40 protein-coding genes (2 of these 40 cut by a window edge) are annotated in these 57671 nt (G+C 68.5%); 13 read left to right on the forward strand and 27 right to left on the reverse strand.

Features of this window, described 5'->3' with window-relative positions:
• Positions 1-514: the beginning of an ATP-binding protein gene (locus tag RN729_RS02700; protein WP_310782134.1), read on the reverse strand. It extends 677 nt beyond the left edge of the window; only the first 514 of its 1191 coding nucleotides appear in the window; it begins with the start codon at positions 512-514; the stop codon falls past the left edge of the window.
• A 231-nt stretch (positions 515-745) separates the two neighbouring features.
• On the opposite strand from RN729_RS02700, the gene dcm reads away from it, so the two are divergent.
• The 7 genes from dcm to RN729_RS02735 all read left to right on the forward strand — a co-directional run bounded on the left by dcm (position 746) and on the right by RN729_RS02735 (position 9155).
• Positions 746-2023 (forward strand): DNA (cytosine-5-)-methyltransferase, encoded by a 1278-nt coding sequence (dcm, locus tag RN729_RS02705; RefSeq protein ID WP_310782135.1) that lies wholly within the window; start codon positions 746-748, stop codon positions 2021-2023.
• Positions 2024-2025: 2 nt separating this feature from the next.
• Complete coding sequence (gene vsr, locus RN729_RS02710; protein ID WP_310782136.1) at positions 2026-2460, forward strand: DNA mismatch endonuclease Vsr; 435 nt, start codon at positions 2026-2028, stop codon at positions 2458-2460.
• Positions 2461-2490: 30 nt separating this feature from the next.
• Positions 2491-3708, forward strand: a complete 1218-nt coding sequence (locus RN729_RS02715; RefSeq protein ID WP_310782137.1) for a type II restriction endonuclease — start codon at positions 2491-2493, stop codon at positions 3706-3708.
• A 102-nt stretch (positions 3709-3810) separates the two neighbouring features.
• On the forward strand, positions 3811-4071 hold the full coding sequence (locus RN729_RS02720; RefSeq protein ID WP_310782138.1) for a hypothetical protein: 261 nt from the start codon (positions 3811-3813) through the stop codon (positions 4069-4071).
• Between the two features lie 100 nt (positions 4072-4171).
• Positions 4172-7549 (forward strand): hypothetical protein, encoded by a 3378-nt coding sequence (locus RN729_RS02725; RefSeq protein ID WP_310782139.1) that lies wholly within the window; start codon positions 4172-4174, stop codon positions 7547-7549.
• Between the two features lie 56 nt (positions 7550-7605).
• The gene (locus tag RN729_RS02730) at positions 7606-8133 is read left to right on the forward strand and encodes a hypothetical protein (protein WP_310782140.1); all 528 of its coding nucleotides are present in this window, start codon (positions 7606-7608) and stop codon (positions 8131-8133) included.
• Between the two features lie 341 nt (positions 8134-8474).
• Positions 8475-9155 carry a hypothetical protein gene (locus RN729_RS02735; protein WP_310782141.1) on the forward strand — a complete coding sequence of 227 codons (681 nt, stop codon included), beginning with the start codon at positions 8475-8477 and terminating at the stop codon, positions 9153-9155.
• Here the strand turns inward: RN729_RS02735 and RN729_RS02740 are convergent.
• The 6 genes from RN729_RS02740 to RN729_RS02765 all read right to left on the reverse strand — a co-directional run bounded on the left by RN729_RS02740 (position 9125) and on the right by RN729_RS02765 (position 14564).
• Positions 9125-9832, reverse strand: a complete 708-nt coding sequence (locus RN729_RS02740; RefSeq protein WP_310782142.1) for an ABC-2 transporter permease — start codon at positions 9830-9832, stop codon at positions 9125-9127. The genes RN729_RS02735 and RN729_RS02740 overlap by 31 nt on opposite strands.
• Positions 9829-10551 carry an ABC transporter ATP-binding protein gene (locus RN729_RS02745; RefSeq protein WP_310782143.1) on the reverse strand — a complete coding sequence of 241 codons (723 nt, stop codon included), beginning with the start codon at positions 10549-10551 and terminating at the stop codon, positions 9829-9831. The genes RN729_RS02740 and RN729_RS02745 overlap by 4 nt, the downstream gene beginning before the upstream one ends.
• On the reverse strand, positions 10548-11843 hold the full coding sequence (locus tag RN729_RS02750; RefSeq protein ID WP_310782144.1) for a 1-acyl-sn-glycerol-3-phosphate acyltransferase: 1296 nt from the start codon (positions 11841-11843) through the stop codon (positions 10548-10550). Before RN729_RS02750 ends, RN729_RS02745 begins: the two co-directional genes overlap by 4 nt.
• A gap of 118 nt (positions 11844-11961) precedes the next feature.
• Complete coding sequence (locus RN729_RS02755; RefSeq protein ID WP_310782145.1) at positions 11962-12243, reverse strand: hypothetical protein; 282 nt, start codon at positions 12241-12243, stop codon at positions 11962-11964.
• 67 nt (positions 12244-12310) lie between these two features.
• The gene (locus RN729_RS02760; RefSeq protein ID WP_310782146.1) at positions 12311-13855 is read right to left on the reverse strand and encodes a hypothetical protein; all 1545 of its coding nucleotides are present in this window, start codon (positions 13853-13855) and stop codon (positions 12311-12313) included.
• Between the two features lie 136 nt (positions 13856-13991).
• A complete protein-coding gene (locus tag RN729_RS02765) occupies positions 13992-14564 on the reverse strand; it encodes a hypothetical protein (RefSeq protein WP_310782147.1) in 573 nt (190 codons plus the stop codon).
• Positions 14565-14674: 110 nt separating this feature from the next.
• Between RN729_RS02765 and RN729_RS02770 the strand changes: the two genes are divergently transcribed.
• Genes RN729_RS02770 through RN729_RS02785 form a run of 4 tightly spaced genes read left to right on the forward strand, consistent with a single transcriptional unit; the run spans position 14675 to position 18202 of the window.
• Positions 14675-15115 carry an SRPBCC domain-containing protein gene (locus tag RN729_RS02770; RefSeq protein WP_310782148.1) on the forward strand — a complete coding sequence of 147 codons (441 nt, stop codon included), beginning with the start codon at positions 14675-14677 and terminating at the stop codon, positions 15113-15115.
• Complete coding sequence (locus RN729_RS02775) at positions 15079-16578, forward strand: hypothetical protein (RefSeq protein ID WP_310782149.1); 1500 nt, start codon at positions 15079-15081, stop codon at positions 16576-16578. The genes RN729_RS02770 and RN729_RS02775 overlap by 37 nt, the downstream gene beginning before the upstream one ends.
• Entirely contained in the window at positions 16575-17630 is a 1056-nt protein-coding gene (locus tag RN729_RS02780) for a hypothetical protein (RefSeq protein ID WP_310782150.1), read from the forward strand. The genes RN729_RS02775 and RN729_RS02780 overlap by 4 nt, the downstream gene beginning before the upstream one ends.
• Positions 17630-18202, forward strand: coding sequence for a choice-of-anchor V domain-containing protein (locus tag RN729_RS02785; RefSeq protein WP_310782151.1), 573 nt, complete (start codon positions 17630-17632; stop codon positions 18200-18202). Before RN729_RS02780 ends, RN729_RS02785 begins: the two co-directional genes overlap by 1 nt.
• Positions 18203-18302: 100 nt before the next feature.
• Here RN729_RS02785 and RN729_RS02790 read toward each other — a convergent pair whose 3' ends face one another.
• The 7 genes from RN729_RS02790 to RN729_RS02820 form a co-directional block, all read right to left on the reverse strand.
• Positions 18303-18800, reverse strand: a complete 498-nt coding sequence (locus tag RN729_RS02790; protein WP_310782152.1) for a histidine phosphatase family protein — start codon at positions 18798-18800, stop codon at positions 18303-18305.
• A gap of 40 nt (positions 18801-18840) precedes the next feature.
• Positions 18841-20232 carry a TIGR00366 family protein gene (locus tag RN729_RS02795; protein WP_310782153.1) on the reverse strand — a complete coding sequence of 464 codons (1392 nt, stop codon included), beginning with the start codon at positions 20230-20232 and terminating at the stop codon, positions 18841-18843.
• Between the two features lie 18 nt (positions 20233-20250).
• Positions 20251-21498, reverse strand: coding sequence for an AI-2E family transporter (locus tag RN729_RS02800; RefSeq protein WP_310782154.1), 1248 nt, complete (start codon positions 21496-21498; stop codon positions 20251-20253).
• Positions 21491-22396 (reverse strand): molecular chaperone TorD family protein, encoded by a 906-nt coding sequence (locus RN729_RS02805; RefSeq protein ID WP_310782155.1) that lies wholly within the window; start codon positions 22394-22396, stop codon positions 21491-21493. The genes RN729_RS02800 and RN729_RS02805 overlap by 8 nt, the downstream gene beginning before the upstream one ends.
• A 92-nt stretch (positions 22397-22488) precedes the next feature.
• On the reverse strand, positions 22489-25581 hold the full coding sequence (locus RN729_RS02810; protein WP_310782156.1) for a molybdopterin-dependent oxidoreductase: 3093 nt from the start codon (positions 25579-25581) through the stop codon (positions 22489-22491).
• Entirely contained in the window at positions 25578-27155 is a 1578-nt protein-coding gene (locus RN729_RS02815; RefSeq protein ID WP_310782157.1) for a 4Fe-4S dicluster domain-containing protein, read from the reverse strand. The genes RN729_RS02810 and RN729_RS02815 overlap by 4 nt, the downstream gene beginning before the upstream one ends.
• Positions 27156-27264: 109 nt before the next feature.
• The gene (locus tag RN729_RS02820) at positions 27265-28110 is read right to left on the reverse strand and encodes a hypothetical protein (protein ID WP_310782158.1); all 846 of its coding nucleotides are present in this window, start codon (positions 28108-28110) and stop codon (positions 27265-27267) included.
• A gap of 95 nt (positions 28111-28205) precedes the next feature.
• On the opposite strand from RN729_RS02820, the gene RN729_RS02825 reads away from it, so the two are divergent.
• Positions 28206-29573 (forward strand): NAD-dependent succinate-semialdehyde dehydrogenase, encoded by a 1368-nt coding sequence (locus tag RN729_RS02825; RefSeq protein ID WP_310782159.1) that lies wholly within the window; start codon positions 28206-28208, stop codon positions 29571-29573.
• Positions 29574-29600: 27 nt separating this feature from the next.
• On the opposite strand, the gene RN729_RS02830 is transcribed toward RN729_RS02825, so the two are convergent.
• The 11 genes from RN729_RS02830 to RN729_RS02880 all read right to left on the reverse strand — a co-directional run bounded on the left by RN729_RS02830 (position 29601) and on the right by RN729_RS02880 (position 52781).
• Positions 29601-32111 (reverse strand): SDR family oxidoreductase, encoded by a 2511-nt coding sequence (locus RN729_RS02830; RefSeq protein ID WP_310782160.1) that lies wholly within the window; start codon positions 32109-32111, stop codon positions 29601-29603.
• Entirely contained in the window at positions 32104-33894 is a 1791-nt protein-coding gene (locus tag RN729_RS02835) for a B12-binding domain-containing radical SAM protein (protein WP_310782161.1), read from the reverse strand. Before RN729_RS02835 ends, RN729_RS02830 begins: the two co-directional genes overlap by 8 nt.
• A 3-nt stretch (positions 33895-33897) precedes the next feature.
• Positions 33898-40917, reverse strand: coding sequence for an SDR family NAD(P)-dependent oxidoreductase (locus tag RN729_RS02840; RefSeq protein WP_310782162.1), 7020 nt, complete (start codon positions 40915-40917; stop codon positions 33898-33900).
• Positions 40918-41081: 164 nt separating this feature from the next.
• Positions 41082-41357, reverse strand: a complete 276-nt coding sequence (locus tag RN729_RS02845) for a hypothetical protein (RefSeq protein ID WP_310782163.1) — start codon at positions 41355-41357, stop codon at positions 41082-41084.
• Positions 41358-41432: 75 nt separating this feature from the next.
• Positions 41433-43214 (reverse strand): solute carrier family 23 protein, encoded by a 1782-nt coding sequence (locus tag RN729_RS02850; protein ID WP_310782164.1) that lies wholly within the window; start codon positions 43212-43214, stop codon positions 41433-41435.
• A 13-nt stretch (positions 43215-43227) separates the two neighbouring features.
• Entirely contained in the window at positions 43228-45084 is a 1857-nt protein-coding gene (gene cysC, locus RN729_RS02855) for an adenylyl-sulfate kinase (protein WP_310782165.1), read from the reverse strand.
• Entirely contained in the window at positions 45084-45968 is an 885-nt protein-coding gene (cysD, locus tag RN729_RS02860; protein WP_343218888.1) for a sulfate adenylyltransferase subunit CysD, read from the reverse strand. The genes cysC and cysD overlap by 1 nt, the downstream gene beginning before the upstream one ends.
• A gap of 20 nt (positions 45969-45988) precedes the next feature.
• On the reverse strand, positions 45989-49201 hold the full coding sequence (locus tag RN729_RS02865; RefSeq protein WP_310782166.1) for an efflux RND transporter permease subunit: 3213 nt from the start codon (positions 49199-49201) through the stop codon (positions 45989-45991).
• Positions 49198-50517, reverse strand: a complete 1320-nt coding sequence (locus tag RN729_RS02870; RefSeq protein WP_310782167.1) for an efflux RND transporter periplasmic adaptor subunit — start codon at positions 50515-50517, stop codon at positions 49198-49200. The genes RN729_RS02865 and RN729_RS02870 overlap by 4 nt, the downstream gene beginning before the upstream one ends.
• Before the next feature lie 6 nt (positions 50518-50523).
• Entirely contained in the window at positions 50524-52095 is a 1572-nt protein-coding gene (locus RN729_RS02875; RefSeq protein ID WP_310782168.1) for a TolC family protein, read from the reverse strand.
• On the reverse strand, positions 52092-52781 hold the full coding sequence (locus tag RN729_RS02880) for a TetR/AcrR family transcriptional regulator (protein ID WP_310782169.1): 690 nt from the start codon (positions 52779-52781) through the stop codon (positions 52092-52094). Before RN729_RS02880 ends, RN729_RS02875 begins: the two co-directional genes overlap by 4 nt.
• Positions 52782-52964: 183 nt before the next feature.
• On the opposite strand from RN729_RS02880, the gene RN729_RS02885 reads away from it, so the two are divergent.
• Entirely contained in the window at positions 52965-54701 is a 1737-nt protein-coding gene (locus RN729_RS02885; RefSeq protein WP_310782170.1) for a gamma-glutamyltransferase, read from the forward strand.
• Between the two features lie 25 nt (positions 54702-54726).
• On the opposite strand, the gene RN729_RS02890 is transcribed toward RN729_RS02885, so the two are convergent.
• On the reverse strand, positions 54727-55596 hold the full coding sequence (locus RN729_RS02890) for a xanthine dehydrogenase family protein subunit M (protein WP_310782171.1): 870 nt from the start codon (positions 55594-55596) through the stop codon (positions 54727-54729).
• Positions 55593-57671: the 3' portion of a molybdopterin cofactor-binding domain-containing protein gene (locus tag RN729_RS02895; protein ID WP_310782172.1), read on the reverse strand. It continues 288 nt past the right edge of the window; 2079 of the gene's 2367 nt are visible here — the last part of the coding sequence; its start codon lies off the right edge, out of view — the gene reads right to left on this strand; its stop codon occupies positions 55593-55595. The genes RN729_RS02890 and RN729_RS02895 overlap by 4 nt, the downstream gene beginning before the upstream one ends.

Genomic DNA, 57671 nt, shown 5'->3' on the forward strand with positions numbered 1-57671 from the left:
CCGGGAGGTCCCGTGCCAAGAGCGTACGGATGAACCCGTCGCGCCAGCGGCGGCTGGCGGGTTCGGACCGGGCGAGGTACGAGCGCGGGAATCCACCGCGCAGCCAGAGTCGCTCCAAGTCCTCCACCTCGGCGAGGCCGAAGCCGTCGAGTTCGTGGAACGCGACGCGGCCGGCGAGCGACTCCGACGTCTGCCGCAGAAGTTCGGGCGAAGCGCTTCCCAGCACGAGGAAGCGGGCCGGAGGACCGGGGCGGTCCGCGAGGACGCGCAGGAGCTGGAAGATGTCGGGCAGCCGGTGGACCTCGTCCAGAACCACGAGGCCCGCGAGCGGCCGCAGTTCTAGCCCGGGATCTTCCAGCCGTGCTAGATCGGCGGGATCCTCCAGGTCGAACCAAGCCACGGGCTCGGAATACGCCGCCGCCAGTTGCCGGGCGAGCGTGGTCTTCCCCACCTGCCGCGCGCCCAGCAGGGCGACGACGGGGAACTCTCCCAGCAGCAGCCGGACGCGGCTCAAATCGTGCTCTCGGGTGATTGCCATCATTGAAATATGACTGGTTACCGATCAGATTTCAATGATGTGGCATCCGCCCGTTGCATTCTGGAATGCTCGATGGTCTGGGCCGGGGTACGATCGGCTCGCCGAGACGAAAATGTCCCGCATGACCTCGACCTCGGCCTTGCCGGCGGGAGAGAAATGTGACATTCTGTCGTCACCGTCCAAACTCTCCGCTTGTCGAGGCCAGCCATGTCCGCTCTCAGCCCGAGAGAACTTCGAGATCTTCGGGAAAGGCTCGGTTTCTCCCAAGGCGAGCTCGCGGACTGGCTCGCAGTAAGCCGACGGACGATTCAGCGATGGGAGAACGGCGACACGGCTCCGAACCATGCTACGGTGCTTGTTCTCCGCCGAGCCGCTGGCCGATCGGGCTCTCTTGGTATCGACGCACCAAGCTCCTCCGACTTCACGTTCATCGATCTATTCGCCGGCATCGGCGGCATGCGCATCGGTTTCGAGGCGAACGGTGGGCGGTGCATCTACACCTCCGAGTGGGACCGGTTCTGCCGGCAAACGTACACGGCGAACTTCCCCACGACTCACGCGATCACCGGGGACATTCGCGACGTTGGCACATCTGACATCCCCTCTCACAACCTTCTGCTGGCCGGATTTCCGTGCCAGCCGTTCTCGGTCGCAGGCGTGTCCAAGAAGAATTCGCTTGGTCGACCTCATGGTTTTGCCGACGAGACGCAGGGAACGCTGTTCTTCGACATCGCACGAATCCTGCGGGATCGCCGACCGACTGCTTTTCTCCTCGAGAATGTGAAACATCTCCGGGGCCACGATCAGGGCCGTACGATGGACGTGATTCTGAGAACCTTGGAAGATGAGTTGGGTTATGTCGTCACCACTCGCGTAATCGACGCGAAATCGTTCCTGCCGCAGCACCGCGAGAGAATCTTCATCGCGGGCTTCGCAGAAGACACCGGCTTCTCGCTGGAGGCCCTCGAACTCCCTGACTCGACAAGAGGACCGAAGCTCGAGAGCGTACTGCATTCGGAGGATGGTACCGAGGAGGCGGAACCGCCGTTCACGGAAGGCGAACTCGCTGCGGTGTCGGGGAAGTACACGCTAAGCGATCACCTCTGGTCCTACCTGCAGGAGTACGCACGCAAGCATAGGAGCCGCGGCAACGGATTCGGCTTCGGGTTGGTCGGTCCGGCGGACACGGCGAGGACGCTTTCCGCGCGATACTACAAGGACGGATCGGAGATTCTCATCCGCCAGAACGGCTCGAACCCGAGACGGTTGACCCCGCGGGAGTGCGCCCGGCTAATGGGCTTCGATGGACCCGGCCAGAACGAATTCGAGATTCCAGTGTCGGATACCCAGGCGTACAAGCAGTTCGGCAATGCCGTCGCAGTGCCCGTCGTTTCCGCGATCGCCGCCGCGATGGCCCCCCACATCGTTTCGCTGGCCACCACTTCCGATCAGCTCGAGTTCATGCCCAGACTCCAGACCGCCTGAAGATGACAGACATCGTAGACGCACGAACCCGTAGTGCGATGATGGCGGGGATCCGTGGCAAGGACACGAAGCCCGAGATGCTCGTTCGCCGCTTTCTCCATCGCTCCGGCTTCCGCATCCGGCTTCATCACAAGGATCTGCCGGGACGACCAGACATCGTTTTGTCGAGATTTCGGACGGTCGTCGAAGTAAGGGGCTGCTTCTGGCATCGGCACGAGAACTGCCCTTTCGCCTACATGCCGAAGTCGAACCGCGAGTTCTGGGAAGCAAAACTGAATGGGAATCGTGACAGAGATCTGCGTAACCGCCAGCTGCTCAAGGAGTTGGGTTGGAAGACCATCGAAGTCTGGGAGTGCGAACTTGGGGACGATCAGGTGCTGGAGGAGCTACCCGACCTCATCCGGGCCGGGCCTGTTGGGCTCCGTGGCCCCTCATGAGCGAACACCTCCTGTATTCTGGCTAGCTCCATGAAGCGCGGAGAACTGCGGGACTACTTCCTGGGGATTGGCGCAAAGTACCTGTCCGCGGTCGATGCTGAACCAAAAAAATCAAACCAGCATGAGATCGGTGTGACAGCGTTAATGCGTGAGCAGTTCCTCGGAAGTGAGCGAAGGCGCTTTGTCGTCCGGTATGTCTGGCTGGGACAGGGTTCGGAGACGCTCACGGCCTACGACACTGCCACCTACTACGACACCCGAGAAAACCAGCCTCACCGTCGCCCGGAATGGCGGCTCTATTACCCCGCCAACGCCGTCACGGAATCCATGAACGCGGGCGACACGTTATTCCTCGGGCTGCGCAAGGATGGAGCCCTCTACTTCATCGTGTGCCCACGCGGATCGACCAGCGAACAGCAGCTTTCGTGGCTCTTTGGTGTGCGCGCCGACGAGTCCTTCGTATCGCGAGATGTTCGCAGCGGCGAGCCCGAATTGGGTTTCGCCGCCGGATTCATCTTCGACGAACTCGGGATCGAGTTCGAAGAACCTTATGAGGCCGAACTCGACTCACTTGTCGAGGGATATGGTACCACGTTCCCGAAGACGGCTGAGTTTTCGGAACTCGCGCGCCGGAGCCTCTTTGATGTCGTGAGTCCCGAGGAAGACCCCGACGCTGCTCTTCTTGCTTGGTTGGATCATGAGGAAGCTCTGTTCCGATGTCTCGAGAGGAGAGTCGTTGCCGACCGTATCGAGCGCGGCTTTGTACGAGAAAGTGGAGTCGATGTCGACGGTTTCCTAGGCTTTTCTCTTAGCGTCCAGAATCGACGGAAGTCACGAATGGGCCATTCCCTAGAGAACCATGTGGAGGCGATTCTCGTGGCGGCCAAGATCTCGTACGTCCGCGGAGCCGTGACGGAGCACAATCACAGGCCGGATTTCCTGTTTCCCGACTCGGACGCATACCACGCCGCACCGGCCGGCGGGTCGGCATGCTTGGCGATGCTCGGAGTCAAGTCGACGTGCAAAGAACGCTGGCGTCAGGTGTTGGCCGAAGCCGAGAAAATCCCTCGAAAACACCTGTTGACGCTGGAGCCAGGGATATCCGAGCCTCAGACGCACCAGATGGATGCGTCCAACCTGCAACTGGTTGTTCCACGCGCCATCCATGCGAGCTACACCGATGAGCAACAGGGATGGCTGTGGAGCCTAGGGGAGTTTATTCGACACGTCGAGCGTGCGCCGGGATGATGGCACGTTGACGGGGGTCCGTAGGTTCGGGACGGGTCGAGCAGGCGCCGGGGCGGGAGCCCTCGCTCGTTCGCGAACCTTCACGGGAGTCTCAGCGACACCATGGGAACGGATCTCATCGCCGACCTCATCCTGTCGGCCACGTTGATCGGCGTTTGCGTCATCTTCTGCAGGCTGTCGCGCAACCTGCGCAAGGAACTGCGCGCTGAAATCCGCGGGGTGGACGAGCGCCTGGGCAACCGCATCGACGCCGTCCGCGCCGAACTCGTGGAGACGCGGGTGGCCGCGGCGGACCGGGTCGCCCGCGTCGAGGGGCACCTGTTCGGAGTCCACCCGCCCGATCCCGAGATCGATTCGAGCTGACGGGTTGCCCGCCGCCCGTCCTCGGGCCGACCTTCCCAACCTGCGAATCCCACAGGCGAAACTGCCCGATAGCCACCAGCCACCGGCACAAGGTGCGATCATGATCGATTTCGAGAGACTCCACGCGAACCGGTACGCCCGCCGCGGCGCCACCTCCCGCTTCCCCGCCCTTCTCCTCGCGGGGATGGCGAGTCTCGGCGCACTCGGCGTCCTCGGTACTCCCGGGGTGCTCGCCGCCCAGGACGGCGAGGATGACGAGGACGGCGCGCCCGAACTGAACTCCGGGTTCATCTCCGGCATCGGGTGGCGCAGCATCGGTCCCGCCATCGCGTCCGGGCGAATCGCGGACATCGCGGTGGATCCCACGGACCGGAGCGTGTGGTACGTCGCGGCCTCCTCCGGGAACGTGTGGAAGACGACGAACGCGGGAACGACCTGGACGCCGATCTTCGACGACTACGGCTCGTACTCCATCGGGGCTATCGCGCTCGACCCCAACGACCACCTCACGCTGTGGGTGGGGACGGGGGAGAACAACGGGCAGCGCTCGGTCGGGTACGGGGACGGCGTCTACAAGTCGATCGACGGGGGGCGCTCGTTCCGGAACATGGGACTCGAGACCTCCGAGCACATCGGGAAGATCCAGATCCACCCGGACGATTCGGATGTCGTCTTCGTGGCCGCACAGGGGCCGCTGTGGAACGCGGGCGGCGAGCGTGGGCTGTACCGAACGACCGACGGGGGCGAGACGTGGGAGCGCGTGCTCGAGATCGACGAGCACACGGGCGTGAACGAGGTCTATTTCGACGCGAGGAACCCGGACGTGATGTACGCCACGTCGTGGCAGCGGCGGCGCCACCAGTGGACGATGATCGACGGCGGGCCGGGCTCCGGAATCCACAAGTCGACGGACGGCGGGAATACGTGGCGCGAGATCAACCGCGGCCTTCCCTCGGGGGACAAGGGGCGCATCGGGTTCGCGATCTCGCCGCAGAGCCCGGACGTCCTGTACGCGATCGTGGAGGCGAGCGGCGACGCCGGGGGGACCTTCCGGTCGGAGAACATGGGGGAGAACTGGTCGCGGACGTCGCGCTACCAGTCGGGCGCGCCGATGTACTACCACGAACTGTATGCGGATCCGCACCGCTTCGACCGCATCTACTCGCTCGACACCTTCCTGCAGGTGTCGGAGGACGGCGGAGAGACGTGGGAGCGGTTCCCGACGCAGGGCGTCCACGTGGACCATCACGCGCTGACGTTCGATCCGGACGACCCGGACCACCTCATCCTCGGCAACGACGGGGGACTCTACGAGACGTGGGACTTCGGGGAGAACTGGCACTTCTTCCGCAACCTGCCGCTCACGCAGTTCTACAAGGTCGCGACCTCGAACGACGAGCCGTTCTACTACGTGTACGGGGGGACGCAGGACAACAACACGCTCGGCGGCCCCTCGCGGACGGCCGACAACGCGGGGATCCGGAACTCGGACTGGTACGTGACGCTGGGGGGCGACGGGTTCGACCCCGTCATCGACCCCGAGAACCCGGACATCATCTACTCCCAGCTTCAGAACGGCGTGCTGTCGCGCTTCGACCGCGTGTCGAAGGAACGGCTCGACATCCAGCCGCAGGAGGACGCGGACGGGCCGCCGCTGCGCTGGTACTGGGACGCGGCGCTCCACATGTCGCCGCACGACAACCACCGCCTCTACTACGGGGCGCAGATCCTCTTCCAGTCCGACGACCAGGCCTCGACCTGGCGGCCGATCTCGGGCGACCTCACGCGCAACCTCGACCGCAACCAGCTCGAGGTGATGGGGCGGGTGTGGAGCGTGGACGCGGTCGGCAAGAACCGCTCGACGTCCGTGTTCGGGCACATCGTGGCGGTCTCGGAGTCTCCCTTCGTGGAGGGGCTCATCTACGCGGGCACGGACGACGGGCTCGTGCAGGTGACGGAGGACGGGGGCGAGAACTGGCGCGCGGTGGAGAGCTTCCCGGGGGTGCCGGACACGAGCTTCGTGCACGACGTGGAGGCGTCGCTGCACGATCCCAACACGGTGTTCGCCGTCATCAACAACTTCAAGCGCGGCGACTTCCAGCCTTACGTGCTCAAGTCGACGGACCGCGGGGTGACGTGGACCTCGATCTCGGGGGATCTCCCGGAGAATGGACCCGCCTTCTCGATCGTGCAGGACCACGTGGAGCCGAACCTGCTCTTCCTGGGGACGGAGTTCTCGGCCTTCACGTCGGTGAACGGGGGCGAGTCGTGGATGGAACTGGGGACGGGGCTGCCGACGATCCCGGTGCGCGAGCTGGAGATCCAGAAGCGGGAGGGTGATCTCGTCGCGGCGACCTTCGGGCGCAGCTTCTACGTGGTGGACGACTACACGCCGCTGCGGGAACTCGCCGCGCGCTCGGACGAGATCCTCGCCTCGGACGGGCACATCTTCGACGTGAAGGACGGGGAGATGTTCCTGCGCTGGAGCCCGGGCGGGACGAACGGGGCGGACTTCTACACGGCGGACAACCCGGACTTCGGGGTCACGTTCACCTACTACGTGGGCGAGACGCTGCGGACGCGGGAGGCTGCGCGGCGGGCCGAGGAGAGGCGGGCGCAGCGGCGGGGGGAAGATACGCCCTATCCGACGTGGGAGGAGCTGGAGGCGGAAGACCGGGAGGAGGCGCCGAGGGTGTTCCTCACGATCCGGGACGACGACGGGAACATCGTGAACACGGTGAACGGGTCGACCTCGCGCGGCATGCGCCGGGCGACGTGGAACTACCGGTACCCGGGCTACAACCCGGTCACGGGCGGCGGCGGTGGCGGGGGCGGCTTCGGCGGGTTCGGAGGCGGGGGCGGCAACGGGCCCATGGCGTTGCCCGGGAGCTACACGGTGTCGCTCTCGCAGCGCGTGGACGGCGAGGTGACCGAGCTGGCCGGGCCGGTGCCGTTCGAGATCGCGCCCATGGGGGGCTCGGCGATCCCGCTCCAGGACCGGGCGGCGGTGCTCGCCTTCCAGCGACAGACCGGGGAGCTGCTCCGCGCCGTCTCCGGGACGCAGCGTGTGGCGGGGGCCGCGATGGCCCGCATCTCGGCCATGAAGCAGGCCCTGGACCGCTGGCCGTCGGCCGATCCGGCCCTCCGGCAGGAGGCCCGCGCGCTCGAGCTGCAGCTCCTCGACCTGCAGGAGACGCTGAACGGCTCGCGCACGCGGGCCTCCCGCGCCGAGCCCGAGATGCCGGGGATCGTGGCGCGCGTGAACCAGGTCGTGCGCGGCCACTGGAACGGCCTGCACGGCCCCACGCAGACGCACCGCGAGCAGTACCGGATCGCGAACGACGCATTCACCGCGCTCTATCCCGACATGCAGCAGTTGATCGAGGCGGACCTGCCGGCGCTCGAGGCGCGGTTGGAGGCGGCCGGCGTGCCGTGGACGACGGGCCGCGCGCTCCCCGACTGGCCGCCGAACGGGTAGGTGTCGGCTTTCGCGCGCGGGGTCGGCTCCGGTAACCCGGCGGGTGGCGGTCCCGCGTGAAGATCCTCTCGTACCTGTGGAAGACGATCGGGCCCCGGCGGGTGGGGCTCGTCGTCATGTGCGTGTACACCGCGTGGCTCGTCTTCTTCTACCGCTACCACTGGGTGGACGGAATCAACCTCCTCAACCACGAGGTCGGCCGCGTCGTCTTCTCGCCGCTGGCCCGGCTTTCGGCCGGCGGAGAAACGCTCGCCGTCCTGGCCGGACCGCTGCTTCAGCTCGCCGTGCCCCTCTACATCACGTACCGGCTGTGGCGGCGGGGGGAGGCGACTCCGGCGGCGGTGAGCGCGCTCTGGTCGGCCGAGAGCCTGATGTACGCGGCGGAGTCCATGGCCGGCGCGCACCGCCTTGCCCTCCCCGTGATCGGCGATCACTCGAACAACTGGCGCCTTCTCCTGGACCGCATCGGCGCCCTGGAGTCCGCCGAGCAGATCGGCCTCGCCCTCCACCTCCTCGCCAGCGCCGCCGCCGTCGCCGCCGTCTGGTGGGCCATCCGCCTCGAGAATTTCCGGACCTCTGAGTAGGGGCCACGGTACGGTCTCGAACCGGTGGGGTGGCGATCGTTCGCTCCGGCACAGATCATCTGGCCGGACTGATCACCCGAGATCGGAGGCACAACCTTGAAGCGAAGCAATCCCGAACCGGACTCCCGGCGATCTCCGGCTACGCTGCATGAACTCCTTTCTCGCTCTCCGCTGAAACACCTCGATTTCGAGGCAGAGGGAGTACGTAGTCCGGTGCGGGAAACGTGCGACTGGTTGACGCCCGCGCTCTCGCCCGGTACCGAACCCCCCCGGGGTGGGCCGCCGGTGACTACGCTTCGCGAGTTGCTTCGTGACCTCGACGATGCCCGGAGCGATCGGTGGTGAGGGACCACACGTCCTTGCGCTGGGCTGCCGTGTGCCTGGTGTGGGTCCTCTGGGCGGCGGTCCAAGCGACCGAACTCGGAGCGCAGGGGGTCGATCCCGCGGCGTACGAGCACTTGGTCGAGCCGCGGATCGTGGAGCGGGCGGACGAGCGGGTGTTGGAAGTGGGGGCCGTTGGCGATCCGGACGACGTGGGCAGCGCCGCGTTCGGGCTCCTCTTCCAGCTCTACTTCTCGAGCGGAGCGGCGACCGGGTTCACGCCCGCGGTCGCCCGCGCGCGCTGGCAGGAGGGGCTGGACGAGATTCCGAGGAGCGAATGGATCGGCCGCTACGCGCTACCCGTCCCTGAGGCCGTGGAATCGCTGCCGGAGCACACGCCGCCGGACGGCGTGACCGCCTCGATCACGACGTGGGAGTACGGAACCGTCGCGGAGATCCTCCACATCGGCCGCTACGACGCCGAGCAGCCCACGATCGAGCGCCTCAAGGCGTTCGTCGAGGCCGGGGGCTACGAGACGTTCGGCGGACACGAGGAGGAGTACATCGTCGGCCCGAGCATGGCCGGCCCCGGCAACCCCGACGAATACCGCACGATCCTCAGATACCGCATTCGCAAAGCGGATCTGGGCCGTGGTGGTGGGCCGTCCGGTCAGAGAGGTTTGTCGGGCCGAGAGGGATAGCGTGCCACGCCCCGCTGAGCGATACCGAAGGCGGCGGCGGCGAGCAACGTGAAGATGGCCAGCGTGACCACTCCAATGGCGATGAGGGCGTAGGGATGCTCCAGGAATGACCGGAGTGCGGCGCCGATGCCTTCGCGTTGCAGCAGGCCGAGCGCCCACGGCGCGACCCAGGCCAGAAGGACGACCATCGCCGCGATCGACCAACTGATGAGTCTCGTCAGTTCACAGGCCGCAGCGGCCGTCAGGCACCAGGCCGCAAGCGTGAGCAGCGCCCAGTACCCCAGCGCGATCTGAAACGGCGCCACCCCCACAAGCACCCCCCACTCGGCGGGCGGCTCGACCAGCATGAGCGTCACGCCGGTGGCGATCACGCCGGGCAACAACCCCGCGGCCGCCGCAAGGAAACGGGCCGCAACGAGATCGGCTACGGTCACCGGAAGGGACAGCAGGAACTCCAATGTCCGATCGAGCTTGTCTCGCATGACGGCGATGGGCACCGCCACGACCAACCCCAACGTCACGCCCATGACGACCACCAGGACGTTCTCGTCGGTGGCCCGTCCGATGACGTAGAACAGGACGAGACCGGCCGCCCCGGCAAGATACAGGCGCACCAACAGGGGCTTGGCGCGCTGGATTTCCACGCGGGTCAGGTCGCCGACATGCCGCAGGTTCAATGGGCGTCCAGAAGGTCGTAGAGGGCATCCGCCAGCGACGCGTAGTCGGCGCGCATGTGTCGCACGGCACGGTCGGCGATCATGGTTCCGTCGACGAGGACCAGCACGCGTTCGGCCAGCCATTCGACATCCTCGAGGATGTGGGTCGAGAACAGCAGGACTCTACCCGGGTCTTCGTCCAGGCTCTCGACGACGACGTCCATTAGGCGCCGGCGCATGACCGGGTCAAGGCCGGCCGTCGGCTCGTCGAGGAGCAGGACGCGGGGTCGGCAGGCCTCCGCCGACACGAACGCAACCTTCGCCTTGGTACCGCTCGAAAGAGTTCCCAGACTCGCGGCGTCGGAAATCTCCAGGCGATCCGTCAATCGCGCCTCGTAGTCGCGATCCCAGTTGTCGTAGAAGCGTGCAAGCAGGTCGAAGTGCTGCCGAACTGTCATTCCGGCGAATCCGAGGAGTCTTTCCGGCATCACGCGAACGTGATTGTGCAAGCCGGGGAGGAGCGTGCGCGTATCGACGCCTCCGAACCGCACGTCGCCTTCGTACTCCGGCAGCAACCCCGAGAGCGCCCGCGGGATCGTGGTCTTCCCCGCCCCGTTCGGACCGACGAGGGCCACGCGTTCACCCGCGGTCAGTTCGATGCTGAGTGGTTCAAGCTCGAACAACGGGTACTTGACCGCGAAGGAGCACAGCTCGATGTCGGGGTCTCGCGTAACGATCATCTCTTATGAACCTGGCGTTCATCCATCCACTGCTCTTCCAGCTGCCGGAGGGTCTCGGTGAGTTCCGAGCGCAGTCTGGCGAACTGCTCGCGGCGATCGGGGCGGCCCTGCAGCCTCAGGAAGACGGCGGTGTCCTCTCGCACCTCGCGGGCGAGTTCCATCCACAGCATCGCCACGAAGCCGCACGCGGGGGGCACCACGGCCGCCACCGCGGCGACCGTCCATCCCCCCACGAGATAGCCCAGCACGGGCCCCAGGATCCAGGCCGCACACGTCCCGGCCAGGAGCGTCCCCAGCTTGACCGTCGCGGTGACCTCGAGCTCGGGTTTCACGAGCCTGACGACGAAGCCGGGCAGCCGGACTATGGGAGCCCAGAGCAGGGATCCGGCCACCGCGAAGGGAAGCCCAAGCGCCAGGAGCGTTCCGCGCACGACGACGTACTTCGCGACCGGGAGGAAGCTGTAGCGGGGAGGCACGTCCCCTTCCCCGGCACGGAGCTCGTCGCTCAGCCGGGCATACCGCGCCACCTTTTCCACCAGGCGGCGGTGCTCCTCGGGGTGCGCCCGGCGGATCCATTCCAGGCCCCGCGCGAAACGCTGCAGGCGGGGGAAGCGCGTCCCCAGCGGCTCCCGGGTCCGCCACGGCACCCACCGCAATTCACGGACGTAGAGCTGCTCCGCCACCTCGACGAGAATCCGGTCTCGGGGGCGGCCGAAGTTCAGCGTCTCGCGGCGCACCCCCCGCTCGATCCGCTCGGTGAGCCTGCGCCCCGCGGCGACGGGATCCTCCCGGTACGCCTCCTTCAGGTCCGCGCACCCGAACGCCTTGCCGAACCGCACGGCGACCTCGGTTCTGGCCAACTCCTTGGCGGCATAGGTGATCCCCACGGGCGCGATCGACAGCCCGAGCCCCCAGTCGGCGCCCTCCTCCGCCTGCAGCGCGATCCGCGCGGTCCCCGTGCGGAACTCCGCCAGGCGCGCCTCGGAGTGGCTCTTGCCCTCGGGATAGATCTGGATGGCGCCGCCCCCGTGGAGCACGTCGACCGCCGACCGGAACATCTCCTCGTTGCGGTGCATTGCCTCGGGATCGTCCTCCCTGCGGTGGACCGGTATGCCGCCCAGCGCCCGCAGCATCGGACCCAGAAGGAACCGGTCGAAGAGCGGTGCGCGACCCAGCGGCCGCGTGATCCGGTCGCTGCACCGGAAGATCAGCATGGCATCGACAAGGCTGTTGGGATGGTTGGCCGCCACGATCAACGGACCGTCCGGGAGCGGAGGCCCATGCCGGTCCACGCGATAGAAGAGCGCGGCCGCGGTTCCGGTGATGCCGGCGATCAGCCTCGGTATCCGGTCCAGGTTTCCGCCTCCATCCCCCGTCGTGGGTCGAGTGCGGCGGCCTCTTCGCCTCCCGTCAGCGGCGGGCCGCGCGCAGGTAGCGTCGCCCGAGGCGAGCCATGCGCTCGTCGCCGAGTCCCTCCGCCTCGCCGATCAGATCCTCGATGTGCGGCGCCAGGGCGGGGTCGCCCCAGCCGTAGCCGGTCGCGGTCTCGGCGCTGTGCGTGTTGCCGATGTGGGCGCCCTCCAGGAGGGCCCGCGCGGCGGCCGCGTCGAAGCGCGGCGACTCACGCGGCGGGAGCGCGTAGCGCGGCTCGGGTTCGTGCGTCGCGTCTTCGTTGACGAAGGCTCTGGACATCGCGACGTGGCTCGCTTCGGGGGTCCGGCCCGGGACGGACCTCCCCGGACGCGGGACCTTTCCTCGACTAGTGGACGACCGCTCCGGCCCGCGCCTGCACCGGGGCCGCGCCGCCCGTGCTCTTGATATAGGCGTAGGGGTCGTGCTCGATCGCGCCCTCCGGCAGGAACTCCCACAGCGGCCCGAGATCGTGCTTCACGCGGTCGATGTAGAACTGCGGCAACTCCTGCGTCTCGCCCTCGAAGTAGTCCCGGAACTTCCGGTCCGACTTGAGCTTGTCGCGCACGGTCGTGTAGTAGGCGATCCTCCCGTTCCCCTCCGACGAGAGTGCGCGCACGGCGTTCAGGAGCCGTGGGATGCCGCCGCGGTTGGCCCTCAGCCGACGCCAGACCGCCCGCTTCGAGAAGCTGTACTGCGTGAGGTCGATGACGTGGTCGTAGAACTCGATCCACTCGTAGTTCTTCGGCTTGAGGTTCATCGCGTGATTGTTGTTGAGGAAGTGGAACGGGAAGCCGAGCACCCGCCCTTCCTGCTGGTATTCGAGGTTGAGGGGGGCCGCCTCTCCGAACGACGTCAGCAGGGAGTAGCCCGGGAAGGCGGCGGGCGAGGCATCCAGGAACTTCTTCGTGAGCTCGAAGGGCTCGGGGCCTTCGTCACAATCGAGACCCATCACGAAGTTGGTCTGGAGATAGGGGATGTAGCTCGTGATGAGGTTGGAATGGTCCGACACCTGGCGGACCTTCTCGAGCCCGTGACGGTTCCGGGACTTCGACTTGTTCCCCAGCATGTACCACGACTCGACGCCGGGCAGGATCGCACGGAAGCCGGCTTTCGCGAGTCGCTTGAGCCGCGGCTCCCCGAGCAGGGAGAGGCTGCTCTCGGCGATGAACTCGATCGTGCCGGGGGGGACGGCCTCCTCGATCGCCCCCAGCACGTCATCGAAGCGGACCCCGAAGTTGGGGTCGTGCCAGCCGACGATCGGCCGCTTCATCTTCTTCGCGAGGAAGCGGAGGTCGTCCCGCATCTCGTCGAAGTCGAGCGGCTGGTAGGGAATGACCGAATCGATGCAGAAGCTGCAGGTGTACGGGCACCCGAGGCTGCCGAGCATGGGGACGATCTTGAACAACGGTGCCTTGTTGAGCGTCGGCTCGATGAACTTCCAGCGTGCGCGCACACCGGGCAGGGACACCGGCTGCGTCTCGGCCGTCACGTGGCGGCCCAGGGGCCGCTGCGGCTGGCAGTCGTCGAGGACTCCGTTGAGCACCTCCTTGTCGGTGAAGCCGAACACGTAGTCGAAGTACTTCTGAGCGTCCTGGGGATAGCAGCGGGCGTGCGGGCCGCCGATACAGGTGACGGCCCCCCGCTGGCGGAACATCTCGCTGATCGCGTAGGCGAGTTGGGCCCCCTGGGAAAACGCGCTCACGAAGAGCAGATCGATATCTTGCGGGAGTTCCTCGACGAGGTCCTCGAAGCCGGTGTAGCAGACGAGGCTCACATCGTGCCCGGCCTCCTCGCACCACGCGCCGAGAACCTGCGGCATGATGCTCGCGAGGTTCGCGTGCATCACCTTGGCGTACAGCGCCTTCGTGGGACCCTTCGAGACCAGGTCCACGATACCTACGCGGAGCTTGCGCAACGGCGATCCTCTCGGAATGGGGGCACGCGCAGCCGGGTCGAGCGCGCAGCGGAATCGAGTAAACTAGGTTCGGGCCACGCCCTGCGGCAATCGACCGGCGGGCGACGGCCCGCTAGCATGCCTCCTGGTTGACGCGCACGTACTCGCGCACGAACTCGTCCAGCATCCGGCCGACCAGACTCGTGACGGGATCCCCATCGCGTCCGAGATAAAAGCCGATTCCCTGTTGCGGCGTTTCCCACGTCGGGGCCCAGTTCAGCCACTCCGGCGCGGCGTCGGGGGAGTCCGCCGGGCGCCCGGCCCCTCCCGGCCGGGGATCGCTCTGCTGGTCGTACACGAGCTTCAGGAGACGCAAACGGATGACGTAGACCGTCACCACAGCGCTTGGGGAGAGTCTCTGCGCGCTGACGAAGACGGACAACTGGAGCGTGGATCCGCCCGCGCTGCCGGCGGGGGCGTCGATCCCGGCGGCTCGCAGCCGGCTCGTCGCCATGCCCTCCACGGCGGGTGTCGTGATGCCGGCGGGCCCGCCGGTGTTGGTGACGAAGACCTCCACCGGAACGGGGCGGCAGGCCGTGAACAGGGCGAACCGATCCCGGTTTGAGGGAGAGCCCTGGGCGGCCGCTTCGGCCGGGGCCCAGAGGCCGAAGACGACGGCTGGAACGAGCAGCTTCCGGGTAATCACGAACGGTTCACGATCGAGAGAGGTCCTTGCCCGACGAGTCGCCGACCATCTAGGAATGGACAACCTGATCCCGTCGGTTCCCTTTGCGCCAGATTCGGAGGAGAATCCGGATGTCCAATTCCGCAGATCGACGCTGCCGCGTCCGGAGGGTGATTCCCGCGCCCCCGGAGGCGGTGTTCCACGCCTGGACCGAACCGGATCGCATCCGGCGGTGGTCCTGCCCTCCGGGCGGGACGATCCGCGAATCGCAGGTCGATCTCGTCCCCGGGGGATCGTACCGCCTCCTGATCGAGGCGGAGGAGGGGACGCTCCATACCGCGTTCGGAGTGTACCGCGAGGTCGACGCCCCGAACCGGCTCGTGTATACGTGGGACTGGGAGGAGCCGGAGGCCGCGGTCGGCGAGACGCTCGTCACGGTCGAGTTCCGGGCCGACGGAGCGTCGACCGAGGTCATCGTCGTGCATGAAGGCTTCCCCGCCGCCGAGGCCGCGGAGGGACACCGCCTCGGGTGGACATGGTCGCTCGAGCGCCTGGAAGATCTCCTCCGCTGAACGCCTCTCCCACCCCCTCGGCCCGGGCGGCGACCGGCCTTTCCGCCCGGGGGATCTTCGCCTTCTGGGCCCCGCTGGCCGCCACATGGCTGATGATGGCGTTCGAGGGGCCCTATCTGGCGGCGGTCGTCGCGCGGCTGCCGGAGCCCACGCTGGGGCTGGCGGCCTACGGCGTCGCGATCGCGCTCGCCGTGCTGATGGAGGCGCCGGTCATCATGCTGCTGAGCGCCTCAACGGCCCTCGTGGAGGACGCCGTCTCCTACCGGCGGCTGCGGACGTTCGCGCACGGGCTGAACGCCTTCTCCACGCTGATGCTCCTCGTCGTGCTCGTGCCGCCGGTGCACCGCGGGCTCATGCTGGGGGCGCTCGGGCTGCCGGAGGAGCTGGCGCGCCTGACGTACGGGGCGCTGTGGTGTTTCCTGCCATGGCCGGCCGCGATCGGCTATCGGCGCTTCTGGCAGGGCGTGCTCATCCGCTCCGGGCGAACGCGGCTCGTGGCGGGCGGGACGGTCGTGCGGCTCGTCTCGATGTCGGTCGGTGCGCTCATCCTCGCCATCGCCACGGATCTCCCCGGCGCCGCGGTCGGGGCCTCCGCGCTCTCGTTCGGCGTCGTGATGGAAGCGGCGGTCGCGCGCTGGATGGCCCGGGACGCCATCCGCGCCCTGCTCGCCCCGACCGGCCGGCCGGCGGAGGCGGCCGACCCGGTGACGGTCTCGTCGGACCCCCATGACATCGCCGAGATCGGCCGCGTCGGCGTCTCGACCGCCGATCCGGCGTCGGCCGCGGGGACCGGCGGCCGCGAACTGGGCTTCGGTGAGATCGGACGCTTCTACCTGCCCCTGATGCTCACCTCGCTGATCGGCATCGCGATCCAGCCGATGCTCACCTTCTTCATGGGTCGCGCCGCGTCGCCGGTCGAGTCGCTCGCCGTGTTTCCCGTCGTGCACTCGCTCGGGTTCATCTTCCGTTCCGTGGGTCTCAGCTTCCAGGACGCGGTCATCGCGCTCCTGGGCCGACGGAACGAGGGTTACGAGGAGATCCGCCGCTTCGCGATCGGTCTCGGCGCGACGCTCTCCGGCATCCTCGCGCTTCTCGCGTTCACCCCGCTCTCGCAGCTCTGGTTCGTCCACGTGTCCGGCCTCACGCCCGAACTCGCCTCCTTCGCGATTCCGGCCGCCCGGGTGCTCACCCCCGTCCCCTTCCTCGGCGTCCTCCTCTCGCTCCAGCGGGGCACGCTGATCCGGCATCGGACGACGGGTCCGATCATCGTCGGGACCGCCGCGGAGATTTCGGCCGTCGCCCTCGTGTTCGTCGCGGTCGGCTGGGGGCTGGGCTGGGTCGGCGCGACCGCCGCCTTCACCGGCTTTCTGTTGGGCCGCCTGACCGCCAATATCTATCTGACGCCCAAGGTGCGGGCGGCGAGGCATGAAGCGGCAACAGCGATCGAGGGGGCAGGGAAATGATCCATCGAGTTCGGGTCGCGGCGGCGGCGGCAGGGTTCGCGGCGGCGGCGACGTTCATCGGCTCCGCGGAGGCGGAGGCGCAGGACCACACCGCGTCGACCGACGTGCTCACCATCGAGGAATGGACGGTGCCCTACCCCGACAGCCGTCCGCGCGACCCGTTCGTCGGGCCGGACGGCCGCGTCTGGTTCGTGGGACAGGCCGCGCACTACGCCGCCGTGCTGGACCCCGCCACGGGGGAGTTCACGCGCTATGACATGGACGACGGCACGGGACCCCACAACCTGATCGTCGACGATGACGGGTTGGTCTACTACGCGGGCAACCGGGCGAACCACATCGGAATCATCGATCCGGCCACGGGCGAGATCGACAAGATCATGATGCCGGACGAGCGGGCGCGGGATCCGCACACGCTGATCTGGGACGACAACGGGGACATCTGGTTCTCCGTGCAGGGCGGGAACCTGGTCGGCTTCCTCGACAAGGCGTCGCGGGAGGTGCGGCTGGTGGAGGCGCCCGAGGTGGAGACGCGCCGCGGGATGGGCTCGAGCCGGCCCTACGGGGTCAAGCTGGACTCGGAGAACCGGCCCTGGATCGCGCACTTCAACACGAACCTGATCGGGATGGTGGAGCCGTCCTCGTTCGAACTCATCGGCTACGACCTGCCCGAGGGCGCGCGGCCGCGCCGCCTGGTCATCGACTCGAAGGACCGGATCTGGTACGTCGACTACAGCCGCGGGAAGATCGGTCTCGTCGAGGAGGGCGGCGGATTCCAGCGGGAATACGACCTGCCGGCGGGCGAGGAGTCGCGCCCGTACGGGGTGGCCATCGACAAGTACGATGTCGTCTGGCTCGTCGAGACGGGAATCCAGCCGAACCGGTTCGTGGGCTTCGATACGGACACGGAGGAGTTCGTGGGCACGCTCGACGTGCCGAGCGGGGGCGGCACGATCCGGCACATGTACTACGATCCGGCCACGGATTCGATCTGGTTCGGGGCGGACGTGAACACGGTCGGCCGAGCGGTGGTGTCGCCGCGCTCGCGCTGATGTCCCCGCCGGGGCCCGCGGCCGCGCTCTGCGCCGCGGGCCTCTTCGCGCTGGTCGCGGCGCACGGCCCCCCGCACATCGAGGGGCCGCCGCCGGGCCACACGGGAGGCTTCGGGGAGCCGACCTGCGCCACCTGTCACTTCGGGGCTCCGCTCAACGAACCGGGGGCCGCGCTGCAGGTCGTCGGACTCGAGGGCGGCTACCGTCCCGGCCAGCGCCACCCGGTGACAGTCCGTTTCGAGAGCTTCGACATGCTCTCCGCCGGTTTCCAGGGAGCGTTCCGCTTCGAAGACGGGGATCGGCGCGGCGCCGGGGCCGGCGGGATCCGGCCGCTCGACGACCGCGTCACCGTCGTGCGCGGGGAGGGCGGCGACACGGAGTACGTCCAGCACACCCGCGCGGGCTCGGCGCCGACGGACGGCGTCGCCGAGTGGACCTTCGAGTGGCGCGCTCCCGACGCCGACGCCCCGGTCGTCCTGCACCTCGCCGCAAACTCCGGAGGAGGCGACGACTCCCCCCTCGACGACCTCGTCTACACCCTCTCGATCACGGTCCCGCCGCGCGGACGCTGACGGCGGTCACACGTTCCCGCGGGAACGTCCCATTCGGCCAGTTCCGCCACTGGCCGGTTCCGACGTTCCCGCGGGAACGTCTCCGAACCCACTTCGGCCTTCAGCCGGGGGGGAGCGCCTTCGGGCGCCAGAGGCCGATCAGGCGGCTGCGGCGGGCCGAGCGCAGTTCGGTCCAGTCGTCGATGTCCAGTTCCACAGCGGCGAGGGCGGCGGTCGGCATGTACTCGCCCTCGCCCGTCAGGTGCCAGACGAGGGAGGTAATGCCCGGGTTGTGACCGACGAGCATGAGGCGCTCCGCCGTTCCCCCCATCGCCTCCGCGACCTCGATGTAGCCGTCGGGAGAGGCGCCGTAGAGGTCGTACGTCGTCTCGATCTCCACATCCGCGCCGAACTCCGCCGCCGCGAGTTCCGCCGTGGTGCGCGCGCGGACGGCGGTCGAACTCACGATGCGGTCGGGCACGAGGTCCTGCTCCGCCATGAACCGGCCCAAGCGGGGCGCGTCGCGGCGGCCGCGGGGGTTGAGGGGGCGGTCGTGGTCGCGGAGGCCGGGATGGTCCCAGGAGGACTTCGCGTGCCGGAGGATGAGCAGGGTCTTCATGTGATCACGGGAGTCACGTGCGTCGCGTGCGTCACGGGCGTCACCAGCGGATCGGGATCACGAGCATGGTCGCGACTCCGAGGAGGATCGTCGCCAGCCAGAGCAGGAAGGCGTAGCCGAGGATCTCCCCGAAGCGGCGCCGCGTCACCGCGAGGATGGGGAGCGCCCAGAACGGGTGGATGAGGTTGAAGGCGGAATCTCCGTACGCGTAGGCGAGGAGCACGGTCATGACGGACACATCGAGCGCCTCTCCGGCGGGGATCACGTACGGCGCCTCGATCATCCACTTGGAGCCCGCCGAGGGGATGAACATGCTCATTATCCCCGAATAGACGTAGACCACGAGGGGATAGAGCCGCGTCGTGGCGACCGCGGCGAACTGCTCGCCGAGCCAGCTTCCCAGGTTCGTGTTCTGGATGACCCCGAAGATGCCGGCGTAGAACGGGAACTGAAGGATGATTCCCCACGCCGAGGTCACTCCGTGGCGGCAGGCCCGCAGAAACGACGTCGGCCGGCCGTGGAGGAGGAGCGCCACGGCGAGGAAGACCGTGTTGTACGCGTTGATCGTCCAGCTCGCGCCGAAACCGCGGGTGACGATCGAGTGGATGAGGGGATACGCGAGCAGGACGGCGGCGAGCAGCGTCCAGCCGCGGAAGCGGTCGAGGCGCTCGGCCGGCGTCGTGCCCGCGCGCGCCGGCGGCGGGGGCGCGGGGAGGATCTCGTCGACCTCCGCCTCCGTGAGGGTGACGGCGTCGCGGTGCGGGTGGAGCGCCATCGCGGCCACGAGACCCACCAGCAGCATGACGGCGGCGTAGCCGAGGTTGAAGGGATGAAAGAGCGTCTCGGTGACCGGATAGAGACGGTCCACGACGGGAGCGCCGGCGCCGGGCTCGAGCAGGGGGTTGCCGGGCGTGGCCATGATGAGCGGGGCGGAGCTGGAGAGGCCGCTCTGCCATACGGTCCCGATGCCCATGTAGGCCGCGGCGATGACGAGGCGCACGTCGGCCCGCGGGTTGCGCTTGAGGATGAACGGGACGAAGAGCGCGGACCCTACGAGCCCGAATGCCCAGTTGAGATAGCCGGCCACCATCGAGAATCCGGCGGCGAGGGCCACCGCCTGCACGGGGCGTTCGGGGTTCGGGAGGCCGGCGAGGCGGTCGAGCATCCGGTACATCGGGGGGGACGAGGCACACGCGTGGGCCGCCACCATGATGATCGAGAACTGCATCGCCAGTTCGAGCAGCGTCCAGACGCCCGCGCCCCACGCCAGCCCCGCCTCCGGGATCGAGGCGCCGCCCCCCGTGACCGCGAGGAGGAGCGCGACCACGGTGAGCGACATGAGGATCACCCACGCGTCCGGCACCCAGCGTTCCGTGACGCGGGAGAGCGCCGCGCCGCTCTCGCGCAGCCGGTCGAGCGGACTCCCGCTCATGCCGTTCGGCGGATCGGGCTACTCCCGGGGCGGAGAGGCGTCCGGCGGAGAGGCCTTCGCCGGGGAGGCGTCCTGAGCAGGGGCTTCGGCCGTGGCGGCTTCCGGCGCGGGCGAAGCGTCGGCTTCCGGCGCGGGCACCGCGACAGCGGCATCCGCGGGCGGCGACGCGCCGAAGGCCGTGGCCGGCAGCACCTCCCGGAAGGACTCGCCGTAGAGTTCCCACACGGTGATGAAGAGCGCCGCGACGATGGGGCCGATGAGCACGCCAGCCATGCCGAAGGCGATGAGCCCGCCGAGGGTGCCGAGCAGGATCATCAGATCCGGCATCCGGGTGTCGCGCCCGACGAGCCAGGGGCGCATGAGGTTGTCCAGCGTCCCCACGACGAGGCCGCACCACAGAATCAGCCCGACGCCGCCCCCGATCCGGTCCGCGGCGATGAGGTAGATCGCGGCGGGCAGCCACACGAGCGCGGACCCGATCCCCGGCACGATCGAGAGGACCGCCATGACCGTGCCCCAGAAAGCGGCGGACGGAATCCCGACCACCCAGAAGGCGAGCCCGGCCAGCGCGCCCTGCACGATGCCGATGAGAAACGTCCCCTTCACCATCGCCCGCGTCACCGAGACGAAGCGGTCGAGCATGCGGCGCTCGTCTTCGTCGGAGAGCGGGAGGTAGTAGAGGACCTTGTGCAGCACGACGCGGCCGTCCTTCAGGAAGAAGAACATGGCGTACAGCATCAGCAGCAGGAGGAAGACGACCCGCACGGTGGCCGTCGTGACGCCGGCGAGCCAGTCGACCACCAGGCCGCCGACGGATCCCGCGACTTCGCCCAGCTTCTGGAGGAGCTGCTCCTGGTACGGTCGCAGCGAGTCCAGCCAGGGAATCCGGTCGAGCAGTTCGTCGACCCCGCCCGGCTGCCGCAGCTGGGCCTGCATGTCTTCGATCCAGGGGCCGGCCGACTGCGTGACCTGCACGGCCTGGTTCGCGACGATGCCGAGGAACGCCGTGACCGGCCCGATGAGGAGGATCACGAACAGTCCGACCGCGGCGAAGGAGGCCAGCCCCTCCCTTCCGCCGAACCACCGGCAGAGGGTGCGGTAGGCCGGGTACATGAGGCCGCTGAGGATCGCCCCCAGGAAGAGCGCCGTGAGGAACGTCCGGATCATCTGGAGGAAGAGGAGGCTGATCCCGACGACGAGCAGGAGAAGGAAGATGGCCCGGAAACGTCCCGGATGAAGGGGCGGGCTCCCGCCCGCGTCACCCATTATGGGCGTCGGCACTGAGGTCGGCGCTGATGTTCGCGGTGGCGTCGGAGTCGATGTCGGCGCTGAGGTCGCTGAGGAGGCGGCCCGTCGCGGCCGCGCGCTGCGTCCAGAAATCCGCGACTTCCGGCGCCGTGGTCCCCCCGCGGTCGTGGAGACGCGTCCAGTCCCGCGCCTCGCACGCGAGCCAGTCCAGGGTCGCGCGCGGGCCCTGCGACATCATGCACCGGAGAATGTAGGCGCGCTCACCTACGCGGAGACCGAGACCGAGGTCGCGCGCGGCTCTCGCGAGGTCCGCGCGCGTGAGGACGAGTCCGCTGCGGACCGGGCTCAGGAGGGCGTTGAAGAAGCTGTCCCCATCCGTCCGGCGCGGGTCGGGCACCGGTTTCGCCTCGCGCAGCGCGAGCGGGCGTCGCGTCGGCGGCCCGAGGCGAGCCGATTCGCCGAAGAGGAGGGCCTCGAGCGTGTCGGCCCACTCCCGATAGAACGGGGGCGCGATCTGCCGCAGCTTGGTGAGGAAGGGGAGGACCCACGAGAGGAGGTGCTCCCAGAGGAAGGCGTGCCGCGCATCATGGCAGGCCTGCGCCGTCTTTCCGTTCCCGCTCTGCTGAGCTTCCACGAGCCAGGCGTAGCCTCCGAGCAGCGCCCGGAGGTGGTCCGGATCCTCCGGGGGCGTCGTCCCGAGCGCGCGCCAGAACCCGGCGACGCGGTCGCGCGCCTCCCCGCCCATGTGGCCGTCGGTGCCCAGAAAGGCGGAGGCGTACGGATAGAGCTGGAAGAGGAACAGGTCGTTGTGCGTGGGCTCGTCCGGCACCGGGCCCAGCTCGAGGAGGTGGCCAATGAGCCGATTCTCCCCGCAGGGGCCATCGAGAAGCGCGCCGAGGGCGCGAAAAAGCTCCATGGCCTAGCTGTCCGTGGTATGTCCCGCGCCGGCGGCGCGTGCGGCACTGTGCACTTTCACCTTATGAAGTAGATGGGGGCCTCGATTTGCTGTCAAGTTGCGTCCGAATCGGTATTCCCCGACTCCGGGTCGGGCGACTTCGAGCCCTGCGGTTCCGGGAGGTCGTAGGCCGTGCGCACGGGACGCACGGGCCGGATGAGCCAGTGCGGCCGGCGCGTCCCGTCGGGAGAATGCCGCCGGGCTCCGCGCGTCTTGTCTAGCCAGCGCCGATACACCTCGTGCGACCGCTCCGTGTCGACGTGAATGTCCCCGTGGCAGTCGCGCCGCGACGCCTTGACCACGCGCACCGCCTGGTGCCAGCAGTGCATGCCGGACACGGGATCGGGGTGCACCGGGAAGGTGAGGTTCTGATGGACGCCCACATCCGTCCACCAGATCCGCGACGTGTCCGGATCGTCGGTCTTGTACGGCGCCGCGCCCTGCCTGCGCGACAGCTTCCAGTCGCCGTCTTTCCCGCTGAGGGAAACCGTCGCCATGAGTTGCCGCTGACCGGCGACGCGTTCCCGCTCGCCGCGCCCGGCCGTACCGGGTTCGCCCCCGTTCGGGCCCGCTGCACCGGCGTCCGCCAGCTTCCAGCGCCCCATGTGGTGGCTGCACGCGACGACGCCCGGCTTGATCCCCTCGGTCACCCACGCCTTGAGGACGAAATGGCCGATCTCGGTCTCGACCCGCACGAGATCACCCGTCTTCACCCCCTTCCGCGCCGCGTCGGACGGGTGGAGCCAGAGCGGATTCGTGTGGGCGATCTCGTCCAGCCACTTGGAATTGGCTGAACGCGTGTGGATCTGCACCGGGAGCCGGAAGGTGGAGATGAGACACATCTGGTCCGGCTCCATCGCGGCCGGGTGCACGTGGCTCCTGATGTAGGCGGGAACGGCGTACTCGGGCCAACCCCAGCGGACGAGCGTCGGGGAGTAGAACTCCAGCTTGCCGCTCGGGGTCGGGAATCCGCGGCGAATCGTGTCTTCCACGCGAACCCCCACCGGGCGCCGCCCCTCCGGGTCGGAGTCGGGCGCACCCATGGGCGCCAGGTTCACCGCGGCGGAGGCGGGGGCCCGCGTGTAGATGCGGCCGAACTCGTCTTCCCGCGCGTCGTCTAGCTCCTCGGCCGGAACGGGCCGCTCGTGAAGCGGGCCGATGTCGCGCGCGACCTCGAAGGCGCCGTAGCGGCGCATGTAGTCCAGCGGCGAGATCCCCTCCGCGGCGGCCGCCTCCGGCAGGCCGGGCACGGAGTGTTCGAACATCCAGGCGTAGTACTCGTCCACCGTGAGGCGCTGCCCGGGATTCTCCTTCGACTCCACGAACTCGCGGATGCCGCGGCTCCCGTCGGGGTCGATGCGCCAGGAGAGTTCGAGCCAGAACTCGTTCTCCTCCCACACCTCGCCCGGGTTCGTGTGGCGCGTGTCCGCCACCCGCTCGCCGAGGCGCTCGCGCGCGGAGCGGAGGACAGGCTGCCGGAAGCCGATCCACTGTCCGTCGTGGGTCTCGTAGGAGTGGAGGTCGTGCCGCTCGGGTCCGTGCCCCATCGGAAGGACGTAGTCCGCGAAGTAGGCGGACTCGTTCCAGGTCGGCGTGAGCGCGACGTGGAGTCCGAGCTTCTCCTCATCCGTCAGGGCCTCGATCCACGCGAACCCGTCCGGGTTCGTCCACACCGGGTTGTACACGCGCGTGAAATAGACGTCGAGCTTGCCGCGTCCCTCCCTGAGGAGGTGGGGGAGGAGGAAGGAAACCTCGTACATCGCCAGCGGATACTCCTCGGGCCACGTGAGTTCGTTCCAGTGCTCGGGGTGCCGGGGCATCCGGATCGGCTTCGGGATGAACTTGTTCCACGTGCTCGGATAGGTGCCACCGGGGGTCGCGACGGAACCCGTGAGGGCGTTGAGGAAGAACAGGGTCCGGGCCACCTGCCAGCCACCCTCGTTGCCCGACGCGGCGCTCCGCCAGTTGTGCGTGGAGAGGCGCGAACCGGCGCGGGCCACGAGTTCGGCGACCTCGCGGATCTGCTCCGCATCCACACCGGACTCCTCCGCCGCCCACTCGAAGGTGCACGCTTCGTACAGCTCGCGGAGGACGGCCTCGAACGATTCGAAGGTGCGGGGGAGATTCGGCTTCTCGGCGGCGAGATACTCCTCCCAGTTGAACCAGCGCCGGACGAAGTCGCGGTCCCAGGCCCCCGTTGCGATCAGGTGATTCGCGATCGCGAGGAGGACGGCGGCCTCGGAGCCGGGCTGCGTGGGGAGCCAGTGGTCGGCGTGCGTCGCCGTGTTCGACAGGCGCGTGTCGAAGACGATGAGCCGCGCCCCCTTCTTGACCCCGTCCAGGATGCGCTGGGCGTGGGGGTTGAAGTAGTGCCCCGCCTCAAGGTGCGAACTCACGAGAAGGATGACGTCCGCGCGGGCGTGGTCGGGGCTGGGGCGGTCCATGCCGAGCCAGAACTGGTAACCGGCGCGCGCGCTGGAGGAGCAGATGTTCGTGTGCGAGTTGTGGCCGTCGACGCCCCACGCGGCGAGCAGCCGTTCCGTGAACCCGTCCTCGCCCGGCCGCCCCACGTGGTACATGACCTCGCGCTGGCGACCCTCGTCGATCGCCTTGCGGATCCGCGTGGCGATGTCGTTGAGCGCCTCCTCCCACGAGACGCGCACCCACTTCCCCTCCCCGCGCTCGCCGGCGCGTTTGAGCGGGTAGAGGACGCGGTCGGGATCAACGATCTGGTTCAGCGTGGCCGGGCCCTTGGCGCAGTTCCGGCCGCGGGAGCCCGGATGCTCCGGGTTCCCCTCGAACTTCCGCACCTGCAGGGTGTCGCGGTCCACGTAGGCGAGGAGCCCGCACGCGGACTCGCAGTTGAAGCAGGTCGTGGGCACGAGCATGTAGCGCCGTTCGCGCTTTTCCGGCCACGCTTTCGAGTCGAGTTCGACCCAGTCGTCCCAGCGTTCCCGCGGGGGGAAGGCGGCGAGCTGGGCGCGGCTGGGGCCGGGATAGAAGGTCTCGCCGCGACTTTCGGTCTCGGAGCGCGCCGCGCTCACGCGCTCGCTGAGTTCGCGGAGCCGCCGCGAAACGTCGTCCGGGCCCGAGCCGTTGCCGCCCGCGCCGGAGCCGTTGCGGCCCGGGCCGCCCGGATCGCTCATGCGAGGGGCACGGACTGGCCGGCCTGCACGTACGCGTGCTCGTGCGCGAGAAGCCCCGCGAGGGCAGCGATGCCGATCAGCGGGGCGACCCAGGCGCCGCCGAGCGGGCTCACGGTGAGCGCGGCCGCCAGCGTCACGAGCACGATGCCGCCCCAGAACCACGGAGCGTAGCGGCCGCGCACCATGTTCCGGGCGGCGAGCGCGGCATGGGCCGTCGCGTGCGTGAGGGTGAGTTCGGCGAGCACGAGCAGGAGGTGCGCGACGGCCGTGAGCCCCACGAGCCGGCCCAGCGCGGCGGACCCGCCGAGCGACGGGACGAGCATCAGGGCCGCGCCGCCGGCCAGCACCGCCTGTACGAGAAAGTGCGGCGGCAGGAGCGGATTCTGCCACAGATCGCGCGCCCTCGCCTGCGCGAAGAGGTAGGCCGTGTAGACCGCGGTCATGCCGGCCAGCGGCGCCCCCGCCCACGCCATCCAGCGCGTCGTCTCCGCGGCGCCGGCGCCGCCGACCAGCGCCGCCCCGAGGTGCGCGGTCAGGGCCAGGCCGTAACCCGCGATCACGAACGCCCCGCGCACGAGCCAACTCTTCATGTGCGGTCTCGTGAAGATGAGGAAGAAGCGCTTCGGATGCTCGAGGTCCCAGATCAGCAGCCCGCCGGTGAGCGCGAGGGCGGCGAGACCGAGAAGCGGCGTGAGGGTGAGCCAGGCCCCGCTCTGCCACGCGAGCCCGCCCAGCAGGCAGAGGAGGAGCACCGCGAGATACACGCCGGCGGAGACCCCCTTGGTGAGCGTGTACAGGCTCACGCGCCAATCCCACGGCGCGGTGTGCGAGACATCGTAGGAGAGAATCGCGGCGGCCGAGGAGTTCGGGCCGTGCCGTCCGTCCGTTCCCATCGGGTGCGGTTGGCCCGAGCCGACCTCGTGCGAGCCCGCGGGCTGCTCGCTCCACATGTACAGCCCGCCGCCGGGACGGACGGCGGCCAGCGGATCGAGCGTCGCCTGGTGAGCCCCCTTGTAGAACAGCTTCGGGTGTGTCTCCTTCTCCGGCCGCCGGACGCTCACCGGGTCACGCCCCACGTACTGCGAGACCTTCGATTCGGGGTCGTCGAGGTCGCCGACGATGATCGCCTCCGTCGGGCACACCGTGACGCAGGCCGGCTCCAGCCCCATGTCGATGCGGTGAGCGCAGAAGTTGCACTTCTCCGCCGAATGGTCGTCCGGGTTGATGAAGATCGCATCGTAGGGACAGGCGGCGATGCACGCCTTGCAGCCGATGCAGATCGACTTGTCGAAGTCCACGATCCCGTCGGGACGGCGGAACATGGCCTGGGTAGGGCACGCGGTCGTGCACGGCGCGTCGTCGCACTGGTTGCAACGCGTGACCTGGAAGGCTCGTCGCGCGGCGGGGAACGTCCCTACGTCGGCGTACTTCACGTAGGTGCGGGTGACGCCGAGCGGGACTTCGTTCTCCGACTTGCAGGCCGTCGTGCAGGCGTGGCAGCCGATACACCGAGTGTGATCGATGACCTTCGCCCAGCGGGCCGTCTCGGTCCCTGTCTCTGAGGACTCCGGCATGCGTGCTCCCCGTGGGAGGTTCGGTGCGGTCGCGACGGCGCTCGCGCGTGGGCCGGCGGTCACATGGCGCTGCTATGTTCCATCGTGGCGCCGAACCGGGCAAGCCCGTTCACCTGGTGAGCACGATTTCCATGCCGGGGAGGTCCACGCCCGCTGCTTCCACACGCCACCGCTCGCCGGGGGACAGCGGCTCCAGGGCGGTCATCGTCCCGGTGCTCACGACACCGCCGGCAGGCGAGTCCTCCTGCCCGGCGAAGCGCGGGAGGAGACGCGGCACGAATTCCAGCGCCGCCAGCGGATGCCCGAGGACATCGCTCCCGCGTCCGCGGGCGACCGGCGTCTCGTTCCGGAAGAGGCGGACCTCCAGGTCGTCGAGGCGGGCCACCCGTTCGTCGAATCCGGGTTGGCGGACGTTCACCGGCCGGCCGACGACGAGCGCCCCATGAAGCCCGAAGTCCGCGACGGAATCCGCCGGCGTGAGGTGCCACTCGGGGTAGTGGCAATCGACGATCTCGAACCCGAGCGCCACCCATTCCGGACGCCCCTCGTCCGCCACCTCCTGCGCGAATCCGAACACGACCTCCACTTCAATCATCGGAGCGTGGAACATCCCGATCGGGATTTCGGCCGTCGGCCCGGCGAGCCGCAGGGTACGGTCGTAGACCGGGGCCAGGATCGGTTCATCCAGCCCGAAGCGGGGCCAGATTGCCCGGTTCGTGAACCCGACCTTGCAGCCGATCGGATGGTATCCGCGCCGCCGGAGCCGGCGGTCGAGCGCTGCGCCGACACGATAGGCCTGATCCAGCCCGAACCCTTCCGCCCGCGTTGTCGGCGGCTGTGTCGTCCCGCGCCCGTCACGAGCGGACATGAGGTCCCGCGCGAGATCCGCTTCGAAACGCGCCGCGGCGGCGGTGCTCTCGTCGTCGGCGACGATTTCGGTCTCGGCTCTGGTCATGCGCGGCTCCGGGTCGAGGTCCGGCCGGGGCTTGCGGCCCAAGCTTCAAAACCGGACGATTTTGCTAATCGTAACGTCTCGTGAGAGAGGACGAGATGCCCTTTGAGAGCATAGATCCGACCACGGAGGAACGGCTCGCCTCGTTCCCCGCCCTCGATGCCGCCGGGATCGACGCGGCGCTCGGGCGGGCGCGGGACGCGTTCGAGGTGTGGAGGCGGGTGCCGGTGGCCGAGAGGGCCGAACGTCTTCTCGCGCTGGCGGAACTCGTGGAGCGGGGTAAGGCGGCGTACGGCCTGCTGATGACGCGCGAGATGGGCAAGCCGCTGGCCAGCGCGGTCGCCGAGGCGGAAAAATGCGCCTGGGTGTGCCGCTACTACGCGGAGCACGGGGCCGCGCACCTGGCGCCGGAGCGCTTTGAATCCACCGGCACGCACTGCTGGGTGGAGTACCACCCCCTGGGCGCGGTGCTCGGAATCATGCCGTGGAACTTCCCGTTCTGGCAGGCCATGCGCTCCGCAGTGCCGACGGTGCTGGCGGGCAACGTCTTCCTGCTCAAGCACTCTCCCAACGTGCCGCAGTGCGCGGTCGCGCTCGAGGGACTGTTCTCGCGCGCCGGATTCCCGGAGGGCGTGTTCCAGAACGTCTTCGTCGAGGTCGAGGACATCCCCCGCGTGCTCGACGACCCGACCGTGCAGGCCGCCTCTCTCACGGGCTCCGTCGCCGCCGGCTCCGCGCTCGCGGCCGAGGCGGGACGCCGCATCAAGACGACCGTGCTCGAACTCGGCGGCAGCGATCCCTTCATCGTCATGGAGAGCGCGGACATGGATCGAGCGGTCGCGACCGCCGTCGACGCCCGCATGTGGAACAACGGCCAGTCGTGCATCGCCGCCAAGCGGATGCTCGTCCAGAGTTCGATCGTCGACGAGTTCACCGAGCGGCTCGTCGAACGCGTGGCGGCGCTCCACGTCGGCGACCCGAAGGAGGCCGAAGTCGAAATCGGACCGCTGGCCCGCCGCGACCTGCGGGACGCGGTCGCGGAGCAGGTGGAGGCCACCGTGGCGGCCGGTGCCCGCGTGGCCACGGGCGGGCGCGTACCCGACCGGCACGGATGGTTCTACGAGCCGACCGTGCTCACGGACGTCCCGGACGGGTCCCCGGCCACGGATGACGAGATCTTCGGTCCGGTCGCCAGCATCTTCGCGGTCGCCGACATCGACGAGGCCATCGAGCGCGCGAACGCGACCGACTTCGGCCTCTGCTCCGCCATCTGGACGAACGACCCCGAGGAGCGGGCCCGGGCCGTCCGCGACCTGGAGGCCGGCGGCGTATTTATCAATGGGATGTCCGCCTCCGATCCCCGCGTCCCCTTCGGCGGCGTCAAACGCTCGGGCTACGGGCGCGAACTCGGCCCCCACGCGATCCGCGAGTTCGTGAACGTGAAGACGGTGTGGGTCGGCGACTGACGCGTCCCGATTGCACGAGGCCGGTCCTCACGGAGTCAGCGGCGACCGGTACCCTTCGCGGGAGAGGAAATCCAGATAGCCGGAGAAGGCCGCGTCGACCTTGTCCCGCGTCAGACCGAAGTCGACAAGATCGTACTTGTGCCGTTTTTCGCTTCGCCGCTGTTCGGCCTGTACCTCGAGCCATGCATCCATGGCGGCCACGGCCTCTTCCTCCAGCGGCCAGCCGAAACGGTCGTAGATGCGGGCCAACATGGCCATCGGGTCCTCTACGAAATCGTAGAAACTGACGTCCATCCACCGGTCTTCGAGTTCGGGGTGGCGAGTACGAAACTCCACTGCGCAATCGAGTATGCGACTCATGAATTCGAGTTGTTCCGCCCCGAGATCTGCGGGCGGTCGCGGCGGGGCGGAGAGGTTGCGGACCCTCTCTACGAGACTGTTCCAGGATCCCATGAACTGCGCGGGTTCGCGATGGGTCTGAATGAAGAGGGCGTCGGGGTACGTTTTGATGAGCGCTTCCAGTTCAAGGAGGTGGAAGGGCATCTTGAGCAGCCACTGACCATCGCGGCCGTTTCGCCGCTGTCGCCGTTGATGGGTATAGCTCTGCATCGCGCGCCGGTGGAAGGCATAGCTCTCGCCCGCATCCCTGCCGGCGAGCCAGCCCGCGAAGCCCGGGATGTGGAACCGCACGGTGGTGCTCCAGGCCGCAAATCCCATCCTGAGGAGTCCCAGATCCTCTTCCGGCTCGTTCACGTCAAAGTGATGCACGCCCTTGAACATGTCGACGATCCCCGACGCGTTCAGAAGTTCCTCCGCGAAGGCCCGCCGCGGATCGTTGGCCGAGCCGGTCAGGTTGGCGTAATCGCCGCCTGCAAGGACCGGCTCGACATACTCGTAGCCGCGTAGCGTCCAGAACCTCGGGTCACGAGCCATCAGGCGGTGCAGAAAGGTCGTGCCGGTGCGGTTGATTCCGACGATGAAGACCGGCTGCCTGACCTCCCGTTCCGCGATCTCCGGATAACGCTCACGCTCGGCCGCCAACGCCGCGTTGTTGCGCAACAGGCGCATAAAATCGAAGACGATGTCACCGTACCGTTCGGTCCGGACCCCGGCCCCCGGATCCGTAACCGCCTGCACGAGGCGTTCAAGTCCGTGGAGCTTCCAAGCGGGAAACGCCACGTCGAAGGAGACACCGTACTCCCGCGCGCACGATTCGGCTCTGCGCACGAGGTGGTCGTAGTCGAGGCGGCTCTCGGGTATGCGGTACGGCCATCGCTCGCGATGAGCCCGCAGCCAGTCGCCGGAACGCCGGAGCATGGTGTACGCGCTCGGCCACTGAATCGGGTCCGGACAATCGGCCCGCACGGCGCGGTCGCAGACTCGAAGAGACGGCGCGGTCGCGTTCCCGCTGAACCAATACGGCGCCCCGTGATCGATCAGGCTCCAGAATCCGTGGAGGGGTGACTGTTCTCCCCGCGCCAGACAGGCCCGCTTGAACGCTTCGTACGAGACGGTCTCGTAGTACAGTCCGAAGTCGGCGAGCTGCACGTCGTGTCCCAGGGACGGATCTTCGGAATAGTGATAGATCGTGAAGCGCCGGTCGGGATTCAGCGAAATCGCCGCCATGGTGTCGGCCACGACATCGGCCGCCGCCTGGCTCCACTGCAATGTGAACCCCTCCGGCATCCATTCCACATCCACGACCGAGGCCACCAGCCGTACGACGACATCGTCGGCATTGCCGAAGCCGGTGCTGGAGGCGTTCGCGTGCGGCAGGCGGAAGAGGGCCACGGGCACCCCGGCTCGGGCCGCGTGGAGCAGGGCCTGTTCGACCACCAGCTTGGTCCAGGGGTACCCAAGCAGGCCAAGCGGAAAAGCGCGTTTCATCGTCGCGATGTCCGGTTGCATTTGGTGCGTGATGCGACGTCCGGAATACTCGTTCGCGAAGGCGCAGAAGTACTCGGGGAAAATCCCCATGGTCGACGTGAAGAAGATGGGCTTCAGGCGCGTCGTCAAACACAGGTCGAGCACGGCGCGGATGCTGAACGTGTTGGTCCTGCGCAGAGCGGCGTAGGAAGTGGACAGGCTCAGGCTCGCGGCAAGGTGGTAGACGGCATCGATCCGCTGGCAGAGATCCGCGAATTGGGGCGGCTCCAGGCCGAAACGCGGAAGATGGATGTCTCCCGCCAGCGCACGGATGCGCGGCGCGAGCGCGTCATCCTCGATTCCCGCCTCTTCCAGGGCTGCCCGGATGCGCGCCAGCGCGTGGTCGGAATCATCCGCGCGCACGATGCAGGTCACGGCCAGGTTCGGGTTCCGCCGCAGGAGGTCTCTCAGTAGAAAACGGCCGAGGAAGCCGGTCGCTCCGGTCAGCAGCACCTCTCGGAAGTCGGCTGGACCGGCCGGCGCGCCTGCCGCGGAACGACTGGATGCCTCGTCGATGAATCGGCGCAGCGCATCGAGATCGTGCCGGCATTGAGGCGGGAGGGTTCCCGTGAGCGTGGGAACCTCGCTGCGCAGAGTGTCCGCTTCAGGCACGTGCCGCTCCGCCGGGATCCCGGGTTTCGCCCACGAGCGGCAGGCTTCCGCGGGTCACGGGGGCCGGGTGGACCTCGGGATCCAGCGCGAGTTGAAAGGCCGCGAGGGCTTCGGAGATGCCGTCTCCGGCGTAGCGAAATTCCTCCGGGATGGCCCTCCGCCGTGCATCGGCCCGGTCGAGCGCCGCCTGCCTGATCCCGTCCTCCGCGCCCGGCGTGGGAGTCGGCTCCGGCCGGGTATGGCGGACGGTCGCCAACTCCGAGTCCAGATATTTCTTGAATTCGCGGATCACGGTCTGCTGGCGCGTGAACTTCTCGCAGTGATGACCAGTCGCGGCAAGTCGAATCGCCAGGGGCATCATGCGGGGATGGTCTTTGGAGACCTTCGCGACGTAGCGCGAGAACGCCGGAAGCTGGTCCTCGGTCAGGCGTCGTCGGATCCCCATGATCCCCGCATAGAGTGCGTGCTCGCTCACGGACTTGTGGATGTGCGGCACGGGGTTGAGGTGCTCGAGCAGCGTCAGGCAGCGCTCGAAGTAGTTCTCGAGCGTCGAATCGTAGATCGTCCCGATGACCCGCAGATATCCCTCCACCAGCGTGGCCGGGTCCATCTGCGGCCTGAAGTTCAGCGAGGTGGCGTTGATCTCGATGGGCTTGTCCAGCAATCGGCCCTCCTGCTCGAGACGCGCCCACAGGTTGGTGTCCTTGAGCGCGGTCAGCAGGCCGACCAGCGCGATCGGGATCCCGGTTTCCTGAATGAAGTCGATCTGGGCGTCGAACGCGGTCTCGTCATCCTCATCGAGACCGAGAATGAAGCCGCCCTGCACCTGCATCCCCTTCTGCTGGATCTTGCGGACGGCGGTGAACAGGTAGTTGTCGTCGCGCACGTTGATGTTCTGAGGCTTCTTCATCTTCTTGAGAGCCTTCGGATTGGGCGTCTCGATACCCAGGAAGACGGTGTCGAAGCCGGCCTCGATCATGACGTCCATCAGGTCGTTCATGCGGACGAGGTTCACGCTGGCCTCGGTAGACAGCGTAAACGGATATCCGCGCTCCTTCTGCCACTCGGCGATCGCCGGCAGGAGACGCGTCACCTCGCGCTTGTTGCCGATGAAGTTGTCATCGACGAGGAAGAGCGGGCCGCGCCACCCCAGTTCGTGGAGATGATCGAACTCGGCCACCATCTGCTCGGGCGTCTTCGTGCGCGACACGCGGCCGTACAGCTTGGTGATGTCGCAGAACTCGCAGTCGAAGGGACAGCCTCGCGAGAACTGGAGGCACATGGAGTAGTAGTCGCTCATGTCGATGAGGTCGAAGCGCGGAAGCGGCGTGACGGTCACATCCGGCTTTCTCGGCGCTCGATAGACCTCCTTCGCGGTGCCGTCCTCCAGGTCCTGCAGGAAGGTGGGGAAGGTCTCCTCGACCTCATCGAGGACGAAGTGGTCGATTCCCTCCATCTCGCGGTGGAAGGTGGTGGGGTGAGGGCCGCCGGCGACGACCGGAATCCCGGCCCGGTTGCAGCGCTCGACGACCTGCTCGAGCGACGGGCGCTGGACGATCATGGTCGACGTGAAGGCGAGATCCGCCCACTCCAGATCGCGGTCCTCGAGCGAGGTGACGTTGAGGTCGACCACGCGGAGGTTGTACCGGGGCGGGAACATCGCCGCGACGGTGAGCAGGCCGAGAGGCGGAAAGGCGGCTCGGATGCCCAGAAGGTCCAGGGCGAAGTTGTTGCCCCAGTAGGTGGGAGGGTGCCTGGGGTAGAGGAGGAGCGCATTCGGCATGGCTCAGGCCGCCCCTTCCGGGAAGTGATCCTCCGGGGCGTTCGCGAACGCGGACGGGGTGCGGCGGGCCCGTGGCCGGGAGACCTCGGCGGTGCCGCCGGATCCGCCGCCGTCCGTCTCGGCCTCGTCCTCGCCGGCGGCTTCCTTGCCATGAATGATGCCCTCCGCCAGCGACAGGGACGAGGCGGTGGTCATGAGCTCGAGCGCGCTGACGCGGTAGTTGAACTCGGCCTGGATGAACGTCCCGAGTTCGGCCACGGAGATGGAGGTCAATCCGAAACTCGACAGCGGTTCGTCCACCTCGCCGTCTTCGTGGCCGCAGAGCTCGGCGACCTTCGCGGCAATCTGCTCCACGACGCTCTCGAGCGTGAGTTCTCCGCCGGAGCCCGCCTCGAAGGCATCGTGATTGTGCATCACCCGCCCGATCCGCATGTAGTCCGGGAAGTCGACGGTCCACGCCGGACGCTCGAAGAGCGAAGTGATCAGGTGGGGTCGGTCGGAAAGCGCACGCAATGCGTAGTCGAGGTTCGCGATGGCGAGGTCGGAGCTCACCGGCGGCATCCCCGCGGCGCGCATCATGCGCAGCACCGGAAGACTGCGGGCGGCCATGCCCGCGTCCGCCACGGCGGGCATGTTGTAGGCCAGGCAGGGCAGGCCCTGCCGGTGTCGGGCCGCGGCCAGCCCGTCCAGGAAGCCGTTGGCCCCGCTGTAGTTGATCTGTCCCGGATTGCCCAGCATCGAGGCGGTGGACGAGAACAGCACGAAGTGGTCGAGATCGTGACCCATGGTGGCCGTGTGAAGATGAAGCGCGCCGGAGGCCTTGGGCGCGAACACCCTCTGCAGCGACTCCATCGACATGTCGTCAAGCAGGCGATCGTCCAGTGCGCCGGCGAGGTGGAACACGCCCTTGAGCGGCCGCTCGAGTTGCTGGACGCAGCGTTGAACGTCGGCTTCCACAGCCACGTCGCCGGGCACGATGTCGATTTCGGCTTCGGCCTCCATGTAGACGAGCGCACTCGCGCGCCGGACCCACTCGGCGTCCCGGCGACGCTGGGGATCGCGGTCCATCAGCGTGAGGTGCCGCGCGCCCGACGCGACCAGGTAGGGGATCAGACGCAGCCCGAAACCGCCCAGACCGCCCGTCACGAGATAGGTGGCGTCGGGGTCGAAGAGAGGGCGGATATCGGCGATCGGGAATCCGGTATCCGTGGCGTCGTGCGGCGCCTTGAGCACCAGCTTGCCCTGATGCCCGCCCGTCGTCATCAAACGCAGCGCCTTGCCGTAGTCCCGGTAGGAGAACACGGTGACAGGGAGCGGCGGCAGCGCACCCCGCCCCAGCAGATCCATGCACGTCTGGGAGATCTCGCGCGTCAGGTCGGGATCGTCCAGCATCAGACGGTCCACGTCGATGGCCGCGAAGCGGAGATTCTTCCGGAAGATCCGCAGCCCGAGGTCGTTGTCGGCGTAGATGTCGATCTTTCCGATTTCGCAGTGCCAGCCGCCCGGACGGAGCGCCCGTAGACAAAGTTCGATGTGCCGCCCGGCCAGGGAGTTCAGCACGACATCCACTCCATCGCCCCCGGTCGCCGCCAGCAGGTCGTCGTACCAGTCGTAGCTGTGCGAATCGAAGGCGCCGCGCACCCCCATCGCCAGGAGTTGCTCACGCTTGCTTGCGCTGCCGGCCGTCGCGTAGATCTCGGCGCCCACGTGCCTTGCAAGGGCGATCGCGGCCTGCCCCACCCCACCCATCGCGGAGTGTATCAGGACGCGCTGGCCCTTCCGGAGGCGGGCCAGGTGAATCAGGGAGTAGTACGCCGTGACGTAGACCGACAGGGTCGACGCGGCCTCCTCCATGCTGAGCCGGTCCGGCTTGGCGAAGACGAGGTACTCGGGGACGACCGCGCGGTTGGCGATGCAACCGCCGGCGATGAACGCGACCCGGTCGCCGACGGTACAGTGCCGCACCTTCGAGCCGATCCGCGTCACCGTTCCGCTCCCCTCCATCCCCACCTCGCGGCCGAGTGCCGAACGCTCGTAGGCAAGGGCGGGCAGCAGCCCCAGCGTGACCATCACGTCGCGGAAGTTGAGCGCCGCGGCTTCGACGTCGATGTGCACATCGTTCGGCCCGACGGGAGGGAGTTCGTACGTCTTCATCTGGAGGCCGGCGATCTGGCCCGGGTTGTCCAGCGTCAGCCGATACTCCGCATCGTCGCCCGCGGCCACCTGGGAGTACCGCTTCCTGATGCTGGAAATGCGCGGCGCCCACAGCCGGTTCTCCCGCACGGCCAACTCCCGCTCGCGCAGGTCGCGCCGTGCCAGCCGGGCGAGCGTCCGGAGATCATCCGCGTCGCCAAGGTCCACCAGACGAAAATCGAGCTTCGCTTCGTCGCCGACCTCCATGGCCATGCTGCGCACGGCGCCCCACAGCGCACTGCCCCGCGGGTGTTCCACGTCGAAGGCCGCGCGGCAGGTGACCACGCTGAGACGACAGACATGATTCGCGTCCGCCCGACGGGCGGACACGAGCGCCTGAACGAACCCGATGAAGTGTGCGGCCGCCCTCTCGCCGGTCGGATCATCGGGATCGGCACCGCAGAAGTAGTCGATCGCACGCAAGTCGGCCGCCTGCGACCAGGCCTCGAGCGACTCGAAGTGTCCGCTGACGACCGCCCCGTGAGGAATGGGTCGCACGGTGTCGGGGGCGTCCAGCAGCGCGATCCAGCCGGAGGCCCAGCTTGACGGCTCCCCCAGCACCCAGCGTGGTCCCGGAAGCGGGCGGTCCGCGGTTTCGGCGTCGTGGACGTGCGGAGCCTGCAACAGCGTGGTACGCCGACCGGCCCTGACGATCGTCCACCCCTCACCGGGCTCGATGCTGTCGCCGTCGCTGTGGCGGACCAGGGCCAACCCTCCCTCGACGCTCAGGCGTTCCAGGAACTGCCAGCCATCCGAGCCGGGGAAGTCGTCCGATCCGTGCAGGAACATGATCTCGACGCTGCCGGGGCGAAGGAGCCCCTCGTCCGTTGAAGGCTCGGACGCCGGGTCGAGGCACTGGAAGCGCAGCGCGGCGTCCCGCTGGTTGAAGGCGTCATAGTAGCCCCGGGCCGTCTCCTCGCTGTCGCCGAGGAGCCAGAACTCGGACCGGGCTTCCGGGCGCGTCAGGTGGTCCAGACAGTCGGCCAGAATAGTCCGGTCGGGTTCCCTGGATCCGGCAAACTCAACCACATGAGCGCTGTACCCTCCGTCTCCAGCCACCCGTTCAAGCGCCGCAATCAAGGCGGCGGGCTCGATCTCCCCATCAGGCAGCCGGTCCTTGAGCGCCCTGCCTCCGGGAACGAACTTCGATTGCCAAACGACTTCGTGCTTGCTCTTCGGCAGATCGTTCCAGCGCGGATTCGAAGTAAAATACGTGTACTGTCCGATGTGGGCGATGAGATGTCCGGTGTCGCTGTCGTAGAAGCTGATCGCGCCGGCGGCTCGCTCGCCGCGCTGGACCGAGTACTGACCGCGCTCGTTCGCGTCCATCCAGTCTTCGCTGGGCCTGGTCACGTGGCACGTGATCCGCGGACCGGTGGGCGGGCGCAGGAACGTCGCCCGTTCGGCGCGCTGAGGGATGGCGAAGAGGTGGGAAGCGGTCAGGAGGTGCGACAGGAAGATCTGAAGCCCTCCATCGAGCAGCGGCGGGCACCCGACGTAACCCTCCTCCCGGCCCGTCGCCCAGAGTTCTTCGTCCATCTCGATGTCGACGATCAGTGCCCTGGATTCAGGGTCGAGTTCGAACAGCCGGATGGTCTGGAAATAGGGACCGTATTGGAAGGTCTCGCTGAGAACCGCCTCGATCCGTTCGTAGAAGTCGCTCCGCTTGGCGAAGACCGTCTCGCACGAGGAGCGGTCGATGTCCTCGAGGCGGGCCGGCACCCCGGTCGGGTGCTCGGCCTCGATCAGGGTCACACGGCCGCGGCAGTGAACCTCGCTCGTGGCGTCCACATCGTACGACCGGGACGAAATCGTGAAAGTGAACTCGTCGGACGCGGTGGGAACCGGATGCAGGGCGGTCTGCAGTCGTACCGGCTTCCCGGGCACCGGGCACGGCTGCAGGAACTCGAGAACGTCGAAGTGAACGGGAACGCCCCCCAGTGCCTGAAGAACGAGCTCGATGTAGCCCGCCGCCGGCATGATCGCGGCGTGGTGCACGCGATGGTCCGTCAGCCAGGGAAAGTCCTTCTCCGAGAGCCGCGCCTCGAAGAGCAGGTGGTCGCTCGGCACCCGGTGGCCCACCAGGGGGCCGTGAGAGTACTGGCCCCGCCGGACGAAAAACTCGTCGTCGGTCAGGGGATCGATCAGCGCCTGCTCGTCGCGCGGATGGCCGGGAAGGAGGTGGGCGATCGGGCGCGGCCGCGGATACTGAGCCGCAAAATCCAGGGCGACGCCGGACCTGAATAGCGAGGCAAGAGCCTGCTGAAAACCCAGCCGGTCGTCCGAGTCCCGCTGGAGGCTCGGAATGCTGGCCGGCGTCGGCGAGGTCCGTTCAAGACACTGGGCCACCGCGGACTGGAGCGCGCTGTGAGGGGCGATTTCCAGGAACAGATCCGGACGGAATTCGCGCACGATCGTGTCGATCGCGCGCGCGAACTGCACGGGTTCGCGGATGTTCGTCCACCAGTAGGCGCCATCGAGGCGTTCCGTCCGGTCGCCGGTCACGGAGGAAACGAAGGGGACCCCGGCGTCGAATACGCAGTCATCCAGGAACGCCAGGGCTTCGCCAGCGTCGTTGTGGATGGGATCCATGGCGGAGGAATGGAACGCGATGTTCCCGGCGAGCAGCTGGTTCTGCACGTTGCGGCGGTCCAGCTCCGCCATGACCGGCCTCAACTCCGCCTCCCGACCGCAGACGACGACGCTGGCCGGTGCGTTTTCGCAGGCAATCTCCACCTGCGTCGGACGGTCCCCGCCGGGCCGAAAAGCGACATCGAGCGAGTCGAGCACTTCCACCACGCCCGGGAGGTCGAGGCCGATCGCAAGCATCCTCCCTGACCCGGCCCTGCGCTGCTGCAGCGTCGCGCGGTGGTAGACCAGCCGCGTCGCCTCCGCGAGCGGCAGGGCCCCGGAGGCGTAGGCGGCCGCGACCTCCCCCGAACTGTGCCCGACGACGCATTCCGGATGCACGCCCCAGGTCTTGAAGAGTTCGAAGAGGGCGCACTGGATCATGAAGATCGCGGGCTGCGCGAGCCGGACCTCGTTGAGCTCCTCCTGCGAAGCGTTGAAGCAGGCGTCGCGCAGCGAAGTGTCGGAGTGTGTCCGCCAGTGGTCTTCGACGGCGTCGACCGCCCTGCGGAAGACGGGATCGGCGTCGTAGAGCCCGCGGCCGCAACCCGCCCATTGGGTGCCCTGACCCGCGAACACCATCGCGATTCGGCGTTCACCATCGTCGGTCGTGTTGACGTTCGAGGGGTTTTCGGCGAATTCGTCGAGCGACGCGAGCAACTCCTCCCGATCTCGCACCGCGAAGGCGGTCCGGGTGGCGAAGTGCGTGCGACGGCGGCTGAGGTTGCCCGCTACCGTGTCGAGGTCGGACCCGTTCTCGGCCAGCTGTTTCCGCAGCCGCCGGGCGCCCCGCGCCAAGGCACTGGCGGTGCGCGCCGAAAGCGGGATCATGAACCCGCCCCGTGAGGCGGGATGCGACGACCAGACGCGCGGCTGCGAGGGCTGGTATTCCCGGACCACGCAATGTCCGTTGGCGCCGCCGAAGCCGAAGGAATTGATGCCGACCACCACCGGCCGGTCCGGGAACGGTTCGCATTCCGTCTGCACCTGCATCCGGCCGCCGTCGAAGTCGATCTCCGGATTCGGGACGACGAAGTTCTTCGAAGTGGGCGCGAAGGTGCGCCGCTGCATCATCAGAATCACCTTCAGCAGCGCACAGTGGAATGCCGCCGCTTCCATGTGCCCCAGATTGCTCTTCACGCTGGAGACCCGCAGCGGCACGTCGCGGTCGGCCGCCCCGAAGGCCTCCATGATCGCGTTGCCCTCGATGCGATCTCCGACCACGGTGCCCGTCGCGTGCGCCTCGACGTAGTCGAAGTCCTCCGGTGCGCACCCGGCGCGCGCGCAGGCCGTCCGCATCAGGTCTACCTGCGCGTGGCGGGTGGGGGCGGTGATGTAGCGGCCCTGCGCGAGCCCGGAGCTCCCGTCGGCTGCACCGGCCGCGTTGACGGCAGTCCCCTCGATGACCGCGTGGATGTGATCCCCGTCGCTCTCGGCCGCCGCCAATGGCTTGAGCGCGAAGGTGAACGCCCCCTCCGAACGGATGTAGCCGTTGGCGTCGGCGTCGAAGGAATGGCACTTGCCATCGGGACTGATAACGCCCAAGGCATTGAATGACGCGCTGAGCCGCGAAGTGCCGAGGTAGTTCACCGACCCCACGACGGCCTGTTCGCAATCGCCGCAGCGGAGCGCGGTCATGGCCGAATGGAGGGCGGTCAGGCTCGCCGAGCAGGCCGTGCAGTACGTAATCGACGGCCCCATGAGGTTGAAGTGGTACGACACCCGGTTGGCCAGCATGGCCAGGCTGATCGTCGTGACATCGAACGGACCCGCACCGTGCATGGGGCGCCAACTGGCCACGGCCGGGACCTGCGCCCCGATGAAGACGCCGGTCGAACTGTTGCGCAGTGAGTGAAAGTCCCAGCCGACGCGCTCGAAGGTCTCCCAGGAGCAATTCAGCAACATGCGCACCTGCGGATCCATCGAAAGCACCTCGTCCTGCGACAGGCCGAAGAGCTTGGGATCGATCAGCTTCTCGCCGTCCTCACGGATCAGACCTTCATGGGGACTCGCGAATCGTCCCGGACCGGAGAAACGGCCAACCGGCCGATAGCCTCTGCCGTACCTTTCGGTCACGGGCTCCTGGACGATCTCGCGTTCACGCAGCAATCGCCAGAAGTCGGAATCCGTCAGGATCCCGCCCGGCATTCGATAGCTGTACCCCACAACCGCGACGGGGGACTCGCGCGACACGGCGGTCATTCTACGGCCGCGACGGCTTCGGGCAGCGCCGGGCCAAGCCTGCCTTGTGCATGGATTTCATCCGCCGACCGCCGGGTGCAAAAAAATGCCGGGAACGACCCGGCCCCCCTGGGGGCCTGTGACGGGCCGTTACGCGGGCTCCGGAACCGGATTTTGCCGCCGAATCAGGAGCCTTCGGCGGACTTCCGCACGACCTGGTCGGCGGCGTCGAACAGCTTCTTGCGCCATTCCTTTCGCCGATTCCGGAACGCTTTCACCATCTCCCACAGCGCGTCGCGGACCTGCTCCACGATTTCCTCGCGCGACTCCTCCGACAGCGTCGTGCCGCTCGTGAACTCGTACTTCTCAATCGCGAAATCAGCGATGTCGAGAATGTTGTCTCCGACGACGGCGAAATCGACCGCGTTCCTCATGGCGGGGGCTTCGCGTGGTTCGTTCATCCGCTTCATCCTCGTGGAAGGGGTGGTTGGGGGTTGCTGATCCTCCTGCCACAGAATGAATGGTCGCGGGCGGACTTAGTCAACCGTCTTCACGTCACCCTGGCGCTGAGTCCAGGCGCGGTTCACGTGCACGGTCAGGACATCGGCGTTGTGGTACTGGTGGTGCTTGACCGATGAGGCGTGATGCCGCAGCAGCGCCAGCGACAGGTCCCGTTCGCTCGTCGGGTCGGGACGGTCCCCGAGCACGGCCAGCTGGTTCTCCAGGTTGCCCTCGTGCGTCGCCGCGGTGAGCTCCAGCCCGGCGCCGAAGCGGAGGTTCCGGGCCACGACGCGCAGTCGTCGCTCCCTGGGGGCGGGGGCCTGTTCCTCCGTCTCCTGGGGCAGGAGGCTCAGGAGCGCCTCCTCTGCCGCCGCCCGCAGGCGGTCCGTGGCCTTGCCGCTCCACTTGTACCGGTCCGCAAAGTCCTGGAGGAACCTGTCGAGTTCCGGGAGGTTCTCCGGGCGCAGCGCCACCTCGATCCTGTGGCGGCGGGGTCCGGTCACGTCGAGGAACAGGTTCAGCAGCAGGATGGACAGCCCGCCCACGGTGAGACCGTTCGCCAGCATGCGGCCCATTGGCGTGGCGAGGTAGGCGGGGAAGATCGCCTGGAACTGGACTCCGGCCCCGATCCAGAACGCCAGGCCCGCGATCAGCGAATACTGCCGGTCGATCCCCTCCTGAAAGAGGATCCGCATGCCCTGTACGAAGATGAGACCGAAGACGACCATAATGTAGGCGCCGAGCACCGGCGCCGGGATCGACAGGATGACGGCGGTGATCTTCGGCACGAAGGCGAGGGCGATGAAGCCGGCCCCGATGACGACGCCGACTCTCCGGGCGGCGACGCCGATGCCGCTCGCGAGCGCGATTCCGGCGATGTACGGCCACGGCGGCAGCACGCCGGCGAAGCCGGACAGGAGCGTGCCCGCCCCGCAGGCGGCGACGGACCCCTGGACCCGGCGGAAATCGACCGCCCGCGGCTCGCGCCGGGAGAGGTGCTGCATGCGGACGTTGTCGCTGACCTGCCGGATCGTGATCACGAAGGACACGAAGAGAAACCCGGGCAGGAGCAGCCAGAAACTCGCGTCGAAGCTCAGATCGAGACCGAAGGCCGGGGGAGTGGGGATCCCGATCCAGCGGGCCTCCGCCACGCGTCCGAAGTCGAGAATCCCGAAGATGGCGGCGGTCACGCAGCCGGCGGCGATCCCGATGACGGCGTTCCAGGCCCGCACCCACCGTTTCCCCCGGAGCAGAAGGCCGACGACGCACAGCATGGTGACCGCCGCGACGGTGGGGGCCGCGGCCGGCGGCGCGTTCTCCGGCACCCGCGTGAGCATGGCGAACGCCAGCGGCATGATCGTCACCGCCACGAGCGCCGTCAGCGTGCCCGACACGACCGGCGTGATGATGCGCCGGAGCAGCGCCAGGCGGGACGCCAGGACGAGTTGGCACAACCCCGCGACGAGCACGAGCACCCCCAGCAGCGCCGGGCCACCCGCGACGAGCGCGAGCGCGCCGACCCCGATCGAAGCCCCCGAGGCGCCCATGACGGTCAGCGTTCCTCCGCCGATGCCGGCGACACGCCTGGACTGGACGATCGTGAGCAGGCCGCCGATCACCATGCTCGCGAAGATCGCCCAGCGCAGGTAGTCGGGGCTCTGGTCCGCGACGCGCGCGACGATCGTCGTGACCACCACCAGGGGCAGGCAGACGAGGATTGCCGTCTGCGCGCCGATCACGAGGCTCATCGCGCGCGGCGGGCGTTCGTCGGCCGCGAACCGCAGCTTCGCGACGTCCGAGAGGGGTCCGTTCGCCATCAGCGATCCTCCGTTACGGGAGTCGGGAGAGCTTGTCCGTCAGCAGCTCCACGCATTCTTCCGGGGAGAGCGTCTCCGTGTCCAGGCGGAGGTCGGGGCGTTCGGGCCGTTCGTAGGGACTGTCGACTCCCGTGAAGTTCCGGATCTCGCCCCTGAGCGCCTTGGCGTAGAGGCCCTTCGGGTCGCGTTCCGCACACGCCTCAAGCGATGCGTCCACATGAACTTCCATGAATTCGCCGGGCTCGAACAGGCTGCGGGCATAGTCGCGTTCCGACCGGAAGGGGCTGATGAAGGCAACGATCACGATCAGGCCCGCGTCGACCATGAGGCGGGCGACCTCCGCTACCCGCCGGATGTTCTCCACCCGGTCCGCTTCGGTGAAACCCAGATCGCGGCACAGGCCATGGCGCACGTTGTCGCCGTCCAGAAGGTACGTATGCCGCCCCTCGATGGTCAGGCGGCGGTCGAGCAGGTTGGCGATGGTCGACTTGCCCGAAGCGGACATCCCGGTCAGCCACACGCATTGCGCGCGCTGGAGCTTGAGCCGCGAGCGGACCTCCTTCGACACGTCCAGATGCTGCCATTTCACATTCGCCGCCCGCATGAGCGGGAAGAGGATCGTGCCGGCCGCGGCGGTCGCGTTCGTGGCCCGGTCGATCAGGATGAAGCCGCCCAGCGCGCGTGACTCGTCGAAGGGCGCGAAGGGGACGGCACGGTTGGTCGCGAGGTTCACGGTGCCGAGGTCATTTGATTTCAGGACGGAGGCGGCCAACTGGTTGCCGTTGGATACGTCCAGCCGGTGCCTGATCCGGGTGACGGCGGCGCCGACTTCCCGTGAGTGGAGCTTCATCACGTACGGCCGACCCACGGCGAGAGGCTCGTCGTGCATCCAGACGAGGCGCGCCTGGAACTGGTCCGCCACCCCCACGGGTTCGTCGGCGTCCACGACGACGTCGCCCCGCGTGACATCGACGTCGGGAGCCAGCGTCAACGTCACGGCGTCGCCGCGGCCGGCGCGGTCGCGGGTTCGGTTCCCCACGAGGATCGACGCCACGCGGCTCTCGGTTCCGGCGGGCGAGATGCCGACGGCATCGCCGACCGCCACCGTGCCGCCGGCCACCCGTCCGCAGTATCCGCGAAAGTCGGCATGCGGCCGATTCACATACTGGACCGGCATCCGGAAGGGCCGGCCGGCGGGGGATTCCTCGACGTCCACGGTCTCGAGATGGGCGAGCAGCGTCGGACCCGCATACCAGGGCGCCGACGCGCCGTTTCGAGTGAGGTTGGCCCCGGTCAGCGCCGAAACCGGAATCGCCTCGACCGCAGCGAGACCGATCTCGTCGGCGATCGCGCGGTAGGAGGTCCGGATCGACTCGAAGATGCCCCGGTCCCATTCGACGAGATCCATCTTGTTCACGGCGAGAACGACGCGGCGGACGCCGAACATGGCCACGATCCGCGTGTGCCGCGCCGTTTGGGGCAGCACGCCCTTGCGGGCATCCACTAGGACGACGGCCAGGTCCGCGGTCGAGGCGCCCGTCGCCATGTTGCGCGTGTACTGCTCGTGGCCGGGCGCGTCGGCCACGATGAACCGGCGGCTCGGCGTCTCGAAGCTCCGGTACGCGACATCGATCGTGATGCCCTGTTCGCGCTCGTCCCGCAGTCCGTCGACGAGCAGGGCGAGATCGGTTTCCGTCCCCTGCGTGCCGTAGCGGACCGAATCCCGTTCGAGGCGCCTCAGTTCGTCCGAAAAGACCTGCCGGCAGTCGTACAGCAGTCGGCCGATGAGGGTGCTCTTGCCGTCGTCGACGCTGCCGCAGAGCACGAAGCGAAGGGTCGCCGGCACCGGCGGCGGCATCGGCGGCGGCATCAGAAATAGCCCTGCTTCTTCTTGAGTTCCATCGAACCGTCGCGGTCGTGGTCGATGAGACGCCCCTCGCGTTCGGAGCGATCCGTGCCGAGCGTCTCGGCGATGACCGCGTCGAGCGTATCCGCGTCACTCTCGACCGCGGCCGTCAGCGGGTAGCAGCCCAGCGTCCGGAAGCGGACGCGCCGTTGCTGCGACTCCTCGCCCGGGAGCAGCGGCATCCGGTCGTCGTCGACCATGATCCACCGTCCATCCCGCTCGACGACGGGACGTTCGGCGGCGTAGTAGAGCGGTACGATCGGGATCTCCTCCGCGCGGATGTACCGCCAGACGTCCGCCTCGGTCCAGTTGGAGAGCGGCGACACGCGCAGGGATTCTCCGGGCCCCAGGCGCGTGTTGTACAGGTTCCACGGCTCCGGACGCTGCGCCTTCGGGTCCCATTGGTGGGCCGCGTCGCGCAGGGAAAACACGCGTTCCTTGGCGCGCGACTTCTCCTCGTCCCGCCGCGCCCCGACGAAGATGATGTCGTGCCTGCCCTCGTCGAGCGCCTGCCGCAGCGCCGCCGTCTTCATGACATCGGTGTAGCGTTCCGATCCGTGATCGAACGGATTGACGCCCTCACGCAGCCCGTCCTCGTTGGTGTGAACCCGGAGTTCCACGCCCGCTTCCGCCGCCGTCCGGTCCCGGAAGTCAATCATCTCACGGAACTTCCATGTCGTGTCGATGTGCAGCAGGGGGAACGGCGGCGCGGCCGGCCAGAAGGCCTTCCGGGCGAGGTGCAGGAGCACCGACGAGTCCTTCCCGATCGAATACAGCATCACGGACCGCGACGACGCCGCGAGCCCCTCCCGGAGGATTTCGATGGCTTCGGACTCCAGCGACGCCAGCCAGGCGCCCGAGAGATCGTTCAGCGCTCGATCCCTCCCGCAGCCAGACCCAGTTTCGGCTTCCGCCGCCAGCGAACGAAGGCCCGCTTCGCCCGCACCGTGAACGTGTAGTTCATCATCGCCAGAGCCGGCACGGCGAGCATGATGATGAAGGTCGCGAACAGAATCCCGAACCCGAGGCTCACCGCCATGGGCGAGAGGAACTGCGCCTGCGTGCTGCGCTCCAGGATGATCGGCGAGACCCCCAGGAAGGTGGTCACGGAGGTCAGCATGATGGGCCGGAAGCGGACCTTCGCCCCCTGCACGATGGCCTCGGACATGGGAAGCCCCGAGCGGTGCCGTTCGTTGATGAAATCGATGAGGACGAGCGAGTCGTTCACGACCACGCCCGACAGGCCCACGAGCCCGAACATGGAGAGCATGCCGAGATCCAGGCCCATGATCAGGTGCCCGATCGCGGCGCCGACGAGCCCCAGCGGAATCGAGGCCATGACGACGAGCGGCTGCAGGTACGAGCGGAAGGGGATGGCGAGGAGCGCGTAGATCGCGAGCAGGGCAAGCAGGAAACCGCGGGCGATCCCCTCGAACGCCAGCGTCTGCTGGCGCTGCTCTCCGCCGAACCCGTAGCGAAGGCCCGGATACCGGGCCTGCAGTTCCGGCAGGATCGCGGAGGTGATCTCCGTGTTGACCTCCTGCCCCGTGATCACGGCCGCGTCCACATCCGCCGTGACCGTCACGATGCGGCGCCCGTCGATCCGGTTGATGGTCGATGAGGCGACCCCGAACGACACATCCGCGACCTCCGACAGCGGCGCCTCGCCGCCCGTCGGCGTGCGGATCCGGTAGTCCTGCAGATCGGCGAGCGTGTTCCGCTCCGACTCGGGAAGCCGGACGTAGACGCGCACTTCGTCGCGGCCCCGCTGCAGGCGGTAGACCTCGTTCCCGAAGAACGCCCCGCGCACCTGGCGCGCCAGGTCGTCGAGCGTGATCCCGAGGGTGCGGGCGGCGGGCCTGAGTTCCAGCTCCAGCTCGCGCTTGCCCTGGCCCCGGTCGTCACGCACCTCCGTCACGCCCGCGATGCGCACTAGGCGGTCCGTGAACGCCGGCACCGCCGCGTTCAGCACCGCCGTGTCCGGATGGGAAAGTTCCACCTGCACCGGCGATCCCAGATCGATGAGGATGGAACTGAACGTGAGTTCCCGCGCGCCCGCGACCGGCCCGACGCGCTCCCGCCAGGCCCGCTCCACCTCGATGGCCGGCAGGTCCCGGATCTCCGGGTCGGTCAGCCGCAGACTCACCTCGGCGATGTTCGAGCGGACGAAGCTCGCTTCGGCGCTCATGCCGGGGCCTCCGGCCTGCGAGGGACGCTGCCCGATGCTCGTGAACACCGCCTCGACCAGCGGCGGCTCGTCATCCGGCAACTGCGCTTCCAGTTCCGCGATCGCCGCGTATCCCTGCCCCTCCACGTAGCGCGCGACTTCCGCGGTGCGCTCGCTGGTCGTACCCTCGGACATCTCGATGTACGCGACGACCTCCTCGCCCTCGATCACGGGCAGAAGGCTGAACCGGAGATGCCGTCCCGCCACCAGCCCCCCCACGATCATCAGGGAGGAGACGGCCCCGAGCACGGTCAGGCCCGGCCGCCGCACGGCGAAGCGCACGGAGCGCTCCAGCGGCCCGTCGATGAAGCGCTGCAGGCTTGTCTGGACGAGCGCCTGCAGGCGGTAGACGGGCCCCAGCCAGCCTCCCTTCCCGCGGCTCGCGCCCGGGGCCGGGAGGTGCGAAAGGTGATACGGGAGGATGAACAGGACCTCGACGAGCGAAAGCAGCAGCACGGAGATCACGATCGCGGGGATCACGTAGAGGAACTTCCCAAGGCTGCCGGGCACGAAGAGGAGCGGGGTGAACGCCGCGACGGTCGTGAGCACGGCGAAGATCACGGGCACGGAGACGCGTCTCGTGCCCTTGATTGCCGCCCGCAGGGCGGCCGTTCCTTTCTCCCGTTCGGCGAAGATGTTCTCCCCCACCACGATCGCGTCGTCCACCACGATCCCGATCGCGAGGATGAAGCCGAACAGCGCCATCATGTTGATGGAGATACCGGCCCACGCCATCACCGCGAACACGCCCGCGAAGGAGAGGAAGATCCCGACCGCGGTCCAGAACGCCAGGCGCAGGTCGAGGAAGAGGGCAAGGGCGATGAGAACCAGGATCAGACCCAGCCGGCCGTTCTTGATGAGGAGGTCGATGCGGCTCTGCAGGTATGAGGCTTCACTGCGCCAGATGCTGTAGTCGACGCCTCGCGGGAGCGCGAGGGCCAACTCCTCTTCCAGGTAGCGCTCGACTTCGTCCGAGATCTCCAGGACGCGCTCGTCTCCCGTCCGCATGACCTGGACGAAGGCCGTCGGTTGCCCGTTGTAGGCGTTGATGAGGTCGACGTCCTCGAAACCGTCCCGGATGTCCGCGACGTCGGAGAGGCGGAGCATCGACCCGTCGACGTTCGCCCGCACGACGATGTCCGCGAAGTCCGCCCGGGTGTAGTTCTGGCCGCGGATGTGAACGAGGATCTCCTCGCGGTCGGTCTCGACGCTGCCGCCGGGAAGGTCGAGGCTGCCCCGCCGCACCGCCGCGGACACCTCGTCGAGGGTCAGGCCATGCGCGCGCAGGGCCGCCTTCGACACTTCGATCGAGATCTCGTACTGCCGGACGCCGGAGACGCGGACGAGGGAGATGGTCGGCAGCGAAGTGAGGTCATCCTTGACCCGGTTCGCGATCTCCTTGAGCGTCCGCTCGGGAGCGTCGCCGAAGATCGCGATCTCCATGACGCGGCCCTGCGCGCTCAGCGCGACGACCTCCGGCTCTTCCGCGTCGACCGGGAAGCTCGTGATCCGGTCGATGGCGGACTTGATCTCGTCCAGCGTCTTCGACTCGTCCGTGCCCAGCGACAGTTCGGCGAGCACGATGCCGACACCCTCCGAAGCGGCGCCCGTCACGCGGTCGACGCCCTGGATGCCCGTGATCCGCTCCTCGACCCGCCGCACGATCGCCTGTTCGACTTCGTCGGGCGACGCTCCGGGGTACTGGACCTGTACCTGGATCGTGTCGAGGGAGATCTCGGGGAACGTCTCCTGGGGCAGGCTGATGAGGCTCACGAATCCCGCCAGGATGATCAGCACCATCAGCAGGTTCGCGGCGACTCCATGCTTGGCCATCCACCCGATCGCCCGCCTCATGAGCCGTCTCCTTCCCGCTCGTCGCCGCCAGCGCCCCGCTCCCACGGCTCCGCGCTCTCCAGCAACTGAACCGGCCGCACCGTCATGCCCTCTGTGACGAAGAGGAGCATCGAAACGATGACCGGGGTGCCGTCCGGGATCGGTCCGAGCACGACGGCTTGATCGTCCACTTCCTGGATCGGCTCGACCGGCGTCATCACGAGCAGGGTGTCGTCCGCCACCGTCCAGAGGACATCGCCGTCGCGGACGGCGGCGGCCGGGACGACGGCGTATTCCTCGAAGCTCGTGCCTTCGATGTCCACCGTGGCGTAGCTGCCGAGCAGGAGAGGCGGTCGCCGGGGATCGTCCTCCGGGGGGGTGAACGGCTCGGGGACGGTGACGACCACGTCGACCGTTCGCGTCTGCTCGTCGAGCGCGGCCTCCGCCCGGTCCACGTATCCCGACCACGCGTACTCGACCCCGCCGTACTCGGACACGATGTCCACCGGGATGCGGGTCGCGGCATCGCCGGCGCGCGCACTCCACAGACGCTCGATCAGCGCCGCCTCGTTGTCGCTCAGGGGCACGACGATTTCCACGGCGTCCGTCGCGTACAGGCGGCCGACGGCCTGGCCGGCCGCGACGAACTGCCCTGGATCGACCGTCTCCTCGCGCACGATCCCGTTGAACGGGGCTCGAATCCAGGTCCGTTCAAGCGCCAGGCGCGCGTCCTCCAGCCTGGCCCTGGCGCTCCTGAGGGCCGCCGCCGCCGCATCGAGTTGCGGCTGCCGCGTGACGAGCGCGTTCGGCGGCGTCGGGTCGAGGTTCTCGCGGGCGGCGAGCCGCCTCCATTCGTCGAGCGCGAGGCGCGCGTTCTCCTCGGCTTCCAGCAACGCCACCTCGCGCTGGGCGACGTCCGCCTCCGCGGCCTCGACGGCGTTCTCGTAGTCCGCCGGGTCTACCCGCAGGAGCGGCTCGTCCGCGACGAAGCGCCCGCCGCTCACCAGGGCGGCCGAGGTCCAGATCACGCGCCCGCCGACCTGCGACGCGATCGTAACTTCCGCGCTGGGACGGACCGTGCCGCCGCCCCGCACCTTGATCGCGCCCTGCGTCACGCGGGCGGGCACCGTGCTGACCGTGGGGATCACGCGCGGAGGCTCCACCTCCGCCGGTGCGGCGCGCATGCCGAACAGCAGCGCGAAGCCGAACACGCCCACGCCGATAACGATCGCCCCCTGTACCAACCGCTTCGTGAACGCGGGCAGGGCGACGGGCGCCCTCGTGTCCCCGGCCTCGTGCGGCGTGTGCGGCGTGTGCCGCGATCCGTCTTCCATCATTCCGCCCTATCTCCGATCAGGGAGCGACGCCGCGTCCCCCGTGTCTTCATTAATCTCGACGTCCTCTACATCCTCGACATCCTCCGCCACCCACGCGCCGCCCAGGGCGCGGTGCACGGCGAGCCGCGCCTCCCCGATGCCGCGTTCGGCGAGCACCCGGGTGGTTTCGGCGCCGTTCAGATTGACCCGCGCGTCGAGGTACTCGACATAATCCCCCACTCCGCTCTGGTAGCGCTCCAACTGGTTCTCCAGCGAGGCGCGGGCGTCGGCGACCTGTTCCATGACCTGCGCGTACCGCTCCCGCTCGTTCTCGAACTGACGCAGGCTCGTCCGCACCTCCCGGTAGGCTCCCAGCACCGTGCGCGCGTAGGCGATCAGCGCCTGGTCGTACTGCGCCCAGGCCGCCCCGAGGTTGGCCCGCAGGCGACCGCCCTGGAAGATCGGCGCGACGAGGCCGCCGATCAGGTTCGTGAACCACTGGTCGACGAACCGCAGGTCTCCGAGTTCGCCCGCCTGGCGCCCGGCGGCCCCGTTCAGTGAGATCGTGGGGAGCAGCTCGGCCCGGCGCGCCCCGACCCTGCGGCGCGCCGCCTCGACGCGCTCGAACGCGGCCATGACGTCGGGCCGGTCCTCGAGCAGCGACACCGGCAGTCCACCCGGAATCGGGGTCGTATCGATCGCCGGATCGAGTGTCGGCGGTAGAAGATCTTCGATCATCCCCGCGTACCGTCCGACGAGGAGGGCCAGGCGACCCTCGGCGTCGTCCACGGCCGTGCGCAGCCCCGGCAGGTTCGACTCGGCGGTCCGGTACTGCTGCCGGATCGCGTAGAGTTCGAAGGTGTTCGTGACGCCCGCCTGATACCGCTCCCGGGTGAGTTCGGCGCGCTCCCGCAGCAGGTCGACGTTGTCCTCGGCGACCGCGAGCTGCCCTCGCGCCGAGACGACCTCGAGATACGTCGAGATGGTGGACGCGATCACCGTGAGCCGTACGGTCTCCGCGTCCGCCCGGGAAGCCAGGAAGTCGCGGACCGCCGCCCCGGATTCGTTGCGCAGCCGGCCCCAGAAATCCAGTTCGTAGGCGAAGCCCAGCGAGGCCGAGTACGTCGTGAACTCGAACCGGTCGGGGAAATCGAAGCTGAACCCCGGGATCGGGCTCTCGCCGCCATCGTCGCCCCCGAACTGCGACCCGAGGCCCGTGTTGGCGGGGGTGCTGGACCGGTTGCCGTTCGCGTCGAGCGTCAGCGCCGGGAAGAGCGGCGCGCGCGCGATCCGGTACCGGTGCCGCAATTCCTCAAGCCGCGCGACGGCCTCGTGCAGGTCGAGGTTGGCGACGAGCGCGGTCTCGATCAGGCGGTCCAGCGTCGCGTCGTCGAACGCACGCCACCAGTCGCGGGCTTCAGGCGCCTCCTCGGCCGCGGGAGCTTCCGCATCGTACGCCGCGGGCAGTTCGGCGACCGTGGCCGGGAGCCGGGGGCCCGGCGCGAACGAACACGCGCCCACCGCCGCGAGCAGGAGAAACCCGCCCGTTCGCAGGAAACCGCGCGCCCCGACCCCGGAGACCGTCGTCGCGGCGCTCACGCGTGTGCCTCCCCCCGGACGCCTTCGGTCGGTCGCAGACCCGCCAGCAGGAGATCGACGATGTGCGCCTTCCGTTCCTGCAGGAAGCGATCGAAGTCCTCCACGGCCCTGGAGTGGAAGAGGCGCACTGTCGGGAGGGCGACGAACGGAAACAGGCAGGCCGACACGATCGTGAGCAGCGTGTGCCGGAGGTCGACATCGCGGATCTCGCCGGCACCGAGGGCCGCGCGCAACCGGTCCTCGAGCAGGAGCCCCGGCACCTCGTCGCGCGCCTCGATCGCGGCGGCGAAGTGCCGCTCCAGGATGCCGCCGCCGCACAGGCATTCGTTCAGCATCAGGCGGGCCATGTCCTGGTGCTCGTAGATGTAGTCGATGTAACCGTACACGAACGCGCGCAGGCTGTCCTCGACCCCCTCCTCCGCCCGCAGCGACTGGCTGAGCCCGGTCATGAACTGCCGGCACCCGTGCTCGAACACGGCCTCGTAGAGCTGCTCCTTGGTGCGAAAATAGTAGTGCAGCAGCGCGCGATTGATCCCGGCGTGATCCGCGATCTCCTGCAATCGGGCGCCGTCCCGTCCCTTGCGGGCGAACACCGTGAGCGCGGCGTCGAAGATCCTCTGCTCGGTATCCGGCGGTCGTTGTTCGGTGTCCGGCGGTCGTGTGGCGACCGGAGCTTGCGGCACCATCGCGGTCCTCGCGTTGTCCAAATCGTTTAACAGTCTTGTCAAGAGGACCCGGACCCTAGTCACGGCTCGTACCGCACGCAAGTTTCCCGCCGGCGAGATACATCGCGCGAGGTGCATCGCCGCCCCAATTCGGCAGGGCCTGGGCCACGGGCTGCCGGGGACCGCAACACCGACGGAGGATCCATGAAGCCAGGCATCCGGATGTACGGCACGACCGTTCTCGCGATACTCGCGTTCGCGGCGGTGCCGCTGCGGCTGGACGCGCAGAGTGCGCCTCAGGTCGCGCGCTCGGCGGACGGGGTCGTCGTCGCGGCGCAGCCGCTGGCCGCGGCCGCGGGCGCGCGGATGCTGGAACTCGGGGGGAACGCCGCCGATGCGGCCGTCGCCGCCGCGTTCGCGATCTCCGTCGTGGAGCCGAGCATGAACAGCATCGGGGGGCGCAACCAGATCCTGATCCGGACGCCCGACGGCGGGGTCACGGGCATCGACGGGACCACGTCGGTCCCGCTCGGTTACGATCCGGCCACGGCACCCCGCGCCGCCTATGGCTATCCGACCGTCGGCGTACCAGGGTCGGTCGCGGGCCTCATGCGCCTGCACGAGGAATACGGGTCCCTCCCGCTGACCACGATCATGGCCCCGGCGATCGATTACGCGGCGCACGGGTTCCGGCTGCTTCCGGGAGAGGCGCGCCGCCAGGCGGGATCGCGCGACCAGGTGGCGGAATCCGAAGGCGCCCGGCGCTACTACCTGAAGGCCGACGGGTCGCCCTACCGCCCCGGCGACCGGCTCGTGCAGTCCGACATGGCCGAGACGCTGAGGACGATTTCCCTCGGCGGCGGCGACGCCTTCTACCGGGGAGAGATTGCCGGCCGCATCGCCGACGACATGGCGGCGAACGGCGGCTTCCTGACCCGCGAAGCGCTGGCGGCCTACGAAGCGGAGGACTCGCGCATCGTGCGCGGATCCTACCGGGGGTTCGAGATCGTCGGTTCCGACATCCCGGCCTCCGGCGCGATCGCGATCCTCGCCCTCCAGGTCGCCGAAGTCTTCGATCCCGGCAGCATGAGCGACGAGGCGTGGGCGTCCGTCGTCGCCCAGTCCCTCGCTGTCGCCATGACCGAATACCGCCGGCCGAGTTCGGACTCCTCCGCCGCGCGCGTGACGTCGAAGGCGTTCGCCCGCCAGCTCGCGGAGCAGGTCCGGGTGCCCGTGGAGGCCGCCATCGAATCCGGCACGGAGTCCTGGGCCGCGTCGGGGGCCGCGTCACGGGCCGAAGGTCCATGGTTGGCGGTCGGCGCTCCGGTGCCGGGACTGCCGCCGGAGGACGGCCACACGACGCATCTCTCCGCTGCCGACGGGAACGGCATGGCCATCGCGCTCACGCAGACCATCGGCCCCGGCATGGGAGCGAAGGTCGCCACTCCCGGACTCGGGTTCCTCTACGCCGTGACGCTGGGCGGTTACCTGGGAATCAGCGAGCCGGGAGAGCGGGCGCGGTCCGGCATCACGCCCTTCATGGTCCTCGACGACGGCGAACCGTTCCTCGTCCTGGGCGCCGCAGGCGGCATCCGGATCATCTCGGCGGTTGTCCAGGCCGTGACCCGGGTCATCGATGACGGACTGGCGCTACCCGCCGCGCTCGCGGCCCCCCGCGTGCATCCCGACATGGGGCCCGACGGGCTCGCGGGCTTCTCCGTGGAAGCGGGCCCCGAGGACGGCTGGTCCGGGGCTTCGGTGGAGGAATTCCGGGAGATGGGATTCGAGATCACGCCCACGCCGCGGCAGGGCGCGTTCGGGCGCATCCACGGCCTGCAGTACGACGCCGCCACCCGCACCTGGATCGGTGCCGCCGACCCCGACTGGGAGGGCGCCGCTGTGGCGCCCCGCCCCGCCGGGCCGACAGGAGGTCGAGACTAGCCGGAGGCCGGTTGGCCGGCGGCCTCTAGCCTCGCTGCATTCCCGGACAGCCGGCGGCCTCGGCCACGGCGCGCGCGATCAGCACCTGCGCGAGGTGGACGCGGTACTCCGAACTCGCGTTCTCATCCGACGGAGGTGTCTCGACTTCCGACACCTTCGACGCGGCAGCGAGGATCTGTGCCTTCTCGGATGCGCCGGTCAGGGCCGCTTCGACCCCGGGCGCGCGCAGCGGCGTGCCACCCATGTTCGTGAGCCCGATCGCGGCGCCCGCGATTCCGGAGTCCGTCCAGTTCACGACCGCGGCCACGCCGACGATCGCCCAGTCCTGCGCGCGGCGCTGGAACTTCTGATAGGCACTGCCCCACCCTTCCCGCTTCGGCACCCGGACGCCGGTCACGATCTCTCCATCGGCCGCGGCCGACATGAACGGGCCGACGAAGAAGTCCGCCGCCGCCACCGAGCGCGTGCCATCGCGGCCCGCGAGTGTGACCTCGGCATCGAGCGCCAGGAGCGCCGCCGGCAGATCCGAGGCCGGGTCCGCGTGTGCTACGGAACCCCCGAGCGTGCCGCGATGCCGCACCTGCGGATCGCCGATCCCCTCCGCCACCTTCGCCAGAAGGCCGCTCCCGCCCGTGAGTTCGGACGCGCCGGCCACTTCGTGATGCGTCGTCAGGGCCCCGATGACGACCGAGTCGCCGTCGTCGTGTACGCCGCGCAGTTCGTCGAGACCGCCGATATCGACGAGCAGGGAGGGCCGCGCAAGGCGCAGCCGCATGAGCGGAAGGAGCGAATGTCCGCCGGCCAGCGGCCGCGCGTCCTCGCCGCCCGCCGCGAGCAGGCTCAGCGCCTCATCGAGAGACGACGCGCGCTCGTAGTCGAAAGACGCGGGGATCATGCCTCACCTCCCTGGGCCGCCTGAATCGCTCGCCACACCCGTTCCGGACTCGCCGGCATCGGGACGTCCGTCACGCCGAGATGCGAGAGCGCATCCACGATCGCGTTGATCACCGCCGGCGCGGACCCGATCGTCCCCGCTTCGCCGATCCCCTTCACTCCCATGGGATTCGACGTGCTCGGCGTCACCGTCCGATCCGTCTCGAAGGACGGGAACTCCGCCGCGGAGGGCACGAGATAGTTGACCATCGACGAGGTCTCGAGCGTCCCGTCCTCTGCGTACGTCGCTTCCTCGTACAGCGCGGCCGCGATCCCCTGCGCCACGCCGCCGTGCACCTGGCCGTCCACGATGACGGGGTTGATCACCGGCCCGCAGTCGTCCACCGCGATGTAGCGGACGAGATCCACGGCGCCCGTCTCCGTATCCACCTCGACGACGGCCACGTGCGTCCCGAAGGGGAAGGTGAAGTTCGGCGGATCGTACACGCAGCTCGCCTCAAGCCCGGGCTCGGAGTCCTCCGGCAGGCTGTGGGCCGTCCACGCCGCGAAGGCGAGTTCCGGCATCGACTTCGTGCGGTCCGGGACCCCTTTCACCGAGAAGGTCCCCGCCTCGTACTCGAGGTCCTCCGGCGCCACCTCGAGCAGGTGCGCCGCGAGTCCCCTCGCCTTGTCCACCACCCGGTCGCACGCGTTGTGCACGGCGACCCCGGCCACCGCGAGGCTGCGGCTGCCGTAGGTGTTCATCCCGTGCGGCGCCACGTGCGTGTCCCCGTGGAGGACCGTGACGTCCTCGTACGGAATCCCGAGCGCGTCCGCCGTGATCTGCGACCAGGAGGTCACGTGCCCCTGCCCGTGCGGCGAACTGCCCGTCACGACTTCCGCCTTTCCGGTCGGCAGCATGCGCACCGTGGCCGCATCCCAGCCGCCGGCTGCGTACTTCAGCGAAGCCAGCACCTGCGAGGGCGCGAGCCCGCAGATCTCCACGTAGGAGGAGAACCCGACCCCGATCTGCCTGCTGCCCCCTCCCTCCCTGCGCTCCGCCTGGTCGCTCCGGAACCCGTCGTAGTCGAGCAGTTCCAGCGCCCGGTCGAGCGCGGGCTCGTAGTCGGCCGAATCGAAGGCGAGCCCGCCCGGGCTCTGCACCATGTCGCCGGCCGGGAGGAAGTTGCGGCGCCGGATCTCCGCCGGGTCCACGCCGACTTCCCGCGCGAGCGAGTCGATCGCCCGCTCGATGGCGTAGGTCGCCTCGGGCCGACCCGCGCCCCGGTAGGCGTCCGTCGGGGTCGTGTTCGTGAACACGCCCGTGCACTCGAAGTGGTACGCCTCACCGCCGTAGCAGCCGCAGTAGAGGAAGGCGCCCAGGAGCGGCACACCCGGCGCCACGAGCTGCAGGTAGGCGCCCATGGCCGCGAGGATGTGGACGCGGTATCCGAGGATGTCGCCGTCGGAGGTCGCCGCGATCTCGATCTCCTGGACCTGGTCCCGGCCGTGAATCGTGGCGAGGTATCCCTCGCTGCGGCCAGCGACCCACTTGACCGGCTTCCCCAGGCGGCGCGCGAGGGCGATGCAGAGCGCCTCCTCCGCGTACACGTTCAGCTTCGAGCCGAAGCCGCCGCCCACGTCGGAGGGCGCGATGACGCGGATCTGCGACTCGGGGATTCCGAGGGTGAGCGCGAACAGCACCTTCGCGACGTGGGGAATCTGCGTCGTGGACCACACGGTGAAGTCGCCCGTCGAGGGGACGGACTGCGCGACGACCGCGCGCGGCTCCATCGCGTTCGGGATGAGCCGCGGCTGCGTGTAGCGCTCCTTGACGACGACATCCGCCTTCGCGAACGCCTCATCCACCTCGCCGTTCGTCAGCGCCCAGGTGTAGCTCTTGTTGTCGTCGAACGACTCGTGTACGCGCGGCGCGCCATCGGCCACCGCCGCCTCCACGTCCACGACCGCGTCGAGCACCTCGTAGTCGACCTCGACGAGTTCCGCCGCGTCGAGCGCCGCGTTGCGGCTCGTGGCGACCACGACCGCCACCGCGTCGCCCACGTACCGCGCCACATCCTGCGCCACCGGCCAGTG

The sequence above is a fragment of the Candidatus Palauibacter polyketidifaciens genome (genome assembly GCF_947581785.1).
In the GTDB taxonomy this organism is placed as follows: Bacteria; Gemmatimonadota; Gemmatimonadetes; order Palauibacterales; family Palauibacteraceae; genus Palauibacter; species Palauibacter polyketidifaciens.

What these genes read in the sequence shown, in the direction of transcription:
- dcm (WP_310782135.1), top strand. Translation starts at nt 746, where the DNA reads ATGTCCGCTCTCAGCCCGAGAGAACTTCGAGATCTTCGGGAAAGGCTC.
- vsr (WP_310782136.1), top strand. Translation starts at nt 2,026, where the DNA reads ATGACAGACATCGTAGACGCACGAACCCGTAGTGCGATGATGGCGGGG.
- RN729_RS02715 (WP_310782137.1), top strand. Translation starts at nt 2,491, where the DNA reads ATGAAGCGCGGAGAACTGCGGGACTACTTCCTGGGGATTGGCGCAAAG.
- RN729_RS02720 (WP_310782138.1), top strand. Translation starts at nt 3,811, where the DNA reads ATGGGAACGGATCTCATCGCCGACCTCATCCTGTCGGCCACGTTGATC.
- RN729_RS02725 (WP_310782139.1), top strand. Translation starts at nt 4,172, where the DNA reads ATGATCGATTTCGAGAGACTCCACGCGAACCGGTACGCCCGCCGCGGC.
- RN729_RS02745 (WP_310782143.1), bottom strand. Translation starts at nt 10,551, where the DNA reads ATGATCGTTACGCGAGACCCCGACATCGAGCTGTGCTCCTTCGCGGTC.
- RN729_RS02755 (WP_310782145.1), bottom strand. Translation starts at nt 12,243, where the DNA reads ATGTCCAGAGCCTTCGTCAACGAAGACGCGACGCACGAACCCGAGCCG.
- RN729_RS02770 (WP_310782148.1), top strand. Translation starts at nt 14,675, where the DNA reads ATGTCCAATTCCGCAGATCGACGCTGCCGCGTCCGGAGGGTGATTCCC.
- RN729_RS02775 (WP_310782149.1), top strand. Translation starts at nt 15,079, where the DNA reads ATGGTCGCTCGAGCGCCTGGAAGATCTCCTCCGCTGAACGCCTCTCCC.
- RN729_RS02780 (WP_310782150.1), top strand. Translation starts at nt 16,575, where the DNA reads ATGATCCATCGAGTTCGGGTCGCGGCGGCGGCGGCAGGGTTCGCGGCG.
- RN729_RS02785 (WP_310782151.1), top strand. Translation starts at nt 17,630, where the DNA reads ATGTCCCCGCCGGGGCCCGCGGCCGCGCTCTGCGCCGCGGGCCTCTTC.
- RN729_RS02790 (WP_310782152.1), bottom strand. Translation starts at nt 18,800, where the DNA reads ATGAAGACCCTGCTCATCCTCCGGCACGCGAAGTCCTCCTGGGACCAT.
- RN729_RS02795 (WP_310782153.1), bottom strand. Translation starts at nt 20,232, where the DNA reads ATGAGCGGGAGTCCGCTCGACCGGCTGCGCGAGAGCGGCGCGGCGCTC.
- RN729_RS02800 (WP_310782154.1), bottom strand. Translation starts at nt 21,498, where the DNA reads ATGGGTGACGCGGGCGGGAGCCCGCCCCTTCATCCGGGACGTTTCCGG.
- RN729_RS02805 (WP_310782155.1), bottom strand. Translation starts at nt 22,396, where the DNA reads ATGGAGCTTTTTCGCGCCCTCGGCGCGCTTCTCGATGGCCCCTGCGGG.
- RN729_RS02810 (WP_310782156.1), bottom strand. Translation starts at nt 25,581, where the DNA reads ATGAGCGATCCGGGCGGCCCGGGCCGCAACGGCTCCGGCGCGGGCGGC.
- RN729_RS02815 (WP_310782157.1), bottom strand. Translation starts at nt 27,155, where the DNA reads ATGCCGGAGTCCTCAGAGACAGGGACCGAGACGGCCCGCTGGGCGAAG.
- RN729_RS02820 (WP_310782158.1), bottom strand. Translation starts at nt 28,110, where the DNA reads ATGACCAGAGCCGAGACCGAAATCGTCGCCGACGACGAGAGCACCGCC.
- RN729_RS02825 (WP_310782159.1), top strand. Translation starts at nt 28,206, where the DNA reads ATGCCCTTTGAGAGCATAGATCCGACCACGGAGGAACGGCTCGCCTCG.
- RN729_RS02835 (WP_310782161.1), bottom strand. Translation starts at nt 33,894, where the DNA reads ATGCCGAATGCGCTCCTCCTCTACCCCAGGCACCCTCCCACCTACTGG.
- RN729_RS02840 (WP_310782162.1), bottom strand. Translation starts at nt 40,917, where the DNA reads ATGACCGCCGTGTCGCGCGAGTCCCCCGTCGCGGTTGTGGGGTACAGC.
- RN729_RS02845 (WP_310782163.1), bottom strand. Translation starts at nt 41,357, where the DNA reads ATGAACGAACCACGCGAAGCCCCCGCCATGAGGAACGCGGTCGATTTC.
- RN729_RS02850 (WP_310782164.1), bottom strand. Translation starts at nt 43,214, where the DNA reads ATGGCGAACGGACCCCTCTCGGACGTCGCGAAGCTGCGGTTCGCGGCC.
- cysC (WP_310782165.1), bottom strand. Translation starts at nt 45,084, where the DNA reads ATGCCGCCGCCGATGCCGCCGCCGGTGCCGGCGACCCTTCGCTTCGTG.
- RN729_RS02865 (WP_310782166.1), bottom strand. Translation starts at nt 49,201, where the DNA reads ATGAGGCGGGCGATCGGGTGGATGGCCAAGCATGGAGTCGCCGCGAAC.
- RN729_RS02870 (WP_310782167.1), bottom strand. Translation starts at nt 50,517, where the DNA reads ATGATGGAAGACGGATCGCGGCACACGCCGCACACGCCGCACGAGGCC.
- RN729_RS02880 (WP_310782169.1), bottom strand. Translation starts at nt 52,781, where the DNA reads ATGGTGCCGCAAGCTCCGGTCGCCACACGACCGCCGGACACCGAACAA.
- RN729_RS02885 (WP_310782170.1), top strand. Translation starts at nt 52,965, where the DNA reads ATGAAGCCAGGCATCCGGATGTACGGCACGACCGTTCTCGCGATACTC.
- RN729_RS02890 (WP_310782171.1), bottom strand. Translation starts at nt 55,596, where the DNA reads ATGATCCCCGCGTCTTTCGACTACGAGCGCGCGTCGTCTCTCGATGAG.